Below are 55,847 nucleotides of genomic sequence, written 5' to 3'. Positions count from 1 at the left end.
GGCACCACCGGCTTGATGTCGGGGGTCGGCTTGACCGGGTCCAGTTGCGAGGTCACCGGGGCGGCGCTGAGCGGGATGATTGGCGGCAGCATGGACGTTCTCCTATGCCCCCTGTATCGGCAGGCGCGGGTTTACCTTGATGTCATGGACAACCATTACTCGGCTTCGTCGTCAGGGTCATCGTCGCTTGGCGGGCTGGCTTCGCTCCAGGGCCGCTTGTAAACCTGCTGCCAGACCGCATCCATGTGGTCGCGCAGCACCTGCGGCGCGGCTTTGAGCGAGGCACTGTCATCCCGGTCACCGCCGATCGGCTCCTCACCCGCCGGGCTGATCAGCGACTGGCCGGTGATGGTGTAGCTGGCCTGCCCTTCGCGCATCTCGATAGCGATATCGTGCGGGTCGATGCCGCCGCCACAGAAGGCATGGCTGGCCACCGTAACCTCGGCGACACCGTCCTTGTTCAGGTCGCTGACATCACTGACGTCGGTATAGAAGTCCACGTCCAGGTCCAGCCCCGGGCAGGTGGTTTCCTGCTCGATCTGCCAGCGTGCCTTGAATGCATCGCTTTCGGCAGTGCGCCCGTACAAGGTGGCCTTGAGCACCACCTTGTCCACTTCCTGTTCGCTTTCAGGGTCGCTGGCCTGGCCATCGCTGCGGCTCAATACCAACAGGCCTTCACCGTCGCGGTCACGAAAGTGCACGCTCTTGATCGGCGTCTGCACGCCCAGTACCTCAAGCTGCTCCATCGGGATGGCGGGCAAGGCCTCGAAGTTTTTCTGCTCGCAGGCGGTCAGCAGCAGGCTGCCCACGGCCATGGAAGCGCTGATCCAGCGGTGCTTGGCAGACATGTTGATCCGGGGCCCTCGTCAGCTGCACGGTGCGAGGCGATGAAACGGCTAGACTGACTTACTTCCTGTTGTCGTTCGGCACCTTTCGGTGCGTTCGCACTTTGGTCTGACCGGCCGATCCGTTAACATAATCGGCTTTTTCATCGCGGGAGTTCAGGCAGTATGGCGCAGCAGTATCAACCGGGGCAACGCTGGATCAGCGACAGCGAAGCAGAGCTCGGCCTGGGTACCATCCTGGCGCAGGATGGCCGCCTGTTGACCGTGCTCTACCCGGCCACTGGCGACACCCGCCAGTATTCCCTGCGCAACGCGCCGCTGACTCGCGTGCGCTTCTCGCCAGGTGACCAGATCACCCACTTCGAGGGCTGGAAGCTGACCGTGCGCGAAGTCGATGACATCGACGGGCTGATGGTCTACCACGGCCTGGACGCGCAAAACCAGCCGCGTACCCTGCCAGAAACCCAACTGTCGAACTTCATCCAGTTCCGCCTGGCCAGCGACCGGCTGTTCGCCGGGCAGATCGACCCGCTGTCTTGGTTCAGCCTGCGCTACAACACGCTGCAGCACACCAGCAAGCAGATGCAGTCGGCGCTGTGGGGCCTGGGTGGCTGCCGTGCGCAACCGATCGCCCACCAATTGCACATCGCTCGCGAAGTCGCCGACCGCAGCGCCCCGCGGGTACTGCTGGCCGACGAAGTGGGCCTGGGTAAAACCATCGAGGCTGGCCTGGTGATTCATCGCCAGCTGCTGTCGGGGCGCGCCAGCCGCGTGCTGATCCTGGTGCCGGAAAACCTCCAGCACCAGTGGCTGGTGGAAATGCGCCGCCGCTTCAACCTGCAGGTAGCCCTTTTCGATGCCGAGCGCTTTATCGAAAGCGACGCCAGCAACCCGTTCGAGGATGCCCAGCTGGCGCTGGTTGCGCTGGAATGGCTGGTCGACGACGAAAAGGCCCAGGACGCCCTGTTTGCCGCTGGCTGGGACCTGATGGTCGTCGACGAGGCCCACCACCTGGTCTGGCACGAAGACCAGGTCAGTGCCGAATACGGCCTGGTCGAGCAACTGGCCCAAGTGATCCCGGGCGTGCTGCTGCTCACCGCCACCCCCGAGCAGCTTGGCCAGGACAGCCACTTCGCCCGCCTGCGCCTGCTCGACCCCAACCGCTTCCACGACCTGGCGGCCTTCCGCTCCGAGAGCGAGCACTATCGCCCGGTGGCTGAAGCCGTGCAGGAACTGCTCGACGAAGGCCGGCTTTCGCCCAAGGCGCACGCCACCATCCAGGGTTTCCTGGGTGCCGAAGGCGAAGCCCTGCTGGCTGCGGTCAGCGACGGCGACAGCCAGGCCAGCGCACGCCTGATCCGCGAACTGCTGGACCGCCACGGCACCGGCCGCGTCCTGTTCCGTAACACCCGTGCGGCGATCCAGGGCTTCCCTGAGCGCCAGCTGCACCCTTACCCGCTGGCCACACCCGAGCAGTACCGCGACCTGCCAGCCGGCGAGCACGCCGAGCTGTACCCGGAAGTTGCCTTCCAGGCCCAAGGCGATGTGGCTGACGACGAGCGCTGGTGGCGTTTCGACCCGCGCGTCGACTGGCTGATCGACACCCTGAAGATGCTCAAGCGCACCAAGGTGCTGGTGATCTGTGCGCACGCCGAAACCGCCATGGACCTGGAAGACGCCCTGCGCGTGCGCTCCGGCATCCCGGCCTCGGTGTTCCATGAAGGCATGAACATCCTCGAACGCGACCGCGCCGCCGCCTACTTCGCCGACGAAGAATTCGGTGCGCAAGTGCTGATCTGCTCCGAGATCGGCAGCGAAGGCCGCAACTTCCAGTTCGCCCACCACCTGGTGATGTTCGACCTGCCAGCGCACCCGGACCTGCTCGAACAGCGCATCGGCCGCCTGGACCGGATCGGCCAGAAGCACACCATCCAGTTGCACATCCCGTACCTGCTGGGCAGCCCGCAAGAGCGCCTGTTCCAGTGGTACCACGAAGGCCTTAACGCCTTCCTCAACACCTGCCCCACCGGCAACGCCCTTCAGCACCGGTTCGGCCCACGCCTGCTGCCGTTGCTTGAAGGTGGCGAGAGCAAGGCCTGGGATACCCTGGTGGCCGACGCCCGCAGCGAGCGCGAGCGCCTGGAGGCCGAATTGCACACTGGCCGCGACCGCCTGCTGGAGCTCAACTCGGGCGGTGCCGGCGAAGGCCAGGCGCTGGTCGAGGCCATTCTCGAACAGGACGACCAGTTTGCCCTGCCGATCTACATGGAAACCCTGTTCGACGCCTTCGGCATCGACAGCGAAGACCATTCCGAGAACGCCCTGATCCTCAAGCCGAGCGAAAAGATGCTCGATGCCAGCTTCCCGCTGGGCGACGACGAAGGCGTGACCATCACCTACGACCGTGGCCAGGCGCTGTCACGTGAGGACATGCAGTTCCTCACCTGGGAGCACCCGATGGTACAGGGCGGCATGGACCTGGTGCTGTCCGGCTCGATGGGCAACACCGCCGTGGCGCTGATCAAGAACAAGGCGCTCAAGCCAGGCACCGTCCTGCTCGAATTGCTGTTCGTCAGCGAGGTGGTGGCACCACGCAGCCTGCAGCTGGGCCGCTACCTGCCGCCGGCGGCACTGCGCTGCCTGCTCGACGCCAACGGCAACGACCTGGCCTCCCGCGTGGCCTTCGAAACCCTCAACGAGCAGCTTGAAAGCGTGCCGCGCGCCAGCGCCAACAAGTTCGTCCAGGCCCAGCGTGACGTGCTGGCCAAGCGCATCAGTGGCGGTGAAGAAAAGATCATGCCGACCCACGTCGAGCGCGTAGCTGAAGCCCAGCGCCGCCTGGCGGCTGAGGCCGACGAAGAGCTGGCTCGCCTGGTGGCACTGCAAGCGGTAAACCCGAGCGTGCGCGACAGCGAGATCGACGCCCTGCGCAAGCAGCGTGAAGAGGGCCTAGCGATGCTGGACAAAGCCGCCCTGCGCCTGGAAGCCATTCGCGTTCTGGTGGCTGGCTGATCTGACACGCCCTCTGGTGGCCTGACCACCCTCTATAGGAGCAGCCTCTTCGCAGCACAAGGCTGCTCCTCCACCTATATGCCCCTCTTTATGCCTGCTGGCGATTGGGCTGATAACCAAATCGTCGGAATCAATGTGCCATTATTCAGGAAGGCTTAAACACCTCTTCCTATACTGCCTCTGGACAGTCTGCACAGGGTTGTAGCGCAGACGAGTGAAAACTCGACCATGGGGCACTCAATGGAATGGCTGGGGCTGCAACTGTTCGCCGACCTTCCGGCAACCGGGCGTATCGTTATCGATTGCCGCCATGAGCCGTTTCTGGTTTTGCTCGCATACTTCGTTGCTTGCGCGGCTTGCTTCGCGACCCTGGACATGGCCGAGCGCCAGTCCCACAGCGAAGAGCCCACTGCCCACCGACAATGGCACATGCTTGGCGCCTGCTGCCTGGCCGGTGGCATCTGGGCCATGCACTTCATCAGCATGCTTGCCTTCCAGGCGCCGGTAGAGGTGCACTACGACGTCTCCCTGACCATTCTTTCGCTGCTCATCGCCCTGGCGGTCGCCTGGGTAACCATGCGCAGCCTCGACCGCAGCCAGATGCGCGCGCAGCACTTCCTGCTAAGCGCCGTACTGATCGGCCTGGGTATTATCCTCATGCACTTTGTCGGCATGGCTGCGATGGAAACCGGCGCCCGTCAGTATTACCAAACTGGCCTGCTGCTGGCCTCTGCCGCCATTGCCCTGCTCACCAGCCTGGCTGCGTTATACCTGGCCCGTTACTTCAGCAATGGCAGCGGCACCCTGCACCAGGCCATGAAGTACGGCGCCAGTCTGCTGATGGCCGGTGGTATCGTCGCCACCCATTTCACCGCAATGTCGGCCATGACGTTGGTGATCCCGGCCGACACCGCACTGCGCCTGCCCTCTGGCGACAACAGCCTGCAACTGGCGCTGGGCATCGGCTTTATCACCCTGCTGATCAGCGGCGCCAGCATCAGCGCCGCACTGGCCGACAAGAAGCTGCAGAGCAAGGAGCACGACCTGCGCCGGGTCAACGTACTGCTCAGCCAACTGGACCAGGCCCGCGCTTCGCTGCAGCAGGCCGCGCACTACGATGCCCTGACCAACCTGGTCAACCGCCGTGGCTTCAACCAGGTGTTCGCAGAGCGCCTGGCCGAACACCACGCCACTGAAAACCGCCTGGCAGTGATGGTCCTCGATATCGACCACTTCAAGCGCATCAACGACAGCCTCGGCCACGACGCCGGAGACGAACTGCTCAAGGTGATTGCCAACCACATCAAGGCCGCCACCCGCCATCAAGACCTCGTCGCACGCCTGGGCGGCGACGAGTTCTGCGTGGTCACCAGCCTTGGCAACTGCGACGAAGCCCGCCACCTGGCACAACGCATCATGCAACGGATGAAAGAGCCCATCGACCTGGGTGGCCGGCGTATGGTCATGACCACCAGCATTGGCATCAGCATCTTCCCCGACGACGGCACCAGCGCCGAAGAACTGCTCAAGCATGCCGACCTGGCCCTTTACCAGTCCAAGGACAGTGGGCGCAACAGCCTGCACTTTTTCAACGAGAGCCTGAAAACCCAGGCCTCCCTGGCCTTGCAACTGGAAGAGGAACTGCGCCTGGCCCTGCTCGAAGAGCGCGGGTTGGGCGTGCATTACCAACCCATCTTCGACATGCGCAGCGGGCAGGTGGCCAAGCTCGAAGCCCTGGTGCGCTGGCATCACCCGCAGCACGGCCTGCTGGGGCCCGACCGCTTCATCGGCATTGCCGAAGCCAATGGCCTGATCATCGACCTTGACCTATGGGTAATGCGCCACGCCTGTGCCGACCTGGCGCACCTGCAGCGCCACGGTAATGGTGATATCAAGGTGACGGTCAATTGCTCGGCAGTAACCCTCAGCCACGACGAACTCCCCAACGAAGTGGAAAAAGCATTATTCCACGCCGGGCTCGCGCCTCGTCACCTGGAGCTGGAAGTGACCGAAAACGCCCTGATGGGCGACATCCAGCGTACCGTCAACCTGCTCAAGCGCATTCGTGCGCTGGGCGTGGCGCTGTCGATCGACGACTTCGGCACTGGCTACTCGTCACTGGCCTACCTCAAGCGCCTGCCGCTGGACATACTGAAGATCGACCGTACCTTCCTGCAGGATGTGCCAGGCAGTCAGAAAGACCGCGAGATCGTTCAGGCGATAATCGCCATGGCGCATACCCTGCATTTGCAGGTTGTCAGCGAAGGCGTGGAAACCGTCGAACAGCAGGCATTCCTTGAGAACCATGGCTGTGACTACCTGCAGGGCTACCTGCTGGGCCGCCCGGTGCCGCTGGCCGACCTACAGCCGCTAATGGAGCGGCTGCAGCGCCAACGCGAGGTAATCAGCCCTTGTTGCGGTACAGTTCTACAAGGGTCGCCGGATCTTTTTGCAAGTAACCCTGGCTACCGTGCAGGCGCATCAATTGCGCGGCGAGGCCACTGAGCGGCGTCGCCGAACCCTGCTCACGGGAAAACCTGACTGCGCCATCGAGGTCCTTGAGCAGCGTGCGCACGTGCCACTTGATCGGCTCGAAGCGGCTTTCGGCCATTTGCGGCGCGAGGATCTGCAGCGGCTTGGAATCGGCAAACCCCCCGGCCAGCGCTTCGGCGATCAGCGTCGCATCCACCCCGGACTGTTCAGCCAGCGCCACCACTTCGGCAATCACCAGGGCATTGCATGCCACGATCATCTGGTTGCAGGCCTTTGTCACCTGCCCCGCCCCCACCGCCCCCATGTGCGTCACCCGCTGACCAAGCACCTGCAGCACTGGCCGTGCACGCTCCAGGTCCGCCGCTTCCCCGCCAACCATGATCGCCAGAGTACCGGCCTCTGCACCTGGAGTGCCGCCAGACACCGGAGCATCGAGCCAGGCCATGCCGCACAGTACTGCGAGTTCGGCAGCCATTTCATGGGTGGCGGTGGGTTCCAGGCTGGAGAAATCGATCAGCAACTGGCCACTGCGCCCCCCCAGGGCAATGCCTTGCTCGCCGAACACCACCTCACGCACCACGGCCGTGTCGGCCAGGCACAACATCACCATGTCGCTGTCCTTGCACAGTTGCGCGGGGCTGCTAGCCAGGCGCGCGCCGGCGGCGACCAGCGCGGCGCACTTGTCCGGGCTACGGTTCCACACGGTCAGCGGGTACCCCGCCGCTAACAGACGTCGGCACATGGGCAGGCCCATCAGGCCAATGCCGGCGAATCCAAGCGAAGGTAATGCAGTGCTCATGAATGACTCCCGACTATTTCGAATTATTTTCCAGGCTGATCAGAACGCTGGACACATTACGCATCCCGTAAACTGTTACCGCCACGCCGAATTGTTACTTACCTCTACCCGCCTTGAACGCCTTCAAGCACCAAAACGGGGCTGCTGCGCATTTTTGCGCACCAAAAAAGATCATGCATCAACCGGGCGCTTCACCTGAATGACGATGAACGGCGAAACCACCACTGCCCAGATCTCTGGATCGCGGCTTTGCAGCTCCAGCGCCTGCTCGGCCGACACCGGCCCGACAGTGCCATCACTACGCCACTTGGCGAAGATCTCGCCGCGATTCTCGGCCATCGCTTCGGCAACTGTGATCAGGTCCAGGCTGGGGTCGACCCAAATCAGGTCACCCTTGGCCCAGAAACGCTCCAGCGCCTTCCACTCGATGATTGCTGTCTCGCCAAGCAATTTGGCATAGAGGGTGCTTGTTTGATCAGTCATGGGCGGTATCCGCAAAAATCGGCCAATAAAAAAGGTCGGCATTTTTGCAGAAAAACCCGGGTACAAATATGTAATTTGGTCGATTGACCCCGAACTTGTGGGGCGGGGTCGCAGATACAGGCAATTTAATGGCGCCTTTTTGTATCTTTCTGTCGAGCAAGCGACAACCCAGGAAACAGGCACTTTTTGACCGCTTTTCAAGCGCTCGAACAGCGCTCTACACTGTACCGGTACAGTTCCGGGACATGTTCCGGGGGAAGGTGGGCTTGCGCGTTGGCATGGCCACGACGCAAATCCCGCCCGGTCTGTAGCCCTGGCCGCCAGGACTATAAGAATTACAACAGAATGAGTGGAGCACTATGATCAAGATTTCCAAGCTGTTCGCCGCAATGGTACTGGCCGGGGTAGCCAGCCATTCGTTTGCCGCCGATACCATCAAGATCGGCATCGCCGGTCCGAAGACGGGCCCTGTGACCCAGTACGGCGACATGCAGTTCATCGGCGCCAAACAGGCCATCAAGGACATCAACGCCAAGGGCGGCGTCGATGGCAAAATGCTTGAAGCCAAGGAATACGACGACGCGTGCGACCCTAAACAGGCCGTGGCAGTCGCCAACAAAGTGGTCAACGACGGTGTCAAGTTCGTCATTGGCCACCTGTGCTCCAGCTCTACCCAGCCTGCGTCCGACATCTACGAAGACGAAGGCGTGATCATGATCACCCCCGCCGCCACCAGCCCGGAAATCACCGCGCGTGGCTACAAAATGATCTTCCGTACCATCGGCCTGGACAGCGCCCAGGGCCCAGCGGCCGGCAACTACATCGCCGACCACGTCAAGCCGAAGGTCGTTGCCGTCCTGCACGACAAGCAGCAGTACGGTGAAGGCATCGCCACCGCGGTCAAGCAGACCCTCGAAAGCAAAGGCACCAAGGTTGCCGTGTTCGAAGGCCTGAACGCCGGTGACAAGGACTTCTCCTCGATCATCCAGAAGCTCAAGCAGAACAACGTCGACTTCGTCTACTACGGCGGCTACCACCCAGAGCTGGGCCTGATCCTGCGCCAGGCTCAGGAAAAAGGCCTGAAAGCCAAGTTCATGGGCCCAGAGGGCGTAGGCAACGACTCGATCTCGCAGATCGCCCAGAACGCCTCCGAAGGCCTGCTGGTCACCCTGCCGAAGTCGTTCGACGCCGATCCTGAAAACAAGGCCATCGTCGACGCCATCAAGGCTGACGGCAAAGACCCGAGCGGCCCGTTCGTGTTCCCGGCCTACTCGGCTGTCCAACTGATCGCCGAAGGCATCAAAGCGGCCAAGTCCGAAGACGCCGAGAAGGTGGCAGAAGCCATCCACGCCGGTTCCTTCAAGACGCCGACCGGCGAGCTGTCGTACGACGCCAAAGGCGACCTGAAAGACTTCAAGTTCGTGGTCTACGAATGGCATTTCGGCAAGCCGAAGACCGAAGTCTCCCCTCAGTAACTGCGTGACTAATAGCTGACCTACGAGCCCACTGTGCGAGCAGTGGGCTTTGTTTTACGAGGTTCATGGACCTGATTCCCGCGATCCGGGGGCCAGTCCACCTGAAAATCTTAAAACCGTCACCCGCGGTTTCCTGGCCTACCCCCGCCAGCGAAATGCAAATCAGGTTTTTAGGAGCGCTGTAATGCCTGAGATCTACCATTTCTTCCAACAACTGGTTAATGGATTGACCATCGGCAGCACCTATGCCTTGATCGCCATCGGCTACACGATGGTGTACGGCATCATTGGCATGATCAACTTCGCCCACGGCGAGGTGTACATGATCGGTTCCTACGTGGCCTTCATCGCCCTGGCGGGCCTGGCCATGATGGGTATCCATTCGCTGCCGATCCTGATGACCGTTGCCTTCGTCGCGACGATCTTCGTCACCAGTGCCTATGGCTACAGCATCGAACGGGTTGCCTACCGCCCCCTGCGCAACAGCAACCGCCTGATCCCGCTGATCTCCGCCATCGGCATGTCGATTTTCCTGCAGAACACCGTGTTGCTGTCGCAAGACTCCAAGGACAAATCCATCCCCAACCTGATCCCCGGGAGCTTCTCCTTCGGGCCGGGCGGGGCTGAAGAAGTCCTGATTTCCTACATGCAGGTTCTGGTGTTCGTGGTCACCCTGGTAGCCATGACCCTGCTCACCCTGTTCATCTCCCGATCCCGCCTCGGGCGCGCCTGCCGTGCCTGCGCCGAAGACATCAAGATGGCCAACCTGCTGGGCATCAACACCAACAACATCATCGCCCTGACCTTCGTCATCGGTGCCGCGCTGGCGGCGGTGGCGGCCGTGCTGCTGAGCATGCAGTACGGTGTGATCAACCCCAACGCCGGTTTCCTGGTGGGCCTGAAGGCTTTCACCGCGGCGGTACTGGGTGGCATCGGCAGCATTCCGGGCGCCATGCTCGGCGGGCTGGTGCTGGGCGTGGCCGAAGCCTTTGGCGCCGACATCTTCGGCGACCAGTACAAGGACGTGGTGGCATTCGGTCTGTTGGTTCTTGTCCTGCTGTTCCGGCCGACCGGCATTCTGGGCCGCCCGGAGGTTGAAAAAGTATGAACAGAAATCTCAAACAGGCGTTCTTCAGCGCCTTGCTGGTCTGGGCCGTGGCCTTCCCGGTACTGGGCCTGAAACTGAGCATCGACGGCATCAGCCTGGCGGTGCACAGCCAGGGCTCGTTCACCATCAGCATCATCGCCGTGTGCTCGGTACTGATGTTCCTGCGCGTGCTGTTCGACAAGCAGTGGAGTTCGGTGATGGGCCGCCGTTCGGATCGCAAGCTGATCCCGCCGGCCGTCAGCAACTACCTGACCCTGCCCAAGACCCAGCGCTATGTGATCATTGGCCTGATCGTCGCTGCCCTGGTGTGGCCGTTCTTCGGCTCGCGTGGTGCGGTCGACATTGCCACGCTGATCCTGATCTACGTGTTGCTGGGCCTGGGCCTCAACATCGTGGTCGGCCTGGCAGGCCTGCTCGACCTCGGCTACGTCGGTTTCTACGCCGTCGGCGCCTACAGCTACGCCATGCTCTCGCACTACCTGGGCTGGAGCTTCTGGGTGTGCCTGCCGATTGCCGGCCTGATGGCCGCTACCTTCGGCTTCCTGCTTGGCTTCCCGGTGCTGCGCCTGCGCGGTGACTACCTGGCGATCGTGACCCTCGGCTTCGGCGAGATCATCCGCCTGTTCCTGCGCAACCTCACCGACTGGACCGGCGGCCCCAACGGCATCAGCAACATCCCCAAGCCAGAGTTCTTCGGCCTGACCTTCGAACGCCGTGCCGCCGAGGGCATGCAGACCTTCCATGAGTTCTTCGGGCTGGAATACAACTCGATCAACAAGGTCATCTTCCTCTACCTGGTGGCCCTGCTGCTGGCCCTGCTGGCGCTGTTCGTCATCAACCGCCTGCTACGCATGCCCATCGGCCGTGCCTGGGAAGCCCTGCGTGAAGACGAGATCGCCTGCCGCGCACTGGGCCTCAACCCGACCGTGATCAAACTCTCGGCATTTACCCTGGGTGCCTGCTTCGCCGGTTTCGCCGGCAGCTTCTTCGCTGCGCGCCAAGGCCTGGTGACACCGGAGTCGTTCACCTTCATCGAGTCGGCGATCATCCTCGCCATCGTCGTGCTTGGCGGCATGGGCTCACAACTGGGCGTGATCCTCGCGGCCATCGTGATGATCCTGCTGCCCGAGCTGATGCGTGAGTTCAGCGAATACCGGATGCTGATGTTCGGTGCGCTGATGGTGTTGATGATGATCTGGCGTCCGCAAGGCTTGCTGCCTATGCAACGTCCACACATGGAGCTGCATCGATGAGCCGTGAAATTCTGCAAGTCAGCGGCCTGAGCATGCGCTTCGGCGGCTTGTTGGCGGTCAACGGCGTGGCCCTGACCGTCAAGGAAAAACAAGTGGTGGCGCTGATCGGCCCGAACGGCGCCGGCAAGACCACCGTGTTCAACTGCCTGACCGGTTTCTACAAACCCAGCGGCGGCACCATCCTGCTCGACGGCCAGCCGATCCAGGGCCTGGCCGGCCACCAAATCGCCCGCAAGGGCGTGGTGCGGACCTTCCAGAACGTGCGCCTGTTCAAGGAAATGACCGCGCTGGAAAACCTGCTGATCGCCCAGCACCGTCACCTGAACACCAACTTCTTCGCCGGCTTGTTCAAGACCCCGAGCTTTCGCCGCAGCGAGAAGGAGGCCATGGAACGCGCGCAGTACTGGCTGGAGAAGGTCAACCTGACCGAATTCGCCAACCGTACCGCCGGCACCCTCGCCTACGGCCAGCAACGCCGCCTGGAAATCGCCCGCTGCATGATGACCCAGCCGCGCATCATCATGCTCGACGAACCGGCCGCGGGCCTGAACCCGAAGGAAACTGAAGACCTCAAGGCACTGATCGCCTACCTGCGTGAGTCGCACAACGTCACCGTGCTGCTGATCGAGCACGACATGAAGCTGGTGATGAGCATCTCCGACCATATCGTGGTGATCAACCAGGGCACCCCTCTGGCCCACGGCACGCCGGAAGAGATCCGCGACAACCCTGATGTGATCAAAGCCTACCTGGGGGAAGCGTAAATGCTGAAGTTCGAAAACGTTTCCACCTTCTACGGCAAGATCCAGGCGCTGCACAGCGTCAACGTGGAGATCAACCAGGGCGAGATCGTCACCCTGATCGGTGCCAACGGCGCCGGCAAGTCGACCTTGCTGATGACCCTGTGCGGCTCGCCGCAGGCGCACAGTGGCAGCATCAAGTACCTGGGTGAAGAACTGGTCGGCCAGCCGTCCTCGCACATCATGCGCAAGAGCATTGCCGTGGTGCCTGAAGGCCGCCGCGTGTTCGCCCGCCTCACCGTCGAAGAAAACCTGGCGATGGGTGGCTTCTTCACCAACAAGGGCGACTATCAGGAGCAGCTGGACAAGGTGTTGCAGCTGTTCCCGCGCCTGAAGGAGCGTTATATCCAGCGGGGCGGCACCATGTCTGGTGGCGAGCAGCAGATGCTCGCCATTGGCCGGGCGCTGATGAGCAAGCCCAAGCTGTTACTGCTCGACGAGCCTTCGCTGGGCCTGGCGCCGATCATCATCCAGCAGATCTTCGACATCATCGAACAGCTGCGCCGCGATGGCGTGACCGTGTTCCTGGTGGAGCAGAATGCCAACCAGGCGCTGAAGGTCGCTGACCGCGCCTATGTGCTGGAGAACGGCCGGGTGGTGATGCAAGGGACGGGTGAAGCCCTGCTGACTGACCCGAAGGTGCGCGACGCGTACCTCGGCGGTTAAACGGGAAAGGGCCTTCGGGCCCTTTTTTATGCCTGCCAGAAATGCATTGCCTGTGCCGCCCCCTTCGCGGGCTTGCCCGCTCCCACAGGAACGCCACAGCCTTGGGAAACTGTGCAGTACCTGTGGGAGCGGGCAAGCCCGCGAAGAGGCCGGCACAGGCAACCATTAACTTGTGATCCGCCGCCAGCCTGCGTAACGTGGCCAGCTCTTTGGCAAAGATCCCCGGAGCCCGCCCCATGCGCCTCACCCCCACCCTGCTGCTCACCGCCCTGCTGCCCCTGTTCGCCGGCTGCCAGCTCATGGCCGATACCCCAAGCGACCCGAACATCGGCACCACGCGCATGCAGGGCGAACTGCGTGCCGCCGGTGGCCAGCTGCTGTTCAAGCCGTGCAGCGAAAATCGCACGTTCGTGATCAACGACGTCGGCGCCACGGGCATCCTGCAGGAGGCCGCCAACCTCGCACAGGACGCCAACGACAAGCTGTTCGCCGACGTCCGTGGCCGCCTCACCGGCAGCAAGCAGGCCAACAACGATGGTCAGATGGAAGTACGCCGGCTGTACCGCCTGGAACCCTCCACCCGTGCGTGCGAAGACCCCAACTTCAAGCAGTTGACCCTGCGTGCCAATGGCCATGAGCCAGAGTGGGACATCAAGGCCAGCGGCAAGGGCATGGTGCTCGATCGCGTTGGCCAACAACCCCTGCCGCTGCCGTTTCTGGAAGAAGAGGTACCCGGCGGTGGCCTGACCCTCACCAGCGAAGCCAACGGCCAGCACGTGGAACTGTGGGTCGCGCCGCAGCGCTGCGTAGACAGCGCCACTGGCGCCATCCGCCACCTGCGTGCCGAGCTGCGCATCGACGGCAAGACCCTGCAGGGCTGCGGTTACTACGGCGGCGCGCGTGACAACTGATCGCCGGGTACTTTTATCCTGCCAGTCGAGGGGGCTAACAGCTTATACTTGGCGGTTTGTGTAAAGCCGCCGGCCGCCCATGGCCGGGATACTGGACCCTGCCATGCTACGAATCACCGAACTCAAGCTGCCCCTGGACCATCCCGACGAAGCGCTGCGTGAAGCCATCGTCCAGCGCCTGGGCATCCGCGACGAGCAACTGCTCAGCTTCAACCTGTTCAAGCGCAGCTACGATGCACGCAAGAAGAACAGCGAGTTGCTGTTCATCTACACCATCGACCTCGAAGCCAGCAACGAAGCCGAGCTGCTCAGCAAGTTCGCCGACGATCACAACATCGGGCCGGCACCGGACGTGACCTACAAGTACGTCGGCCACGCCCCGGCCGACATCCAGGAACGCCCGATCGTGGTCGGCTTCGGCCCGTGCGGTATCTTCGCCGGCCTGTTGTTGGCGCAGATGGGCTTCAAACCGATCATTCTCGAACGTGGCAAGGAAGTGCGCCAGCGTACCAAGGACACCTGGGGCCTGTGGCGCAAGAGCGTGCTCAACCCCGAGTCCAATGTACAGTTCGGCGAAGGCGGCGCCGGCACCTTCTCCGACGGCAAGCTGTACAGCCAGATCAAGGACCCGCAGCACCACGGCCGCAAAGTGCTGGAGGAGTTCGTCAAGGCCGGTGCGCCGGACGAGATCCTGTACATCAACAAACCGCACATCGGCACCTTCCGCCTCACCGGCATGGTCGAGCAGATGCGCCAGGACATGATCGCCCTCGGCGCAGAAGTACGCTTCCAGGAGAAGGTCACTGACCTGCTGGTCGAAGACGGCCAGCTGACCGGTGTGGTGCTGGAGAGTGGCGAACAGCTGCACTCGCGCCATGTGGTCCTGGCCCTTGGCCACAGTGCCCGCGATACCTTCCGTATGCTGCACGCCAAGGGCGTGTACATGGAAGCCAAGCCGTTCTCGGTCGGCTTCCGTATCGAGCACCCGCAAACGCTGATCGACAAGGCGCGCCTGGGCAAGTACGCCGGCCACCCGAAACTCGGCGCCGCTGACTACAAGCTGGTGTACCACGCCAAGAATGGCCGCTCGGTGTACAGCTTCTGCATGTGCCCAGGCGGCACCGTGGTCGCCGCCACCAGCGAGCCGGGCCGCGTGGTGACCAACGGCATGAGCCAGTACTCGCGTAATGAGCGCAACGCCAACTCCGGCATCGTCGTCGGCATCGACCCCGAGCGCGACTACCCGGGCGGCCCGCTGGCCGGTATTGAACTGCAAGAGCGTCTGGAAGCCCACGCCTACGTGATGGGCGGCAGCAACTACCAGGCCCCGGCGCAACTGGTGGGTGACTTTGTCGCCGGCCGGCCATCGACCGCACTGGGCAGTGTCGAACCGTCCTACAAACCAGGCGTGACCCTGGGTGACCTGGCGCCGAGCCTGCCAGACTTCGCCATCGAAGCGATCCGCGAGGCACTGCCGGCGTTCGACCGGCAGATCAAGGGCTACAACCTGCATGATGCAGTGTTGACCGGGATCGAGACACGCACCTCGTCGCCACTGCGGATTACCCGGGGTGAGGACTACCAGAGCCTGAACCTGAAAGGCCTGTTCCCAGCAGGTGAAGGCGCCGGCTACGCGGGCGGGATTCTGTCGGCGGGCGTGGACGGTATCCGTATCGCCGAGGCGGTAGCGCGGGACATGCTCGGCCTGTAATTTTGTATCGCCTGCAAGGGCCCTTTCGCGGGCGAGCCGCGAAGAGGCCCTGACAGGGATCAGAAATATCCGACCCAAACACCAGACTTTCCCTCCCCCCTTTCCTCCCATCTGCATCTAGGCTTCACACAGCCTAGCCGGCAACACCATATAACAAAAACGAATATAGTTTTTGTTTTAAAGCATATCGTCACAGGCTAGGGTGTACGCCCGTACCATTCGTAAACTGCTCATGGAGAGCCTATAGCCCGTGCGTAGCCTGTTTACCCGTTTCTTCCAGCTTGAAGCCGCCAGCGGTCTGCTGCTGATCGCCGCCGCCGTTCTGGCCCTGATCATCAACAATTCGCCACTGTCCTACCTGTACAGCGGCCTGCTCGACGTCCCCGTCGCCGTCCAGGTCGGCGCGCTGAATATCGCCAAGCCTTTGTTGCTGTGGATCAATGACGGCCTCATGGCCCTGTTCTTCCTGCTCATCGGCCTGGAGGTCAAGCGTGAGGTGGTCGACGGCCACCTGTCCAAACCTTCCCAGGTGATCCTGCCAGCCACTGCCGCCGTGGGCGGCATGGTGATACCGGCGTTGCTCTACTGGTTCATCAACCGTGACAACCCTGCCGCTGTGGCCGGCTGGGCGATCCCCACCGCCACTGACATCGCCTTCGCCCTCGGCGTGCTGGCCCTGTTGGGTAAACGCGTACCGGTGTCGCTCAAGCTGTTCCTGATGACCTTGGCCATCATCGATGACCTGGGTGCGATCATTGTCATCGCCCTGTTCTACTCCGGTACCCTGTCGAGTGTGTCGCTGCTGCTGGCTGCGGCCTGCCTGGTGGTGCTGATAGCGATGAACCGGCTTGGCGTGGTCAAGCTTGGCCCGTACATGATCGTTGGCCTGATCCTTTGGGTCTGCGTACTCAAGAGCGGCGTGCATGCCACGCTGGCCGGCGTCGCCCTGGCCTTGTGCATTCCGCTGCGTACACGCAACGCCGAGACTTCGCCACTGCTGTCCCTTGAGCATGCCCTGCACCCTTGGGTGGCCTATGCGATCCTGCCGCTGTTCGCCTTCGCCAATGCCGGCGTCTCGCTGGCAGGCATGACCGTGGAAAGCTTCACCCACCCGGTGCCCATGGGCATCGCGGTTGGCCTGCTGCTGGGCAAGACCGTGGGCGTTTTCGGCCTGACCTGGCTGGCGGTCAAGCTGCGCCTGGCCGCGCTACCTGAGGGGGCTGGTTGGGGGCAAATACTGGGGGTGGCGATACTCTGCGGCATTGGCTTCACCATGAGCCTGTTCGTTGGCTCGCTCGCCTTCGCCCCGGGTAGCAGTGAGTACGCCGGCATGGACCGCATGGGTATTCTTACCGGCTCGTTCTTCGCCGCCGTGATCGGCTACGCCGTCACCGCCATGGCCAGCCGCAAAACCCGCGCTGGCTGACTTGGCCGAGGCATGAAAAAACCCCGACTGGCAACAGCCATGTCGGGGTTTTTTCTTGGCGCGCCAGGTCAGTGCGAAACGCGGCTGGTGCCATCGACAGTCATGATGCGCACGCGGTCGCCAACGCGGAAGATTTCGTTCTCCTGCACGGCCTGAACGTAGGCACGCATGCTGCCATCGTCCTCGCGCACGGTGATTTCAACGCCTTGAGTGCGGGTCAGGCCTTCCTCGGCAGCGGAACCCGCCAGGCCACCGGCCACGGCACCGATCACGGCAGCAACGATGCTGCCGCGGCCACCGCCCACAGCGCTGCCGGCCACGCCACCGACGATGGCGCCAGCGCCACCACCGATCGGGGTTTTGGTACCTTCGATCTTGACCGGGCGCAGGGATTCGATGGTGCCCATGCGCACGGTTTGCACGCGGCGGGCTTCATCACGGGAGTAGCTGTCACCGGTCAGGCTCGAGGCACAGCCCCCCAGCAACAGCGACATGGTGGTAAAGGTCGCCACCAGCAAAGCGGATTTACGCATGGGTAAAGTCTCCATAAGTCAGATGCTCATTAGACGCTGCACCTTGACGGCTGTCACGGCACAAACGTAATAAAATTGTTTTCATTCAGCCGGGGTACAGCCTGTGCGGTTGTGCCAGAGGCTCTTCAATTGAGACCAAGGATAGCCATGGATTACTTCATCGTCGTGGTCACCACCGTTGCGGGGCTGTATTTCCACGGGTGGTTATATGTGCGCATGCGCCGCTGGATGGACCGTGACCTGGCGTTGTCGCTGGCGGGGGCTGACCCTGAAAAGCGTGAGTACATGCTGGCAAGGTTGGCGCAGGCGCGGCAGGAGAAGGTGGGGCGCAAGCAACTGGCGGGGTGGTTGGAGCGCGAGGCGGCGGGGTATCCAGGGTAGTCTGATTGATCACTGGGGCCGCTTTGCGGCCCCAAATTCTCAGGGTGCCAGCCGCTCGCGCAGCCATTGCCCATCCACCAGCCGGTAGTTCAACCGGTCATGCAGGCGGCTCGCCCGCCCCTGCCAGAACTCGATGCGCTCAGGCAACAGGCGATAACCACCCCAGTGCTCCGGGCAGTGCGGCTGGGTGTCGGAGAAGCGCGCTTCGGTGGCCTTGACCAGGCCCTCCAGCTCTTCACGACCGGCAATCACCCGGCTCTGCGGCGAAGCCCAGGCCCCCAGGCGACTGCCCAGCGGGCGCACCTGGTAGTAGTCGTCCGATTCCTTGGCCGTGACCTTTTCCACTCGCCCTTCGATGCGCACCTGGCGCTCCAGCGCAGGCCAGAAGAAGGTCATGGCGGCAAAGGGGTTGGCTTGCAGTTGCTGGCCCTTGGCGCTGTCGTAGTTGGTGAAGAAGGTGAACCCCTGCTCATCGAGCCCCTTCAGCAGCAATACACGACAATGTGGGCGGCCTTCGCCGTCCACAGTGGCCACGGTCATGGCATTGGCTTCCACCGGTACCTGCTCGGTCTTCACCGCATCGGCAAACCACTGGTGGAACAAAGCGAACGGCTCCCCCGGGGCCTGGGCTTCGGCCAGGCCATCACGGGTGTAGTCGCGGCGCATATCGGCCAGGGATTGGGTCATTGCTGCGTTCCTTGACAATCAGTTGGTCTTCGCAGGGCTGTTGGCAGCTACTTTCTTGTCAGCGGTAGCTTTCTTGGCGGCAGGCTTGGCGGCTGCCTTGGCCGGCGCGGCTGTTTTCTTGGCCGTGGTCTTGGCAGGGGCCTTGGCTTTGGCAACAGGTTTCTTCGCCGCAGGCTTCTTGGCTGCTGGCTTGCTGTCGACGGCCTTGGCTGCAGGTGCCTTGGCATCCTGCACCGCAACCATCGAGGCAGGTGCAGGTGCCGGAGCGGCCTGCTGGTACTTGGCCAACAGCGCGACCATGGTGTTCTGCGGAGTCAGCAGCATTTCCACGCGGCGGTTCAGGGCACGGCCCTCGGCGCTGTCGTTGGCGGCGCGTGGCATGACCGAACCCATGCCCTTGAGGGTCAGGCGGTCACGCTGCAAGCCGCTGAGGCGGAAGATGGCCGACACCGAGGCGGCGCGCTCCAGGCTGAGTTTCTGGTTGGCAGCGGTAGCACCGCTGGTGTCGGCATGGCCCAGTACCAGCACGGCAGTCTTGGGGTCACCTTCGACGGTCTTGGCCACGCGGGTGATCGGGCCGAGGGTCATTGGCAGCAGCATGTTCGGGCGATCAGGGTTGTACGAGCTGTCCACCGGCAGGGTTACCGCCAGCACATTGTCGCGGCGCTCCAATTCCAGCTTGCTGTCCTTGATGGCTTCGCGCAGCTTGGGCTCGTACTCGTCCAGCCAGGCCTGGGTGGCCTTCTGGTCGATCTTCGGCACGACCGGCCCTTTGGCTTGCTTGTCATCACCGCCGAACGGCCACCACCAGCGGCTGGCGCTTTCGGACTTGGCGTCGGCCTTGGCCACTTTTTCAGTGACGGCTGCCTTCACTTCCTGCTCGGCGACCTTGTCGGAACCGAAAGGCCACCAGCTGGAGCCACCTTCCTTGGAGCCGTCCGGAGAATGACTGGCGCAGCCGGTAACGGCGGTCAGGCACAGGGCGAGTGCTAAGGTTTTATGTGAAGACATCAGCGATACACCATGAAATAGAAAGAGATTTTGCCAACGCACTTCAAGCGTTGGCATTGAGGATAGTCAAAGGGGTGAGGCAATACCCGCATTACCCGATCAAAGGCAATCGGCAAGCACACGCACCAGCTTCTGGGCCCGTGGGTCCATGAGCACGTATGGGCCGAGTGTATTGACCACGAAACCGAAGGCCACATCGTGCTCCGGGTCGGCAAAACCGACCGAGCCACCGGCACCTGGGTGGCCGAAAGCACGGGCGCCGAGGCCAAAGGTGGCATTGGCCACATCGGGCTGGTCGAGCATGCAACCCAGGCCAAAGCGGGTCTGGGTGAGCAAGGTGCGGTCCTGGCCGAGGCTGTGCTCGCGGGTCAGCTCATCCAGCAGTTCAGATTCGAGCAGGCTGCCGTCCAGCAAACCGGCATAGAAGCCCGCCAGGCTGCGGGCATTGCCATGGCCATTGGCCGCTGGCTGTTGCATGCGCCGCCATTCCGGCTTGTTGGTGCTGGTCAGGATCGCCGGCGGGTTGGTGAAAGCACGGGTCGACAGCGCCTCGGGTTCGCGCATGGTCACCTGCAGCAAGCGCTGCGCGGCGGCATCACCGGGGTTGCCTTTGCCACGGGCGATGTGCGCCACGCGGTAGAACTCTTCGTCAGCCAGGCCAACATGGAAGTCCAACCCCAACGGGCGGGCGGTACGGGCCACGATCGAATCGCCAGGGCCACGGCCATCGGCGCGGCGAATCAGCTCGCCAATCAGCCAGCCGTAGGTGATGGCGGCATAACCGTGTTCGCTACCGGGTGCCCACCATGGCGTTTCAGCCGCCAGAGCATTGACCATGGCCTGCCAGTCATACAGGGCTTCGGCTGGCAGCAACTCACGGATGGCCGGCAAACCGGCGCGGTGGCTGAGCAGCTGGCGCAAGGTAATCGACTGTTTACCGGCTTGGGCAAACTCGGGCCAGTAGTTGGCCACAGGGGCATCGAGGGCCAACTTGCCCTCGCCCACCAGTTGCAGGGCGGTGACGGCGGTGAAGGTCTTGGTACAGGAGAACAGGTTGGCGATGGTGTCGCTGTGCCAGGCCTGCTGGCCATCCTTGTCGGCACTGCCGGCCCACAGGTCGACGACGGTTTCGCCACCGACCTGGATGCACAGCGCAGCGCCACGCTCCTGGGGATCTTCGAACAGCGCGGCAAAGGCTTCGCGCACGGCTTCGAACTTCAGCTCATAGTGACCCTGGATCTGCACCCGCTGTACTCCGTACGACCATGTCCAAAAAAGGTGTGCATTGTTTCAGTAGTTGGGTGTTTTGCAAACCGGCTTGGGCCAAATGGTCGCGACGAACGGTAGCTTGTGCTCAGGGAGCCGGTTTTTCCAACTGTGTGCGCAATTGGTCCATCACCTGCAGGTTGCTCTTGCGCACGGCGTCGACAAAACCCGGGTACGGCACATCGGTGATCGCCACCAGCCCAAGGTGGCCGTTTTCGCCGTCCAGCAGGCGACCGCTGGCTGGCTGGTCGAGGTACTGGAACCAGTGCGCACCAACGATCATCGGCTGCGCCAGGGCCGCCTTGAGGAAGTTGCCGTAGGCCGGGCCGCGGTCTTCTTCCCGCGCCAACTCCAGCGGCCCCGGCCAGAACGGCCCGCGATCACGCGAACCGAACTGGAACTCGGACACCAGCACCGGTTTGTCCAGCTCGGCCAGGCGGGCGAAGTCGTAGCCGTCCTGCGGCTTGAGGGTGTAGAAGTTGAAGCTGAGCACATCGCAGAACTCGGCGCAGGCCTTGACCGCCTCTGGCGTGCTGAGCGCATAGCGGCCACCGAGCAGCAGGTGATTGGGGGCATGCCACTTCAATGAGTCAGCAATGGTCTTGAAGTAGGTCTCGGCGAACACTTGCTGGAAGTGCTGGTAGTCGCGCTCGATTTCCGGGTGTTCCGGGTCGGGCAACGGCGCCTCGAAGCCCGGGTCTTCCATGAGCTCCCAGGCGGCCAGTTCGATGCCCCAGGCCTTGGACAGCCCTTGCTGGTTGCGGTACTTGTCACGCAGCTGCTTGAGGAAGGCGCGCTTGGCCGGTACATCGGTGGTCAGGCGCAAAGTGCCGTAGGCCAGGCCATACCGGGCTTTAGGGTCGCTGCCTGGGGCAGCCCAGGCCAGCTCGTTGTCGGCGAAGTAGCCGATCAGCCAAGGGTCGTCACGGTGATCACGGGCGGCAATGGCCACGGCGCGCTCGGTGGCCATGGCGAAACGCGGGTCGAACGGGTCGGGCATGCTGCCCCACCAGTCCATGCCGGTGCTGATGCTGGCGTAATCACCCACGATCGACAGCGGCAAGGTGTAGGGCATACGTTTGGCCTGGCCCAGGGCGGGCTCGCTCCAGTTGCCGACCGTGTTGAAACCCCAGGCCATCAGACGGTCCAGCGCATGCGCCTGCCAGCGGGCAGCGTCCAGCACCAGTGGCGGGCAGTTGGCGGGCTGCCCTTCTGCGGCAGGCGCGCAGGGTTTGCCGTAGGTACGCTGCACGTTGGCAGCATAAAAGTCGAACCAGCGCCCTTGTTTGAAGTTGCGCCCTTGCGACGAGGCATTGCCATCGTCGTTGTTGCCCTCACCGTAGAATGCGGTCAGTGCATCGCCCTCGCCCGGTAACGCCTTGAACATGCCTTCACGGCCGGCGACGTAGGTACGCCCGCCATCTGCGGCGACGGCATTCACCCCCAGGGAATAGAACGGGTGCCCTTCCGGCGTTACCAGGTACCAGCGCCCATCACGCTTTTCGGTGCGAAAAAAGCCCTTGGCCTCGAACGCCGGCCCGGCCATCAGCCCGCCGTAGCCGTCCAGTTGCTGCTTGCCACGCTCAGCCAGCCAGCCCTTGAGCTGCTGCTGTTCACGCGTATCGGCCGCCTTGAGCTGCTCGTCATTGGCGACCTTTTCGGGCCAATTGCCGCGCGTGGACTGGCCATAGGCATCGATCAGGTCCTGGTAGGCCGCCTTGTAGGCCTGGTCGTCATCCTGGATGCCCACCCGCTCGATCAGCAGGTTCTGCGCCACCTTGGGGCTGGGGATGCTCAGGCTGACCGAGGCCACCTGCTTGAGGTCGATCGCGCCAGCGCTGCTGGTCAACAGCAAGCGCTGGCCGCCATGGCTCCACGGCATGGGCGGGCCGGCGCGCATGCCCTGGCTCAGCGGCGAGCTGGCGGTCAGCGGCACCATCACGGTTTGCGCCGGGCCGGCCGGCAGGTCAATCCGGCTGGTCAATGTGCGACCATCGCTACCTTGCACCGTGACATCCACCGTCAGCGCCCAGTCCATCGCGCTCTGCAGACGCAAGGTGAGGAACTGCCCGGCGGACCAATCCCACGTCCCGCCTTGCGGGCTCAGGCGCAGGGTCGGCCGTTCGACCGGGTTGAACACTACACGCCGCAACACCTCGCCCTCGGCCGTCTGCTCCGCGTTGTACTGCGGCATGCCGGCATCTTCGGTCGCCACATTGACCACCGAAGCCGGGCGCACGAAGCTGAACAGCGTCTGCTGCCCAGCCAGCAACGGCGAGCTAAACAACAGGGCGAAAACGGCGGGCAGGGTGAGGCGGACCATGAGGCTGGGGCTCTCCTTCAGGCCACTCACGGGCCCAGACTGAGTAATGGACAACGCGCCAGAGCAAGTGCTCCGGCGGTCAGGAAATCTCCCGCCGGAACGGCGGCAGCGCATTGAGAATAGCCTTGCCGTAGCGCTGGGTGACCAGGCGCCGGTCAAGCAAGGTAATGACACCGCGATCCTGCTCGGTGCGCAGCAGGCGACCGCAGGCCTGGATCAGCTTCAGCGAGGCGTCGGGTACGGCAATTTCCATGAACGGGTTGCCGCCGCGGGCCTCGATCCATTCCGCCAGCGCCGCTTCGACCGGGTCATCGGGCACGGCAAACGGAATCTTGGCGATCACCACATGCTCGCAATAGGCGCCAGGCAAGTCGACACCCTCGGCAAAGCTTGCCAGGCCGAACAGCACGCTGTGCTGGCCATCGTCGACCCGCGCCTTGTGCTTGTTCAGGGTTTCCTGCTTGGACAGGTTGCCCTGGATCAGTACCAGCTTGCGCCAGTCACGGTCCAGGCCATCGAACACGTCCTGCATCTGCTTGCGCGAGGAGAACAGCACCAGTGCGCCACGGGCATCTTCGACGATGTTCGGCAGCTCGCGGATGATTGCCGCGGTGTGTGCCGCCGCGTCGCGGGGGTCAGCCTTGAGGTCGGGCACCCGCAACAGACCGGCGTCGCCGTGCACGAACGGGCTGGGTACCACACAGGTTACGGCATCACGCGGTAGACCCGAGCGCATGCGGAAACGGTCGAATTTGCCCAGCGCGGTCAGCGTCGCCGAGGTCACCAGCGCACCGTGGGCAACGCTCCACAGGCTGCGACGAAGCATTTCGGCGGCGAGGATGGGGCTGGCGTTGACTTCGATGTCGAACATTGCACCGCTCTCGGCCAGCGTCAGCCAGCGAGCCATCGGCGGGCTGTCTTCCGGGTCTTCGGCGGTAAAGGCCGTCCACAGTTCCCAGTTGCCCTGGGCGCGGGTGACCAGGCTGCCGAACAACGGGTACCACTCTTCGGCCTGGTGGCTGGCGATGCCAATATTCACCTCGCCGTCCATGCCTTCCTTGAGCAGGTCGGCCAGGCGGGTAAACAAATCGTTGAGGCGAGCAAAGCCCTTCTTCAGCTCGATGCCCACTTCGCGCATCTGTTCCGGCACGACGCCGCCTTCGAAGCGGTAGCGCGGGCGCTCGCGGCCCTCGGTGTCTTCACTGGGGCGGAAGTCGGCAACCTGCTCGCAGAGGGTGAACATGAACTGCTGCTGGGTGCGCACTTCCCGCGCCAGCTCTGGCACCTGCTCGATGTACTTGCCCAGGTCGCCGGGCAGCGGGTGCTGGGCCAGCAGCTTGGTCAGGTTCTTGGCGGTCTGTTCCAGCCAGTCTGCGGTGGAGCGCAGGCGGGAGTAGTGGGCGAAGTGGCCGATGGCCTTGTCTGGCAGGTGGTGGCCTTCGTCGAACACATACATGGTGTCGCGCGGGTCCGGCAGCACCGCACCGCCGCCCAGGGCCAGGTCGGCCAGTACCATGTCGTGGTTGGTAACGATCACGTCGACCTTGCCCATGCCTTCACGAGCCTTGTAGAACACGCACTGCTGGAAATTCGGGCAGTGGCGGCCGGTGCACTGGCTATGGTCGGTGGTGAGGCGGGCCCAGTCCTGGTCTTCCAGGGCTTCTGACCAGCTGTCACGGTCACCGTCCCAGCGGTTGCCGGCCAGCTTCTCGATCATGCTGTTGAACAGCTTCTGGCTGCGCTCGTCGACCTCGATGCGAAAGCCCTCTTCCTCGAACAACTGGGCAGTGGCCGACTGGGCGTGGCCCTCCTGCAGCAGGATGTCGAGTTTGGACAGGCACAGGTAGCGGCCACGGCCCTTGGCCAGGGCAAAGCTGAAGTTGAGCCCGCTGTTGCGCATCAGGTCGGGCAGGTCCTTGAAGACGATCTGCTCCTGCAGGGCCACGGTGGCGGTGGCGATCACCAGGCGCTTGCCGGCAGCCTTGGCGGCCGGGATGGCGGCCAGGCTATAGGCCACCGTCTTGCCGGTACCGGTGCCCGCCTCCACGGCGACCACGGCAGGCTCGCCGGCGCGGCGGCCTTCATCGTCGCAGGCAATGTCGCCAAGTACCTTGGCCACTTCGGCGATCATCAGGCGCTGGCCATAGCGAGGCTTAAGGCTCTTGGCTTCGAGAAAACGCGAATAGGCGCCCTGGATGGTGGCTTTGAGTTCGGTGCTGATCATGGTCTGCAGGCGCCCGTCGGGCTGGATATATTTTCAGTGTTTCGCATGGGGCGGCTATCATACCCCGCTATTGCCCTTTATGCCGCATGGAGATCCGGATGCTCGCCTTTGCCCTGCCCTACACATTGCATGTTCTGGCTGCCCTGGTATGGGTCGGCGGCATGTTCTTCGCCTGGCTGGTGCTGCGCCCGGCAACGGTTGCAGCCCTTGAAGGGCCTGCGCGGCTGCGGCTGTGGGTGGAAGTTTTCCGACGCTTCTTCGGCTGGGTCTGGGTGGCGGTGGCGATTTTGGCGATAAGTGGTATCGGCATGTTGCACATGCGTTTCAGCGGCTTCGAGACTGCACCGAAGTACGTGCAGGTGATGATTGGTGGGGGCATTGCCATGTTTGCCTTGTTCATGCGCATTCAGGCGTTGCTGCTGCCGGAGTTGAAGACGGCGGTGCAAGCCGAGGACTGGCCGACGGGTGCGGCGGTACTCGGGCGCATTCGGCGGATGGTGGGGGTCAACCTGCTGCTGGGCCTGGCGGTGGTCGCTGTGGCCAGTTCGCGCCTGATGATCTGAATGATCTGACAGGCTCTACGCGATCCCTGTAGGAGCGGCCTTGTGTCGCGATGGGCTGCACAGCAGCCCCAGCAATATAGGCAACATGCTGGAATCCGGGGGCTGCTGCGCAGCCCATCGCGACACAAGGCCGCTCCTACAGGGGGGGGGCGCGGTGTGGCTTAGAGGTGTTGCAAGATCAGCTCACCTGCGGCGCCTGCCAGGCCGGGCTGCCCAGGCTGCCCTGGCCGGCCATTGGCGCCAGCATCGGTGCTGTACACCAGGCAACCCTTGCTAGCCCCACCTTTACCCGCCTTGCCCGCCGCCCCAGGCTTGCCCGGGGCGCCGCCATCCAGGCGCACGACAACGCGCTCTTGTGGGAAGCCCTGCGGCACGCTCAGGCGAATACGCCCACCCGGCGCGCCATCGTGCCCGTTGCCGCCGTCATCGCCATTGGCACCACGGCTGGCCTGCCCCCAGGTGCAGCCACCCGCCTGCCCGTTGCCACCATCAAGCCCCACATAACCCGGCGCGCCCGCGCCACCACGGGCGTCGATCGCCACACGCTCGGCATCCACTTCAACCAGTTTCAGGTCGAGGCTGCGGCCCGGGCGAGCTGCCCGTTGGTAGCTACCCGCCGCGCCGGTGGCACTGAATTCACTGCCCTCGCCCAACCTCGCGCTACGCGCCTCGATCACCAGGAGGCTGTCGGAGGGAGCAATGGCGATACGCGCATCACGCCCCAGTTCCAGCTGATCCACCGTCAATTGCGCAAGCGAGGCAGGCAGCAGCAGGGTTGCCGCATCGGCGACACGCAGGTGCATAAAGTGCACGCTGGCCGACTTGTCGGGCAGGCGCAGCATGGAATTGGCGGCGACCTCCAGGCTTTCAGCCTGGGCCAGGGGGGCGGCCAACATGGCCAGCAACATCAGATTACGCATTTCGCGGCGCCTCCTGCGCACGGGGAATGGACATGACATGGAAGATACCTGTCAGCAGGATCTGCAAACGGTCGAACCAGCGGTGGCTGCGCCCACGCAGGCTGCCATTGAAGAACAGCACTTCGAGCAGGTGCAAGCTGAACAGGACGATGCCAGCGGCATTGATCAGCAGATTGAAGGGCAAAGGTTGTGGCATCAGTTGATTGAACAACACCACCCCCCAGAAAGCGACCGTCAGGACCTTGCCCACGCCCAGGATGAACTTCATACCCCGCCCCTATAGAGTGTTGTTATGTCGAGACGGCCCGTTCGAGCGGGCCGTGCGACCAACAGTAACTGCAATGCCAAGGCAGGCGCCAGCACCGCTCAGTTCAGATGCAGCTCCACCCGTCGGTTGCGGGCGCGGCCCTCCTCGCTTTCGTTATCGGTGATCGGCTCGCTTTCGCCGCGGCCCTGGCTGGTGACCTTGCCCGGCTCCAGGCCCTGGCTGATAAGGTACTCGGCAACGCTGCTGGCACGGCGCTCGGAAAGCGCCTGGTTGTAGCTATCGGACCCCACGTTGTCGGTGTGCCCGATCACGCTCACCTTGGCTATCGTCGGTGAATCGAGTTTCGCCACCAGGCCTTGCAGACGTTGCTGCGCCGCCGGGGTCAGGTCGGCGGAATCGAAGGCAAACATCACCGCGCCGTTGTCATCGAGGATGATCACCTCTGGCGAGGGCTCAGGTGCAGTGGCAGGCGGCGCTGCCGGGTATACCTTCAGGGGGCAGCCCATGTGGTCGACTGCGGTGTTGGCGGGGGTATCGGGGCAATGATCGCGGCGGTCGAAAATACCGTCGTCATCTTCGTCACCATCCTGGGCGTAACAGATCAACCCCCCGGCGATGGCGCCCAGAGCGCCGCCACCTGCGGCCCAAGTAGAACTTTCAATAGCGCCCAGGCCGCCACCGGCCAGACCGCCCAGCAGGCTGCAAATGGGCCAGGTCCTTTGGTTGAGCGGTGCGCTACCATCGCTGTGGGTAGCGCAGCCCGCGAGCAGGCTGGCAGCCACCAACAACGGCAGCGCCGCCTTCGACGTCACACTCATGCTGAATGCTCCTGTGTCATTGGCCACAAACGGCTGACCGGCATGAAGACGCGCCCGTGCCACTGCTCCAGGCACGGGCGCATGCCGCCTTACCGCTGGATCTTGATTTCGGTACGGCGGTTCATGGCACGCCCGTCGGCCGTGGCATTGTCAGCTACCGGTTGGGTTTCACCGGCACCGACCACCGAAACGAAGCTGCTGCGCGGTACACCGCTCTCGACCAGGTAATCGGTCACCGAATGGGCGCGGCGCTCGGACAGTTTCTGGTTGTAATTGTCGGAGCCGACGCTGTCGGTATGGCCGCTGACGCTCAGGCGGGCAGACGGCGCTTCCTGTTTCAGGCGCGTGGCAATGGTATTGAGGCGCTCTTTGTCACTGGCGGTCAGGCGCGCAGAATCGAACTCGAAGTGCACATCGCGGATGACGATGACTTCTTCCTTCTGCACCACCACTTCTTCCACCACTGCTACCGGCTCAGGCGGGCATCCGTTGGCATCGACCTGCACACCGCGCGGTGTGCCCGGGCACTTGTCACGGCTGTCCGGCACACCGTCGCCATCCTCGTCGCCATCGCCATGGGCCCAGCAATAACCCGCCGCCAGGCCACCGCCCAGCAACGCACCCCAGCCAGCCCAGCTGGAGCTTTCAATAGCGCCCAAAGCGGCGCCGCCTACACCCCCGACGGCGGCACACTTCGGCCAGTCGGTTTTTTGCAAACCTGCACAACCAGTCAACACACTGGTGAGCAGTACCAGGGGTAACGCTGTGCGTACTATGCTCATTTCATTGCTTCTCCTAGGGGGAATCGGCATAAGGCCGATCTGTGGGAGTAAAGACCGCGCATTCCAACCCTGCCAGCAATAAGCCACGACGTGGTCACAATGCGCTTTGCCCGCACGCCGCGGCCCGCTAGTCTTGGACGACTTGAACGAGGATTGGCAATGACCGACGGTTTTTCCCAACGCACCCCGCAGCAGGCCCTCGCGGCCCTGCTCGAGCGCTTCACCCCGCAACGCCTGCTGCTGGTCGGCACGCGCTTTCCGGCGCTGGACGCCTTCGCCCAGGCGCACCCCCAGGTGACTATCGCCACTGCTGCCCCGGGCCCGCTGCCGGCCGAACTGGCGGCCCAACGCTTTGACCTGGCGGTGCTGGTGGACTGCCTGGAACACCTGCCCAAGCGCACCGGCCTGGAACTGCTCGGCGGCATTCGCAACCTCAATGCCAGCCGGGTAGCGGTGCTGGCCGACCTGGCCGCCTGCGGCTGGCAAGACACCGACTTCTTTGCCCTGGCCCTGTCGGCCAGCGAGAAATTCCGCCGTGACCAGCAGGTTTTGAGCCTGTTCACCTATGATCTACATGACTACAAGCAGGTCCCGGACTGGCTCAACGCCAGGTTCTGGGCCAACCCTGAAAACTTCGGCAAGTACTGGTGGTGATGATGAGTGTCTCGGTCTGCCCTTGCGGCAGTGGCAACCTGCTCGACGCCTGCTGCGGGCATTACCATGCCGGCACCCCGGCACCCGATGCCCAGGCGCTGATGCGATCACGCTACAGCGCCTACGTGCTGGGCCTGGTCGATTACCTGGTCGCCACCACCCTGCCGGCCCAGCAAGCCGACCTGGACCAGGCCGCCATGGCTGCCTGGAGCGCCCAGAGCACCTGGCTGGGCCTGGAGGTGGAAGGCGCCGAAGTGCTGGGCGGCCAGCCGGAGCACGGGTTTGTCACCTTCACCGCACGCTGGCACGACCAGGATGGCGATCACCAGCACCGTGAACGTTCGGCGTTCGTTCAGCATGCCGGGCGCTGGTACTTCATCGACCCTACGGTCGGGCTCAAGGCTGGGCGCAACGACCCCTGCCCCTGCGCCAGCGGGCAGAAGTTCAAGAAATGCTGCGCCAGTTACGTGGGTAGCTGAACATGATGGCCCGCGCCCGCCTGCTGCTGCCCTGCACACTGATGGCATGCCTGGCGTTGCTGGCGGGCTGTGCCAGTTGGGGGGGGGACGACTGGCGCGAACCCGAAGTGCACCTGGTCGAGGTCGAAACGGTCAAGGCCAGGTTGCTTGAGCAGGAGTTCGTGTTGCACCTGCGGGTCGACAACCCCAATGACAGTCGCCTGTTCATCCGCAACCTGTCGTATGCAATACGCCTCAACGACCTGCTGCTGGTGCAGGACGAAGCCAGTGTCTGGCGCAGCGTGGGCGGGCACGCCCGGCGCACTTTCAAGATCACCGCGCGAACCAACCTGTGGCAGCACCTCAAGCCCCTGGCCAAGCTGCTCAGAAGCAAGCAGCCGCTGAACTACACCCTGCAGGGCGAACTGGCGACCGGGTTGTTCATCCATCGGGACCTGCACTTATCGCGCAGTGGTGAGATAATCCCCGGCGATCACATCCCGGAGTAACCCTGCAATGTCCCAACAACCCCACGTTCATGGCCCTGACTGCAACCACGACCATGATCATGACCACCACCACGATCATGGCCATGTACACGGCCCGCACTGCAACCACGGCCACCAGGAGCCGGTACGCAATGCCCTGAAGGATGTTGGCCGTAACGACCCTTGCCCTTGCGGCAGCGAGAAAAAGTTCAAGAAGTGCCACGGCGCCTGATCGACTGGCTCGATTAAAAATCTGCTACGCGGCCTTTCGCCGGGTCGCCCCTAGCAAGTCCTGGTACCAGAGCCCCGCGTCGTAGGCGATGGTGACCAGGGTGGTCGCGGCATAGCGCGGGTGCTGTGCCATGCGCTGGGCAACGGCGAGGCAGGCTGCGGCGGTATTCCCCACAAAAATGCCACTTTGCATGTAGAACCAGCGCTGTGCAGCCAGCATTTCTGCATGTTGCACCTGGGCCCGCTCGTCCACCAACGACCAGTCCATGAAGGGCGGGCAAACACCCACCGCCATGCCTTCAAAGCGATGGTCCGTGAACACACCCGCCCTTGAATCACAACCGCTGGGGTCGACCAACACCGTCGACACCTCGAAACCGTGGTCCTTCAGCCCCAGGGTGATACCTGTGAAACTTGCGCCAGTGCCGGCGCAACCGACAAACAGGATTTCCCGCCCAGCCCCGACATTGGTCAATTGCACGGCGAGCTCGCTGGCCGTCTGGTAACGATGGGCTTCGATGCCCACTGGGTTATTGAATTGGTCGGTATAGAAATACGACTTGCCCATCGCCGCCTGGTTATCCAGATGATGCATCACGACATCCTTGGGCGTGGCGCCGGCCACCAGCATTTCCTTGCCGATCAGCCTGGCACCAAAACACTCCAGCAAATCCCGTTTGGTCTGGCTGAAGCCAAGCCCTACCGCCAGCTCCACGGCAACCTGGTACTTGTGACAGGCCGCCAGCAAGCCGAACCCGAAACTGCCACCGGTTTTTTCGATGACCGTAGTCACACCCGGGATAATGTCGCCGTTGCGCAAGGCATGTTCGACGATATGCCGGGCTGCGCGGTATTTGTGGCTGCCGCCAGGGTTGTTCATTTCCAGTTTGGTGTAAATACGTTCGCTGACGCTGATGAGCTCGCTCATTTGCGGCTACCTTCCATTGAAGTGTGCAAACAGGCCTTGTTCTGCAGCAGGCCAGCAGTGGCGAAGAGCAAACCGATACAAAGGGCCATGCAGATGGCATTGGTGCCATCCCAGCCAACCGTACTGAGCAACAGCGATGGGCTGAACGCACCGACGGTTGCCAAAATGGCAATAGCCAAGTCGTTCTTGCCCTGCATCTGCATCGCTGCAGGGCTGTTCTGCAGCGCCTGGGCAAGCAGTGCGCCGCCGCCGACATAGGTCAGGTTCCAGCCCAGCCCGAGGGCAATCAGCGCCAGGGTCATCATCGCGTAGCTGTGCGACCAGATATTCAGCGCCGAGCAACCGATCAACAGGGCGAGCCCGGCACAGATGGTGGTCTTGATGCCCAGCTTCTGGATGATTGCGCCGGTGAAAAATGACGGTGCAAACATCGCTACCACATGCCACTGGATTGCCAGGCGGACGTCAGAGAAGTCCTCATGCATGTGTTTCATGTGCATCGATGCCTGAATCATGAGCAGGTTCATGATCCCGTAGCTCAGCGCCGCAACAGCCATGGCAACTTTCACCGACGGGCTGAAGGGTTCGGCGCGGGGACTGGCCGATTTATGCGCTTGCTGACTTGCCTTGGCGGTGGCGGTATCGTTGGGCAGGCAAATGGCAATCATCAGCGACATCAGCGCCAGGCCAACGAACGAGGCATAACACAGCGAAAACAGCGGGTAGCCGCCAACGTCCCTCAGCCACTCGGTCAGTGTCGGCCCCACCACGGCTGCAATGACGCCCCCCGCCACAACCAGTGAAAGGGCTTTGGGCTTGAGGCTCTGGGCCAGGTTGTCAGTGGCCGCGAAGCGGTTGAAGTTGGCAAAGGCGATATAAACGCCCAACGCCGAATGGCTCAACACCAATAGCTGGAAATGCTGGTACTCCACCGCCAGGTAACCGCTGATACCAGAAGCTGCCAAAGGGATCGACCCCAGCATGAAGGCCTTCTTGCGACCGATACGGCTCATCAATCGGGAGACCGGGTATGTAGCCAGCATCAGGCACAGAAACTGGAAGCCGTAGGGCACGGTGGACCACGCAGCAGCCGGTGCCAATGCCGCCCCGACGATGGCGGCCATGGTCACGGACATGACGGCGGTCGTCAGGTTGATCGACTGTGCGGTGAAGTACAGGTAGGTACGCCGCGGGAGTGTGCTGTTCATAGCGCAGGCTCGTGATAGGTGGACACATCGATTTCGGCATCTGGGAACACACAGATCAGCCGCTCTTTGCCTTTGCCCAGGCGTTTGCGGCGCACGGACACGCGCCCGATGCGCCGAGGCGACTCAAGGTGTGTGCCGCCACACGGGATTTCGATGCCGTTGTAGGTCCACAAGCGCGCGTCTTCCAGGCCGTGCACCGCGTAGTGTTCGATAGGCGCATCGCAGGCGATCAGCTCATTTGCACGGCGCTCTATCTCAACCACGTCTTCGGCAGTGAATGCGTCTTCGACCAGAAAGTCGAAGCGCGCCGAGTCTTCCTTGATATGGCAGCCAATAGTCCACTGTTTCAGTTCTTCTCGCAGGCTGATGGCCGCGGCATACAGGAAGTGGCTGGCACTGTGAGACAGCGTCAACCGTTCGCGCCGTTCAGTATCAATCGTGACGCGGGCCGGCATGCCAACGGTGACTTCATCCAGCAGATGCAAGTCATCAGGGTGCAGGCTGTGAATAATGATGCCGCCCAGTTTTCCGCCTTTGAAACCCTCCAGGCGAATAGGGCTACCGTAGAGTTTTTTAACCCAGATAAATCGCACGGTACCGATCGGTAGTTCAATCGTGCCGAAATCAGCCTCCTGGCCGCCACCTTCCGGATAGGCCACGGTACTTTGCAACTCGATACCGTCACTGTGCACCCGCGTTACTTGCGTATTGGCGCCCGCCAGATACTGGTCCTTGTAATACAGCTTTTCGGTATTACGCAAAACTTCATAGTTCAGAGCGTTCATGATTCCAGTACCACCTGCAATGATGTTTTTACCTGCACCCGGGCCGCGGCAGGGACGTCTTTTGTAACAATGCAGCCCGGCCCGATGAATGCGCCGTCACCGACATGGATAGCGCCGAGCACACTGGCGAAAGCGCCGATCTGGACTCGGTTGCCGACGGTCGGGTGCCGAGGGCTCGAAGGGTTGTCGCTGATACCGCGGGCGCCCAGAGTGACGCCGCCGAGCACGTAGCAATCGTCACCAATGGTCGATGTTTCACCAATGACGGTGCCCATGCCGTGATCGATGATGAAGCGCGCACCGATGCGGCTGCGGAAATGGATTTCCGCACCCGAGAGCATTTTCCCGCGCCTGGAGATCATGGCGGCCAGGCATTGGCCCCCAGCACCGTATATAGAATCCGTATTGCTGTAGATCCAATGGGCAAGCCGATAATGCAGAACCGCAGAATAAGAGGTATAGGTTCTTGCAATAAATACCAGGTCGCGGCCAGCAGCCGGGTCTTTCTGGGCAAAGGCCTGCAAGTCGGCATGGGCCTGCTCTGAAACACTTTCAATAATCGATGTTTGCTTAAGTGTTTCAAACTCGTCGAGTGAACAGCACTCCAATAACGCCGAGGTCACGAGGTTTTTCACAACTTTGAATGACGCCAGTTCGTCAGGCACAGGGAGCCTGGCAATGACGGCTGATTGCATGTCCATAGTATGCATGGGCTTGATATCCAGTTGTCTGGTCTGCACAGACGCTAAAAGTGCCGCCTTTGCTGGCAGCCGAAAGTTCCGACAAGGGGATAGTGGCATGTACTGGCCATTAGCAAACGAACAGTCGACAAGCATTTCCGTTAACTGTTAGGCTTTTTTTTCTAACGGTTTCGGACCTGCCATGAACCCCTGCAGCCTTCATCACCTGTTGAAACAACGCCTGGATGCAGGCGAATGGTTGCCAGGGCAACGCATGCCCTCCATTCGCAAGCTGACGGCGGCGGTCGACTTCAGTTACCACGACGTCGTCTCGGCCTATGCCCAGCTGGTCAGCGAAGGTGTGCTGACGGCCTCACCCGGCCGCGGCTACTTCGTCGCAAACCGCACCCGGCAAACCAGCGTGATCCATGAACCCGAGTGCATGGCGGGCGATCCGCTGTTCCGTCTGCTGCAGGGCGGCCAGCACTACACCAAGCTGGGCAGCGGCTGGCTGCCCCCAGCGTGGCGCGACACCGAGCTGCTGGCCAAGGCGATTCGGCGCACGGCGCGGCTGGAGCAAAGTTCCCTGGCCGAATATGGCGATATCCAGGGTTACCTGCCCATGCGCAAGCAGCTGTGCGTGCACATGAAGCGGCTGACCCGTGTCGAAGCCCGCCCCAACCAGTTGCTGACCACCCTGGGTGCCACTCAAGGCCTGGACTTGGTTGCCCGGTTGCTGATCAAGCCGGGCGACCACGTTTTCGTCGATGAACCGGGCAATGGCAACCTGATCAAGCTGATCCAGCTGGCGGGCGGGCACGTCGTCGGCATCCGACGGACCCAGGACGGGCCGGACGTGGAAGAAATGAGAAGCCACCTGGCCAGGCACAAGGTCAAGGCGTTCTTCTGCAACAGCACCTTCCACAACCCGACCGGTAGCAACATCAGCCCGCACAACGCCTTCAGCGTGCTGCGCCTGGCAGTGGAACACGAGTTCTACGTGGTCGAGGATGATGTGTACGGCGACTTCAGCCCTGCCGTGCGCCAGACATTCGCCGAGCTGGACAACCTTGACCGGGTCATCTACATCGGCAGTTTTTCCAAATGCCTGTCCGCCTCGTTGCGCGTGGGCTTCATCGCCTGCTCGCAAGACCTGATAGAACCGCTCACCCGCCTGAAACTGCTGACGTGCGTGGCCGTGCCTGCGTTTTGCGAGCGCTTCGTCAACACCATATTGTCGGACGGCACCTATGCCCGGCATATGAAGGATGTGCAGCAGCGCCTGATCAGGCAACAGGTCCAGACCCAACGCTTGTTGCTCGAGCGCGGCTGGCAGTTCGAGATCGCGCCGCAAGGGGGCATGTTTCTCTGGGTCTATCACCCGGACCTGCCAGACCTGCAGCCTCTGGTGCGCAAACTGGAGCAGCACAAGATCCTGCTGATGCCCGGCTCTGCGTTCGCGGTCACCCGTGACTACCGACGCTATGCGCGCATCAATTGCACGCATTTTTCCGAGACGTTGGCAGACCACTTCATCGTTTAAGCCTGCGCAATCAAATAAACCGACATGGGACCTTGCATGGCGCCTGCGCGCTTACTACCTTAGCGCCTTTCGAAACCCGCCTCGCCTTGCAGGAGCCCTTGTCATGGCCGCCCCCGCCTTTCCTCCCTTCCGCCTGCGGTTTGCAACCGCCGCCACGCTGCTCGGCATGCTCGGGCTGGCCGGCTGCCAGACGGGCGGCCATCAGGACAGCGTGCCACCGACCAGCGGCGTGCAGCCGCTCAAAGGCCTGGCGCAAAACGTCTCGGTACGCCGCAACGCCATGGGCGCGCCGTTGATCGAAAGCAGCAGCTTCCACGATGCGCTGTTCAGTCTGGGCTATGTGCACGCCGGCGACCGCATCGAGCAGATGATCGCCATGCGCCTGCTGGCCCAGGGTCGCCTGGCCGAACTGGCCGGCAGCGAAGCGCTGGACATCGACCGCCTGATGCGTGCTGCCAACCTCAAGCAGAGCGCCGCCCAGCAATACGCCGACGCATCGCCGAGGCTCAAGCGCTTCTTCGAAGTGTACGCACGCGGGGTCAACGCCTACCTGTTCCGCTACCGCGACAAGCTGCCGGCCGATCTGGCCAACAGTGGCTATCGCCCCGAATACTGGAAGCCTGAGGATTCGGCGCTGATCTTCTGCCTGTACGCGTTCAGCCAGTCGGTGAACCTGCAGGAAGAACTGAGTGCCCTGACCCTGGCCCAGAAGGCTGGCAGCGACAAACTGGCCTGGCTGCTGCCCGGCGCCCCGGATGAGCCACTGGCTGAAAGCGAAGTGGACAAGCTCAAGGGCCTGAACCTGGCCAGCCAGCTGCCGGGCCTTCAGGCGCTGGCGGCCGCCAGCCAGAAACTGGCCGACCTTGACCTGCTCGGCAGCCCGGGCTCGGCCAACCTGGCGCTGGGCCCGCAGCGCAGCCGCAGTGGCAAGAGCCTGCTGGCCAGCGACAGCCGCGCCGCCTGGGCCCTGAGCCCGGTGCAAATCCACACGGGCAAGTACCAGGTCGCCGGCCTGTCGTTGCCCGGCCTGCCGATCGTCCTGGCTGGCTACAACGGCAAGCTGGCCTGGAGCAGCAGCGCCGTGATGGCCGACAACCAGGACCTGTACCTGGAGCAACTGCGTCGCCAGGGCAGCCAGCTGAGCTACCTGGCCGATGGCAAATGGCTGCCGGCCCGCACCCGTAGCGAAACCTTCTTTGTCCGTGGCCAGCGCCCGCTGCGCGAGGTGATGTACGACACCCGCCACGGCACCTTGCTGGCCCAACCCGACAACGCAAGCCTGGGCCTGGCGCTGAACCTGCCGCAGTTCAAGGGCGACCGCAGCCTGGATGCGCTGTTTGACCTGACCCGGGCCAAGAACGTCGAGCGCGCCTTCGACAGCACCCGTGAAGTGACGGCTGCTGCCCTCAATTTCGTCTTCGCCGAACCTGAGCACATCGGCTGGCAAGTCAGTGGCCGCTACCCCAATCGCCGCGAAGGCCAGGGCCTGCTGCCCTCGCCGGGCTGGGACGGGCGCTATGACTGGGACGGCTATGCCGACCCGATGCTGCACCCCTATGACCAGGACCCACCCGCCGGCTGGATCGGCCACGCCAACCAGCGCAGCCTGCCGCGTGGCTATGGCATGCAGCTGTCCAGCACCTGGTACTACCCGGAACGCGCTGAGCGCCTGGCCCAGCTCGCCGGCAATGGCCGCCACGACAGCCGCAGCCTGATGGCCCTGCAAAACGACCAGGTAACCCTGCTGGCCGACAAGCTCAAGCAGATGTTCGATGCCCCTGGCATGGCCCAGCCACTGAAGCAGGCGATCGATGCCCTGCCCGCCGCACAGCGCGACAAGGCCAAAGACGCGCTGGCCCGGCTGAAGGCTTTCGACGGCCGTCTGAGCCCGGTGTCGGCCGATGCAGCGCTGTATGAGCTGTTCCTCCAGGAAGTTGCACGGCAGACGTTCCTCGACGACCTTGGCCCGGAGTCCGGCCCGGCCTGGCAGGCCTTCGTCAACAATGCTCGTTTGTCGTTCTCGGCGCAGGCAGATCACCTGCTGGGTCGCGATGACAGCCCGTTCTGGGATGACCGCAATACCCCGCAGAAGGAAGACAAGCCAACCATCCTCGCCCGCAGCCTGGCTGGCGCGGTGGATGTCGGCTTCGCACAATTGGGCGCCGACCGCCGCGCCTGGCAGTGGGGCAAGCTGCACCAGTACCGCTGGCCGACCCCGGCCTACCATGGCCTGGGCGATGGAATCAGCCGTGCGCCGCTGGCTGCCGGGGGCGACTTCACGACCTTGGCGCTCACGCCGTACGCCTGGGGCAGCGACTTCGACACCCGCCTGCCGGCCTCGGCGCGGATGATCGTCGACTTTGGCCAGGCCGAACCGTTGCAGGTGCTGACCAGCAGCGGGCAGTCCGGCAACCCGGCCAGCGTGCATTACAATGACGGCCTGGATGCCTGGCTCAAAGGGCGCTTCATGAGCCTGCCGCTACAGCCGCAGAACTTCGGCAGGGCATATGGCAACCCGCGGCTTACGTTGGTGCCCGGCAAATAAACGGCATCGTCTGTTTTGGGGCTGCTTGGCAGCCCCTCGCCGGCAAACCCGCTGCCACCCTGACCGCGCTGGCCTCATACCTCCACCCGCTTGTACGATTCCGGTGGGAGCTGGCTTGCCGGCGATGGGGCGCGAAGCGGCCCCAACCATTTCCAGTCGAACTTCCTTTCTCCAGCATGGCTCCTAACTGGTAACTCCAAACCGGCGCCCATGCCATGGACCTTGTCATTGCCCGCCCAGAAGGCCTCTACTGCCCGCCCGGTAATTTCTACATAGACCCTTGGCGGCCCGTGGACCGCGCCGTGATCACCCATGGCCACGGGGACCATGCCCGCACCGGCAATGGCCATTATCTGACCGCCTGCCCCGGCGCTGGCATCCTGCGTAGCCGCCTGGGCCAAGACATCAACTTGCAGACCCTGCCCTACGGCGAGCGCCTGGTACACCATGGCGTGACCCTGAGCCTGCACCCGGCCGGGCATGTGCTGGGCTCGGCGCAGGTGCGCCTGGAGCACCAGGGCCAAGTCTGGGTCGCCTCTGGTGACTACAAGGTTGAGCCCGATGGCACCTGTGCACCCTTCGAACCGGTGCCGTGCCACACCTTCATCACCGAATCGACCTTCGGCCTGCCGATCTACCGCTGGCCCAGCCAGGGCGAGATATTCGCCAGCATCAATGCGTGGTGGCGGGCCAACAGCGAACAGGGCAAGGCCAGCGTGCTGTTCTGCTATGCCTTCGGCAAGGCCCAGCGCATTCTGCATGGGCTGGACCCCAGCATCGGCCCGATCCTCGTGCATGGCGCCGTCGAGCCTCTCAACCGGGTGTACCGGGACGCCGGCATACACCTGCCAGAGACGCGCTATGCCGGCGATATCCCGCGCAACGACCCTTTGCTGCGCCAGGCGCTGGTCCTGGCGCCCCCCTCGGCCAGCGGCAGCAGCTGGATGCGCCGCTTCGGCGAGTACAGCGATGCGTTCGCCAGTGGCTGGATGCTGCTGCGCGGCACCCGCCGGCGGCGCGGTGTGGACCGCGGCTTCGTGCTCTCGGACCATGCCGACTGGCCCGGCCTGCTGTGGGCAATCGGCCAGACCGGCGCCGAACGGGTGATGGTCACCCACGGCTCGGTCAACGTGCTGGTGCGCTACCTCAACGAACAAGGCCTTGATGCCCGCGCCTTCGCCACCGAATACGGCGACGAGGACGACGCTGTCACTACTGAACCCACACCATGAAAGCCTTCGCCACGTTGTACCTGCGCCTGGATGCGACCACTTCCAGCAATGCCAAGCTTGAGGCCCTGCGCGACTATTTCGCCAGTGCCCCCGCCGAGGATGCGGCTTGGGCCGTGTACTTTCTGGCCGGCGGGCGCCCGCGCCAGCTGGTGCCCACACGCGTGTTGCGCGAACAGGCAACCGCCCGGGCCGGGTTGCCGGACTGGCTCTTCGAAGAAAGCTATCAGGCAGTGGGCGACCTGGCCGAAACCATTTCGCTGTTGCTGCCCATACACGCCGATGGCAGCGATGAAGGCCTTGCCACCTGGGTGGAGCAGTATTTGCTGCCCCTGCGCGGGCTACCGCCGGAGCAGGTTCAGCAGCGCCTGCAGCCGCTGTGGGCGCAGCTGGACCGCCCCAGCCTGATGCTGTGCCTGAAGTTGATCACGGGCAGTTTTCGCGTGGGCGTGTCCAAGCTGCTGGTCACCCGCGCCCTGGCGCAACTGGCCGGCCTGGACGCCAAACGCGTGGCCCAGCGGATGGTCGGCTACACCGATATCAGCCACCGCCCCACGGCGGCCAGCTACCAGATGCTGATCGCCGCCGAGTCGGCCGATGAACACAGCCAGCGCGGCGGCCAGCCCTACCCGTTCTTTCTGGCCCATCCGCTGCAAGCGCCAACCGAACAGTTCGACACACTGCTCGGGCCGCCAAGTGCCTGGCAGATCGAGTGGAAATGGGACGGTATTCGCGCCCAGGTGGTCAAGCGCGAGGGCCAACTGTGGGTCTGGTCGCGTGGTGAGGAGCTGGTCACCGAACGCTTCCCCGAGCTGCACAGCCTGGCGCAGACGTTACCCGATGGCGTCGTGCTGGATGGTGAAATCCTGGTATGGAAGCCAGGTGATACCCCCGCTGAACTGGCCGTACAGCCTTTTGCCCTGTTACAGCAGCGCATCGGGCGCAAGACGCTGGGCAAAAAATTGCTGAGCGATGCCCCGGTGGTACTGCAAGCCTACGACCTGCTGGAATGGCAAGGCGAGGACTGGCGCAGCCGGCCGCAGCACCAACGCCGCCAGCAGCTGGAACGCTTGGTGCAAGACCACCCACTGGCCCCGGTGCTGCTTTCGCCCCTGCTCGAAGGCCCGGACTGGGCCGACCTCGCCCGCCAGCGCGAGCAATCACGCAGCCTGGGTGTGGAGGGCCTGATGCTCAAGCAGCGTGAAGCCCTGTACGGCGTGGGGCGCACCAAGGACATGGGCACCTGGTGGAAGTGGAAGATCGACCCGTTCAGCGTGGATGCCGTGTTGATCTACGCCCAGCGTGGCCACGGCCGGCGGGCCAGCCTGTACAGCGACTATACCTTCGCCGTGTGGGACGCACCGGCCGGCACCCCGGGGCGCGCACTGGTGCCCTTTGCCAAGGCCTACTCCGGGCTCAGCGACGAAGAAATGCGCAAGGTCGACGCCATTATCCGCAAGACCACAGTGGAAACCTTCGGCCCGGTGCGCAGCGTAACGCCGACGCTGGTGTTCGAGCTGGGCTTTGAAGGCATCGCATTATCGAAGCGCCATAAAAGCGGCATCGCCGTGCGCTTTCCGCGCATGCTGCGCTGGCGGCTGGACAAACCGGTGGAAGAAGCGGATGACTTGGCGACCTTGCAGGCATTGCTGGCCTGAGCCGATTCCGGCCCCCGGCCTCTTCGCGGTGACCGGAGCGAAAGCGAGGGAGGCGCAAGGCCAAAAACTATGCTTCTATCTTTGTGCCGACCCGTGTCGCAGACCGTATTCGCCACGCATCCAGGACCCCCATGCACCATTCAACACACGACCTGCTCTCACCCGTTCCGGGCATTACCCGCCAACTGCACAGCTTTCACTTCGGCCCCCGCGGTGGTGGCAAGGTCTATATACAGGCCTCGCTGCACGCCGACGAGCTACCGGGCATGCTGGTGGCCTGGCACCTCAAACGCCGCCTGGCGGAACTTGAACAACAAGGCCGCCTGCAGCGTGAAATCATCCTGGTACCGGTGGCCAACCCGGTCGGCCTGGAGCAAGTGCTGCTGGATGCGCCACTGGGGCGCTTCGAACTGCAAAGCGGCGAGAACTTCAACCGCAACTTCGTCGACCTGTCGGACAGCATTGGCGACCAGATCGAAGAACACCTGGCCCAGGACCCTGCGCACAACATCGCGCTGATTCGCGAATACCTGCGCCGGGGGCTGGACGCTCACCCGGCCCGCACGCCCCTGCAGGCCCAGCGCCTGATCCTGCAGCGCCTGGCCTGCGACGCCGACCTGGTGCTGGACCTGCACTGCGATTTCGAGGCGGTCGAGCACCTGTACACCACGCCCGACGCCTGGCCGCAAATCGAGCCGCTGGCCCGCTACCTGGGCGCCCAGGCCAGCCTGCTGGCCACCGACTCGGGCGGGCAGTCGTTCGACGAATGCTTCAGCCTGGTCTGGTGGCAGTTGCAGCAACGCTTCGGCAAGCGCTTCCCCATCCCGCTGGGGTGCTGTTCGGTGACTGTCGAGCTGCGCGGCCAGGCGGATGTCAGCCATGACCTGGCCAGCAAGGATTGCCAGGCGATAATCGACTTCCTGACCCACTCGGGTGTCATCGAAGGCACTAGCCCCGCCTTGCCGGCCTTGCTCAACACCGCCACTGCGCTGGCCGCTGTCGAGCCGGTATCTACGCCATTGGGCGGTTTGCTGGTGTATCACGCCAAACCAGGGCAGCACCTGGAAGCCGGCCAGTTGATCGCAGAAATCATCGACCCTCTCAGCGACCGGGTGACCGCCATACGCAACAGCCAGCCGGGCCTTTTGTACGCCCGCAGCGTGCGGCGCATGGCAACGGCGGGCATGGTCATCGCCCATGTGGCAGGCGAGCAGGTGTGCCGCAGCGGCTACCTGCTGGGCAACTGATTCAGTAAAACCATTGCCCCTGGCGGCTGGTCTGTAGAAGCACAACCTTCGACGGACCACTGCCTCATGCCTACGGCCACCGACCTTGCCAATGCCTGGTTTGCCAAACGCGGCTGGAAGCCGTTCGCTTTCCAGCGACGCGTCTGGGCAGCCGTCGAACGGGGTGAATCCGGCTTGCTGCATGCCAGTACCGGTGCAGGCAAGACCTACGCGGTGTGGCTGGCCGCGCTACGTGCATTCAAGGCCCTGCCACAGGGCCGCCAACCTGTGGCATTGCAGGTGGTGTGGGTCACGCCCATGCGTGCCCTGGCCGCTGACACTGCACGTGCCTTGCAAGCGCCGCTTGATGAGCTCGGGCTGCCCTGGAGCGTGGGGGTGCGCAGCGGCGACACCGGCAGCGCTGAACGCGCCCGCCAAGCTCGGCGCCTGCCCAGCGTGCTCGTTACCACCCCCGAAAGCCTGACCTTGCTGCTGACCCGGGCACAGGCCCGCGAGGATTTCGCCACGCTGCGCCTGGTGGTGGTGGACGAATGGCACGAACTGCTGGGCAACAAGCGCGGGGTACAACTGCAACTGGCCCTGGCCCACCTGCGCCAGTGGCACCCCGCGCTGCCCACCTGGGGCCTCTCTGCCACGCTCGGCAACCTGCGACACGCGCTGGACGTATTGCTGCCCCAAGGCGGCCTGCTGGTAGAGGGCCGCCAGGACAAGACGCTGCAGGTCGATACCCTGCTGCCGGCGGCGATCGAACGCTTCCCCTGGGCCGGGCACATGGGCCTGAAGATGCTCGAACAGGTCAGCCATGAGATCGACACCAGCGCCAGTTGCCTGGTGTTTACCAACACGCGCGCCCAAGCCGAACTGTGGTACCAGGCCCTGCTTGAAGCCCGCCCCGACTGGGCCGGGCTGATTGCCCTGCACCATGCCTCGCTCGCCCGAGATACCCGTGACTGGGTCGAGCGCAGCCTCAAGCAAGGCAACCTGAAGGCAGTGATCTGCACGTCCAGCCTGGACCTCGGCGTGGACTTCCTGCCGGTGGAGCGGGTGCTGCAAATAGGCTCGGCCAAGGGCATTGCCCGCCTGATGCAGCGGGCCGGTCGCTCCGGCCATGCACCGGGGCGGCGCTCGCGGATAACCCTGGTGCCTACTCACAGCCTGGAACTGGTGGAGGCAGCGGCGGCGCGCCAGGCACTGGCAGCCGGGCATATCGAAGCGCGCTTCTCGCCACGGCTGTGCATGGACGTACTGGTGCAGCACCTGGTCAGCATGGCCCTGGGCAGTGGCTTTCGCGCCGAAAAACTGTTGGCCGAAGTGCGCAGCACCTGGGCGTTCGCCGAGTTGCGCGACAGCCAGTGGCAGTGGGCGTTGGACTTCGTCTGCCACGGCGGCGGCTCACTCAGCGCCTACCCGGACTACCAGCGCGTCGAACGCCAGGCCGATGGGACTTACCGCGTGCCCAGCGAACGCCTGGCGCGGCGCCACCGCATGGGCATCGGCACCATCGTCAGTGATGCCCACCTGCAATTGAAATACTGGAGCAAGGGCGGCGGGGGCAAGACACTGGGCAGTGTCGAAGAAGCGTTCATCTCCCGCCTGCGGCCCGGTGATACCCTGGTATTTGGCGGGCGGGTACTGGAGCTGGTGCGCGTGGAAAACATGACGGCCTATGTGCGCCGCAGCACAGCGCGCAAGGCAGCAGTGGCACGCTGGAACGGCGGACGCATGCCGCTCTCCAGCGAACTGGCCGACGCGCTGGTCGAACAACTCGACGCCGCAGCCCACAAGCGCTTCGACGGCCCCGAGATGCGCGCGGTGCGCCCGCTGCTGGCGCTACAGGCTCAATGGTCAGCGTTGCCCACTACCGGCACGCTGCTGGCCGAGACGTTCAAATCCCGCCAGGGCTGGCACCTGTTCATGTACCCGTTTGCCGGGCGCATGGCCAACCTGGGCCTGGCCAACCTGATCGCGTGGCGGGTCAGCCGCGTGCAGCCGCTGTCGGTGTCGATTGCCGTCAACGATTACGGGTTCGAACTGCTCAGCCCTGGCAACGTGGACTGGGCAGCGTATTTGCCGCAGGCGCTTGCTACCGAGCACCTGCTGGAGGACGTACTGGCGAGCCTGAATGCAGGGGAAATGGCGTTGCGACGCTTTCGTGAGATCGCCCAGATAGCCGGGCTGGTGTTTGGCGGGTATCCCGCGGCGCAGAAAAGCACCCGCCAGATCCAGGCATCCAGTGGGCTGTTCTACGAGGTTTTCCGCAAGCATGACGCCGATAATCTGCTGCTTGGCCAGGCGCGGGACGAGGTGCTGAGCGAGGAGCTGGAAATCGAACGGCTGCATCAGCAATTGCTGAAGATGGGCAGCCTGCAGCTGGACCTGCGTCTGTTGAAACGGCCGGGGCCGTTGGCGTTTGCGTTGCTGGTGGAGGGCATGCGCGAGACGCTGAGCACCGAAAAACTGGCGGACCGGATTGCGCGGATGGTCGCTGACCTGGAGAGCGCTGCGTCTATGGACTTAGCTGAACAATGAATCATCAGCCCATCAAGCACTGTGGTCAGGCGCTCTGGCTGCTCCCCGACAAGGCCGTCTACTGGCCCGCCCGCCGCGCCCTGTTGGTGGCAGACGTGCACATCGGCAAGGCCGCCAGCTACCGCGCCCTTCATCAACCGGTGCCCCGCGGCACCACCCAGGCCACACTTGCCCGGCTGGATGCCTTGCTGGCCTCTCATGACTGTGAGCGACTGATCATCCTGGGCGATTTTCTTCATGCCCGAACGGCCCGGGCACCCGCAACGCTGGCCAAGGTGCACCAATGGCGCGAACGGCATGAGAACCTGCACATAGTCCTGCTACGCGGCAACCATGATCGCGACGCGGGCGATCCACCCGCCTCGCTGCGCATCGAGGTGCAGGACGAACCCTGGATATTAGAGCCGTTTGCGCTACAGCACGAACCCCGGCCCCACCCCACCCACCCGGTGTTGGCAGGCCATGTGCACCCGGTCTTCGTCCTGCGCGGCAAGGCCCGCCAGCGCCTGCGCCTGCCATGCTTCCTGATCGACGAAGGCGTGAGCCTGCTACCCGCATTCGGTGAGTTCACCGGCGGCTGGACCATCGCCCCCGATGGTAACGGCCGGGTATACCTGGCTGGCGCAGGGCGCGTCTGGCCGCTGTAAAGCGTTCAGGCTACAGGTGCTGGAGGCGGCTCGTCAGGTAACGTCGGCTCACCCGGCTCTACGGGCTGCGTTTCACCCGGTTCCGCCGGCTGTGGCGTATCGGGGCCAGGTTGGTGGGGCACGCCCCCCGCCTGCATCGGCAGCGGGTGCGCCAGCAATGACCAGGGCAACAACCCGACGTGGTTGGGCTGCAGGCCTGCCAGCTTGGCATTGATTGCGGGATGGAGTTTCATTGGCTGCTCCTGACGTAAGCCGATGCACATCATGCGCACCGGCATTACTGCGTTGGAGTGCCAAAGGCACGGGTAATTCCCCGCGTTTGTCGGCTCAGGTACGGGGCAGGGTAACGCCGCGCTGGCCCTGGTATTTGCCGCCACGGTCCTTGTATGACACTTCGCACTCTTCGTCCGACTGCAGGAACAGCATCTGTGCCACGCCCTCGTTGGCGTAGATTTTCGCCGGCAGCGTGGTGGTGTTGGAGAATTCCAGCGTCACATGGCCCTCCCACTCGGGTTCCAGCGGGGTGACGTTGACGATGATGCCGCAACGGGCGTAGGTGCTCTTGCCAAGGCAGATGGTCAGCACGTCACGCGGAATGCGGAAGTACTCGACGGTGCGGGCCAGGGCGAAGGAGTTCGGCGGGATGATGCACACGTCGCTCTTGATATCGACGAAGCTGCCGGCATCGAAGTTCTTGGGGTCGACGGTGGCCGAGTTGATATTGGTGAAAACCTTGAATTCGTCGGCGCAGCGCACGTCGTAGCCGTAGCTGGAAACACCGAAGGAAATGACCCGGCTGTCCTGTTCGCCGCGTACCTGGCGCTCGACGAACGGTTCGATCATGCCGTGTTCCTGCGCCATGCGGCGAATCCACTTGTCCGATTTGATGCTCATGGCGGGGGTGTCCTGAAGAGTTGCGTGGTAAAAATCGTGATCGGCATCTTACCGGTCCCGGCGCCGAGGTTAAAGTTCTATGCCGCATCCCGCGCCAGGCGGAGGCTGCAGCCGCCGTCGATCCGAATTTGCCTAAAGCACCTTCAGACCATTGGCAGGTTGCGGAAAGTGGGGTAAGGTGACGCCACTGTGCTGCACGTGACACCGAGAATCTCTAGTTTGATGCACGATCCTGATCGGCCCATCGCTGAATTTTCTGCTCTCTTTGCGCTCAGTCCCGGGCAGGGTTTTTCCTGACCGTTATCAAATTGTCCAAGGAGACAGAAAAATGTCCAATCGCCAATCCGGTGTTGTCAAGTGGTTCAACGATGAGAAGGGCTACGGCTTCATCACCCCTCAGTCGGGCGACGACCTGTTCGTGCACTTCAAAGCCATCCAAGCTGACGGCTTCAAAACCCTGAAAGAAGGCCAGGCTGTTACTTTCGTCGCTACCCGCGGCCAGAAAGGCATGCAGGCTGAAGAAGTTCAGATCGCCTAAGTCGATCTCGCTTCCTAGCTTTCAAAAAAACCCGCCTTCTGGCGGGTTTTTTTATGCCTGACTGAAAGACCGAGTCGCCTTCTTCGCGGGTGAACCCGCTCCCACAGGACCGCGCGGCATTTGAAGGCTGCGCCGTACCTGTGGGAGCGGGTTTACCCGCGAAGAAGGCAACTCGGCCTGACAGATCAATCTTCGCTGATGGTAATGCTCGGCATCGCCGGTGCCGCCGCTTCTTGCAAGACGATCCGTGCACCCACCTGGCGGGCCAGCTCCTGATAGACCATGGCAATCTGGCTTTCCGGCTCGGCAATCGCCGTGGGCTTGCCGCTGTCGGCCTGCTCGCGGATCAGCATCGACAACGGCAACGATGCCAGCAGGTCGACGCCATACTGACTCGCCAGCTTCTCACCACCGCCTTCGCCAAACAGGTGTTCCGCATGGCCGCAGTTCGAACAGATATGCACAGCCATGTTCTCGACCACGCCGAGCACCGGGATGTTGACCTTGCGGAACATCTCCACGCCTTTCTTGGCATCCAGCAATGCCAGGTCCTGCGGGGTGGTAACGATCACAGAACCGGCCACCGGCACCTTCTGCGCCAAGGTCAGCTGGATATCGCCGGTGCCCGGCGGCATGTCGATCACCAGGTAATCCAGGTCGTCCCAAGCCGTCTGGGTCACCAGTTGCAGCAGCGCACCGGAAACCATCGGGCCACGCCAGACCATCGGCGTGTTGTCGTCGGTGAGGAACGCCATGGACATGACTTCCACGCCATGGGCCTTGATCGGCACAAACCACTTCTGGTCACGGATCTGTGGGCGGGTGCCTTCAGCAATACCAAACATCACGCCCTGGCTCGGGCCGTAGATGTCGGCATCGAGAATACCCACCCGCGCGCCTTCACGGGCCAGGGCCAAGGCCAGGTTGGCCGCTGTGGTCGACTTGCCCACCCCACCCTTGCCCGAGGCCACGGCGATGATGTTCTTGACGTTGGCCATGGCCGGTACCTGGGCCTGGGCCCTGTGCGCGGCCACCTGGCAATCGATCGACACCTGGGCGCTGCTGACACCCTCGAGGTTGCCGATGGCGGTCTGCAGCACCTGGGCCCAGCCGTTCTTGAACAGCCCTGCGGCATACCCCAACTGCAACTGCACGCTGACCTGCCCGCCCTGGATATCGATGGCGCGCACGCAACCGGCGCTGACCGGGTCCTGGTTCAGGTAGGGGTCGGTGTACTGGCGAAGCACGCCTTCGACGGCGGCACGGGTGACGGCACTCATGGACACTCCCATTGGCAAACTTGATGTAGAACAGGCGCCTATCCTAACCCGTCAATCGTCAGCAGATGCGCATGCGGGGTGAAATATCTTCGCCAGCCCTTTATAGTGGCCGATCATCCTCATTTTTACCCCGTAGCCAGATAAGTAGCCGAGCCACCATGTCCGAGCCACGTCAGATTCTCGTCACCAGCGCCCTGCCCTATGCCAATGGATCAATCCATCTTGGCCATATGCTCGAGTACATCCAGACAGACATGTGGGTCCGCTTCCAGAAAATGCGCGGCAACCAGTGCATCTACGTCTGCGCCGACGACGCCCATGGCTCGGCCATCATGCTGCGTGCCGAAAAGGAAGGCATCACCCCGGAACAGCTGATCGCCAATGTCCAGGCCGAGCATACCGGCGACTTCGCCGACTTCCTGGTGGAGTTCGACAACTTCCACTCCACCCACAGCGAAGAAAACCGTGAACTGTCGAGCCTGATCTACACGCGCCTGCGTGAAGCCGGGCACATCGCTACCCGCTCGGTGACCCAGTACTTCGATCCGGAAAAGGGCATGTTCCTGGCCGACCGCTTCATCAAGGGCACCTGCCCCAAGTGCGCGGCCGAAGACCAGTACGGCGACAACTGTGAAAAATGCGGCGCCACCTACGCGCCCACCGAGCTGAAGAACCCCAAATCGGCGATTTCCGGTGCCACCCCGGTACTGCGTGATTCCCAGCACTTCTTCTTCAAGCTGCCAGACTTCCAGGCCATGCTGCAGCAGTGGACCCGCAGCGGCACCCTGCAGGACGCGGTGGCCAACAAGCTGGCCGAATGGCTGGATTCCGGGCTGCAGGAGTGGGATATCTCCCGTGACGCGCCGTACTTCGGCTTCGAAATCCCGGGCGAGCCGGGCAAGTACTTCTACGTATGGCTGGACGCGCCAATCGGCTACATGGCCAGCTTCAAGAACCTGTGCGCACGCCGCCCCGAGCTGGACTTCGACGCCTTCTGGAAGGAAGACTCCAAGGCCGAGCTGTACCACTTCATCGGCAAGGACATCGTCAACTTCCACGCCCTGTTCTGGCCCGCCATGCTAGAAGGCGCCGGCTTCCGCAAGCCGACTGCGGTCAACGTGCACGGCTACCTGACCGTCAACGGCGCCAAGATGTCGAAGTCGCGCGGCACCTTCATCAAGGCCCGCACCTACCTTGACCACCTGCAGCCGGAATACCTGCGTTATTACTATGCAGCCAAGCTGGGCCGAGGCGTCGACGACCTGGACCTGAACCTGGAAGACTTCGTGCAGAAGGTCAACTCCGACCTGGTTGGCAAGGTGGTCAACATCGCCAGCCGCTGCGCCGGGTTCATCCACAAAGGCAATGAAGGCGTGATGGTGGCCGGCGATGCCGCACCGGAGCTGACCGAAGCATTCCTGGCCGCTGCCCCGTCTATCGCCGAAGCCTATGAAGGCCGCGACTTCGGCCGCGCCATGCGCGAGATCATGGCGCTGGCCGACCGCGCCAACGCCTGGATTGCCGACAAGGCACCGTGGTCGCTGGCCAAGCAGGAAGGCAAGCAGGATGAAGTGCAGGCCATCTGCGCCCAGGGCATCAACCTGTTCCGTCAGCTGGTGATCTTCCTCAAGCCCGTGCTGCCCGTGCTGGCCGCCGACGCCGAAGCCTTCCTCAACGTTGCCCCGCTGGCCTGGAACGACCACCAGTCGCGCCTGGAAAACCACCAACTGAACCCGTTCAAGGCACTGATGAGCCGCATCGAACCGGCCAAGGTCGAAGCCATGGTCGCAGCCAGCAAGGAAGACCTGCTGGCCGCCGAAGCCAAGGCCCCGGCCGGCAACGGCGAGCTGACCAAGGACCCGCTTTCGGCAGAAATCGAGTTCGACACCTTTGCTGCCGTTGACCTGCGCGTGGCACTGATCGTCAAGGCCGAAGCCGTCGCGGGCGCCGACAAGCTGCTGCAACTGACCCTGGATATCGGTGACGAGCGCCGCAACGTGTTCTCCGGCATCAAGTCGGCTTACCCCGATCCGTCCAAGCTGGAAGGCCGCCTGACCATGATGGTTGCCAACCTCAAGCCACGGAAGATGCGCTTTGGCGTGTCCGAGGGCATGGTCATGGCCGCCGGCCCTGGCGGTGAAGAAATCTACCTGCTGAGCCCGGACAGCGGCGCCAAGCCAGGCCAGCGCATCAAGTAACGCCCCTGCCCCGGCCCTCGTGCCGGGGCAGTTCCTTCTGCGCCTTGCTTGCCGGACAATCACCCTGATTCCCGGCTATCGTCATCTCATGAACGACTACATCCTGGTCCTGATCAGCGCCGCGCTGGTCAATCACCTGTGCCTGCTACAACCGTCAGCCCCCAGGCTGCACCTGCATGTGCACGGCCTGGCCTGCGCGCTGTGCATTGCGCTGGGCGTGATCGGTGCCCAGTTGCTGATGCGAGGGGTACTTGCCCCGTTGCACATCCACGACCTTGCCCTGTTCGTGCTATTGCCCTGGCTGGCATTGCTTGCCTGGGGTGTGCCGTGGCTGCTGGATAAATGGCGCCCGACCTGGCCCGTGACGAGGTTGCCAGCCCTGCTCTTGAGCAATGCCGTGGCGCTGGGGCTGGCGCTACAGCAGACCAGCGACGACAGCACGTGGCCCGCCCTTCTGCTGCAAGCCTTGCTGGCCGGGGGTGGCTTCTGGCTGGCACTGGTCTTGTTCACTGACCTGCGCCAGCGCAGTGCCCATGCCGATATCCCCGGCGTGCTGCGCGGCCTGCCTATCGAACTGATCGGTGCCGGGGTAATGGCCATGGCATTTTCCGGTTTCAATGGGTTGTTTGCACAATGAATACCAGCCCTGACCCGCGACTACGCACCAGCATGGGCCTGGTCTTGCTGGCCTGCATACCTGGCCTGCTGACACTGCTGTGGCTGCACGGCTGGGGTTTGCTGTTGAACCTGTTGCTCTGCGCCAGTGCCGCCCTGCTGTGCGAAACCCTGCTGCTGGCAATGCGCGGGCAAACGCTGAAGCCAGCGCTTGGCGACTGCAGCGCACTGGTAACCGCCGTGTTGCTGGCGTGCGCCCTGCCCCCCCTGGCCCCGTGGTGGTTGCCGGTGGTGGCCACAAGCGTTGCCATCGGCATCGGCAAGCAGGCCTTTGGCGGTGTCGGACGCAACCTGTTCAACCCGGCCATGGTCGGTTATGCCTTCGTGTTGCTGAGCTTCCCGTTACAGATGAACCACTGGCCAGGGCCCGCACCCGGCCTGCTGGATACCCTGCATCAGGTGTTTGCGGGTAACGATCACATCGATGCCTGGGCCCGCCCTACGCTGCTCGACGGCCTGCGCCACAACCGCAGCCTCACCATGGATGAACTGTTCGCCAGCCACCCGGGCTTCGGCAGTATGGGTGGGAGGGGCAGCGAATTGGCCAACCTGGCGTTCCTGCTCGGCGGCCTGTTTCTGCTGCAGCGCAAGGTGATCAGCTGGCATGCTCCTGCGGGCTTGCTGGCAGGGCTATTCGTGTTCAGCCTGTTGGGCTGGAACGGTTCGGGGTCGGACTCCAACGGCTCACCGTTGCTGCACCTGCTCTCCGGCTCGACCATGCTGGCGGCGTTCTTCATTGCCACCGAGCCCGTCTCCGGCCCCAAAAATGAGTGGGCCAGGCTGTGCTTTGGCCTGGGAGCAGGGCTGCTGATCTACCTGATTCGCACCTGGGGCAGCTACCCGGATGGCACAGCATTCGCCATCCTGCTGATGAACCTCGTGGCGCCGAGCCTAGAGCGCCTGGCCCTGCAGCGCCAGCAGGCCGCCCGATGAACAACCTGGCGCGAAATGCAGGCCTGCTGCTGCTCACCGGGGCACTGGCCGTGTCTGCCACGCTGGCATGGCGACAATGGACCGGTACTGCCATTGCCAGCGCCGAGAAGCAACTGCAAAGCCGCCAACGATTGGCGGTGCTGCCTGAAGGCAGTTACGACAACCAGCCACTGGACACGCCCCTTCCAAGGCCCGCCGCACAGCGGCCAAACAGCCGTATCCTGGCAGCTTACCGGGCAATGCGGGCAGGCGAGCCAACCGCAATCATCCTGATCACGCAGGCCCAAGGCTATGCCGGGCCGATCGTGCTGAGCATTGCCATCGCCACAGACGGCCGACTGATCGGCAGCCAAGTGGTCGAGCAACAGGAAAGCCCTGGGTTGGGCGCCCGCCTGGCAGACCCGCAGGTGGACTGGTTGGGGCAGTTTGCCAACCGTCAGTTGCGCGACCGCTGGGCGTTGAAGCGGGACCAGGGTGACTTCGACCAACTGGCTGGCGCAACCGTGACCTCACGGGCAGTGATCACAGCATTACAGGAAGCCCTGACCTATTTCGACGAGCAGCGCAGCATGCTGCTGGAGGGCACCGCGCATGAATAGCTTCTACTGGCTGGCCGCATGCCTTGTGCCCGTACTTGGCGCCACCAGAACGCTGCGTGAGGGCGCTGCCATCGGCGTGTGCGCGATAGTGATCAGCAGCTTGCACCAGTTGCTGCTGGCCCCCTTGCGCCAGCGGCTGGCCACCTGGGCATACGTGCTGGCAAGCCTGCTGCTATTGGCGGCCCTGGCAAGCTGCCTGCAACTGGCCCTGCGGGCGTGGCTACTGCCACTGGCCATTGCCCTCGGCCATTATCCTGCGCTGCTTTGCCTGCAATGCCTGGCTTTCGACCACCTGTTGCCTGGCCAGGGCCGCTGGCGCCTGCTCGCCAGGCACCTTGGCGCCGTGCTTGCCATCTGCCTGCTGCTCGGCGCCTTCCGCCAATGGTTGGCCGATCTGACCGGGCTGCACCTCGCCAGCCTGGCCCCGGGCGCGCTGCTACTGCTCGGACTGCTGCTGGCCTTGTACAATCGCCTGCGTCCGGGCTCAGCCCACTCACGTCGTCAAGGAAAGCTCTGATTTCATGAATGCCGCCAAACGCCTGGAGATCTTTCGCAGGCTGCACGAAGACAACCCAGACCCGAAGACCGAACTGGCCTACACCACCCCGTTCGAACTGCTGGTCGCTGTGACGCTGTCCGCGCAATCCACCGACGTCGGCGTCAACAAGGCCACCGCCCGCCTGTTCCCCGTCGCCAATACCCCCGAGGCCATCTATGCCCTGGGCGTCGCCGGCCTGAGCGAATACATCAAGACCATCGGGCTTTACAACAGCAAGGCCAAGAACGTCATCGAAGCCTGTCGGCTGCTGGTCGAGCAGCACGGCAGCCAGGTGCCACAAACCCGCGAAGCTTTGGAGGCATTGCCCGGCGTGGGCCGCAAGACCGCCAACGTAGTGCTGAACACTGCATTCCGCCAACCGACCATGGCAGTGGATACCCATATCTTCCGGGTCAGCAACCGCACGGGCATTGCGCCGGGCAAGACGGTGCTGGAGGTGGAGAAGAAATTGGTCAAGTTCGTGCCAAAGGACTACCTGCTCGACGCCCATCACTGGTTGATCCTGCATGGGCGTTATGTGTGCCAGGCACGCAAGCCAAGGTGCGGCAGTTGCCGGATCGAAGACTTGTGCGAATACAAGCACAAGACCAGCGACGATTGAGCCGATAGCTCAAACCGCTCGCGGCGATTGAAAAAATCTTTTTTACCGACGTCAGCTTTCTGGTTATAAGGACGGCCAATGGCCCCTTGGCTTGGAGCGACTCATGAGCACCGATAAAGACGACCTGTCGATCGAAGATGATTTTGTTGCCACAGAAGATGAAGCGGAACCCCAGGTGGAGAGCGCAAAGACCAATCTGAGCAAACGCCGTACCATCGACAACATGCTGGAAGAACGGCGCCTGCAAAAGCAGTTGGCCGATTTCGACTACGACTTGTAGCGCTGCTCGGGAGCCTAGGCAAAGCCTCCTGAATGGAGGCTTTGCGGCCTGGCAGTCAGTTGAGACCTTGCCGCTGCGCCAGCTCGATCAGGTCAACCAGCGACCGTGCATTGAGTTTGAGCAACAGCCGGGACTTGTAGGTACTGACCGTCTTGTTGCTGAGGAACATGCTGTCGGCAATTTCCTTGTTCGAGCGCCCTCGCGCCAGCTGTTGCAACACGGTCATCTCGCGCGCCGAGAGACGGTTGACCATATCCGTCTCGCTACCCCCTCCCCTGCCTCGCGACGCATGAAGGGCCTGGTTGGGAAAGTAGCTGTAACCCGACAGCACGGCCTTGATAGCGCTCAGCAGCTCGGTGAGTTCCTGCTGCTTGCACACGTAACCTGATGCACCCGCCTGCATGCAGCGCATCGAGAAGTTGCCGGGGGCCTGCGACGTCAGCACCAGCACCTTGCTGCACGGGCTGAAGGTTGCCATGCGCGCGATCACCTCCAGGCCATCCAGTCTGGGGATGCCAATATCGAGCACCACGATATCCGGCAGGTGTTGCCGTGTGAGTTGCAGTGCAGCCACCCCGTTGTCGGTCTCCGCCACGACGTCATACCCATGCCGCTCCATCAGCATGCGCACGGCCAGGCGGATGACCGGATGATCATCCACGATAAGCACTTTATTCATGCGATATCCATTGATTCATTATTTTTGCGTTGGCACGCCACGATAACCGACAGGGCGCCCGATGGCGCAGCGAATTCCCGACGAAACTCATGAGCAGAAGAAACTTACATCACTTACGGAAACTTCCTACAAATAACGGGTGCAGTTGTAACAACTAACATCTTTATTACCAAACGGACGGTAGCATTCGGCCGCACGTGCGCACCAGTTGAAAGCTGACGCTCTCTTGAAGACAAATCCACTTCAAACAAGATGAAAAATCAAAGCCTCCAGGCTATTTGGCGATTATTCCTCATTCGGAAATCAATCCAGTCTTTAGTTGAGCGCAACGGTAAGGTAAAGATGGGGAAAACCGCTGGAGACGGCCCAAATGACCCAAGCACAACCTGTCGCCCCGCTGACGATCATTGCCATCTTCGCGGGCATTATCGAAGCCTCGGCCCTTGCGACACTGCCGTTTCTCAGCGAGTCCAGCCAAACGCTCTACACCTGGTTTCTTGTGGGCTTCCCGTTCTTTCTGACTGCACTGTTTTTCCTGACACTCAATTTCAACTACAAGTCGTTCTACAGCCCGTCACCCGACAGAATGTCGTACGACAATACGCAGCCTACAAACACCGTGGCCACCCCTGCCATGGCCAGCGCTGCCCGCGAAGGGGTGCAGGGCGAGCCTGTCACGTTCATGTTTTCCGGCCCCGACGCCAACCGCATGATGGAGCAGCAAGTCCTCTCTGCACTTGCCCACCCCCCGCTGCCGGCGCGAACCTGGCGCTTTTGCAACCTGGACAGATGCCAATGTGCGCAACTGTCGATCAGTGCACTTGAGGGCGATGTCGTGAATGACGAGCGCTGAACCCGGGCACTTTCTGCACCCATAAAAAAACCCCGGCCTGGGCCTAATGCCAGTCAGTTAAGACTGAGACATTGACCTTTATCCCTAAGGCCGCAAAATCCGATGCTTGGAAACGAGCATCGGATTTTTTTATGCGCCTGTCACAAGCCCTGTCCCTCACTCACGAAATG

Annotated in this window: 54 protein-coding genes (1 of these 54 running past the window's edge); 32 read left to right on the top strand and 22 right to left on the bottom strand. The window is 63.0% G+C overall.

All coding sequences use genetic code 11. The features are described from left to right. Positions 1-92 carry the start of a hypothetical protein gene (locus tag JOY50_RS24245; protein WP_019473330.1) on the bottom strand. Its footprint begins 238 nt before the window's first position, so only the first 92 of its 330 coding nucleotides appear in the window; its start codon is at positions 90-92; its stop codon lies off the left edge, out of view. A gap of 63 nt (positions 93-155) precedes the next feature. Then, positions 156-848, bottom strand: a complete 693-nt coding sequence (locus JOY50_RS24240) for a M949_RS01915 family surface polysaccharide biosynthesis protein (protein WP_132846877.1) — start codon at positions 846-848, stop codon at positions 156-158. 162 nt (positions 849-1,010) lie between these two features. On the opposite strand from JOY50_RS24240, the gene rapA reads away from it, so the two are divergent. Together rapA and JOY50_RS24230 are read left to right on the top strand one after the other, a co-directional pair. After that, complete coding sequence (rapA, locus tag JOY50_RS24235; RefSeq protein WP_132846876.1) at positions 1,011-3,857, top strand: RNA polymerase-associated protein RapA; 2,847 nt, start codon at positions 1,011-1,013, stop codon at positions 3,855-3,857. A gap of 240 nt (positions 3,858-4,097) precedes the next feature. After that, positions 4,098-6,362, top strand: a complete 2,265-nt coding sequence (locus JOY50_RS24230) for a bifunctional diguanylate cyclase/phosphodiesterase (RefSeq protein ID WP_132846886.1) — start codon at positions 4,098-4,100, stop codon at positions 6,360-6,362. Here the strand turns inward: JOY50_RS24230 and JOY50_RS24225 are convergent. Both JOY50_RS24225 and JOY50_RS24220 read right to left on the bottom strand, forming a co-directional pair. Next, the gene (locus JOY50_RS24225; protein WP_243055991.1) at positions 6,262-7,149 is read right to left on the bottom strand and encodes an NAD(P)-dependent oxidoreductase; all 888 of its coding nucleotides are present in this window, start codon (positions 7,147-7,149) and stop codon (positions 6,262-6,264) included. The two genes, JOY50_RS24230 and JOY50_RS24225, sit on opposite strands and share 101 nt — an antisense overlap. Before the next feature lie 171 nt (positions 7,150-7,320). Continuing rightward, positions 7,321-7,632, bottom strand: a complete 312-nt coding sequence (locus JOY50_RS24220) for a DUF2288 domain-containing protein (RefSeq protein WP_132846874.1) — start codon at positions 7,630-7,632, stop codon at positions 7,321-7,323. A 359-nt stretch (positions 7,633-7,991) separates the two neighbouring features. On the opposite strand from JOY50_RS24220, the gene JOY50_RS24215 reads away from it, so the two are divergent. The 8 genes from JOY50_RS24215 to nhaA all read left to right on the top strand — a co-directional run bounded on the left by JOY50_RS24215 (position 7,992) and on the right by nhaA (position 16,982). Then, a complete protein-coding gene (locus tag JOY50_RS24215) occupies positions 7,992-9,107 on the top strand; it encodes a branched-chain amino acid ABC transporter substrate-binding protein (protein ID WP_132846872.1) in 1,116 nt (371 codons plus the stop codon). Positions 9,108-9,291: 184 nt separating this feature from the next. Beyond that, positions 9,292-10,215 carry a high-affinity branched-chain amino acid ABC transporter permease LivH gene (gene livH, locus JOY50_RS24210; protein ID WP_003254876.1) on the top strand — a complete coding sequence of 308 codons (924 nt, stop codon included), beginning with the start codon at positions 9,292-9,294 and terminating at the stop codon, positions 10,213-10,215. Next, positions 10,212-11,468, top strand: coding sequence for a high-affinity branched-chain amino acid ABC transporter permease LivM (locus tag JOY50_RS24205; protein WP_132846871.1), 1,257 nt, complete (start codon positions 10,212-10,214; stop codon positions 11,466-11,468). The genes livH and JOY50_RS24205 overlap by 4 nt, the downstream gene beginning before the upstream one ends. Continuing rightward, positions 11,465-12,232, top strand: a complete 768-nt coding sequence (livG, locus tag JOY50_RS24200; RefSeq protein ID WP_003254878.1) for a high-affinity branched-chain amino acid ABC transporter ATP-binding protein LivG — start codon at positions 11,465-11,467, stop codon at positions 12,230-12,232. The genes JOY50_RS24205 and livG overlap by 4 nt, the downstream gene beginning before the upstream one ends. Then, positions 12,233-12,934, top strand: coding sequence for an ABC transporter ATP-binding protein (locus JOY50_RS24195; protein ID WP_016498257.1), 702 nt, complete (start codon positions 12,233-12,235; stop codon positions 12,932-12,934). A gap of 236 nt (positions 12,935-13,170) precedes the next feature. Continuing rightward, entirely contained in the window at positions 13,171-13,845 is a 675-nt protein-coding gene (locus JOY50_RS24190; RefSeq protein ID WP_019472828.1) for a COG3650 family protein, read from the top strand. 103 nt (positions 13,846-13,948) lie between these two features. Beyond that, positions 13,949-15,556 (top strand): NAD(P)/FAD-dependent oxidoreductase, encoded by a 1,608-nt coding sequence (locus tag JOY50_RS24185; protein ID WP_019472829.1) that lies wholly within the window; start codon positions 13,949-13,951, stop codon positions 15,554-15,556. A gap of 250 nt (positions 15,557-15,806) precedes the next feature. After that, complete coding sequence (gene nhaA / locus JOY50_RS24180) at positions 15,807-16,982, top strand: Na+/H+ antiporter NhaA (RefSeq protein WP_132846870.1); 1,176 nt, start codon at positions 15,807-15,809, stop codon at positions 16,980-16,982. A 68-nt stretch (positions 16,983-17,050) separates the two neighbouring features. On the opposite strand, the gene JOY50_RS24175 is transcribed toward nhaA, so the two are convergent. Beyond that, on the bottom strand, positions 17,051-17,515 hold the full coding sequence (locus tag JOY50_RS24175; RefSeq protein WP_009684613.1) for a glycine zipper 2TM domain-containing protein: 465 nt from the start codon (positions 17,513-17,515) through the stop codon (positions 17,051-17,053). A gap of 147 nt (positions 17,516-17,662) precedes the next feature. Here JOY50_RS24175 and JOY50_RS24170 point away from each other — a divergent pair, with 147 nt between their 5' ends. Beyond that, positions 17,663-17,896: a hypothetical protein gene (locus JOY50_RS24170; protein WP_019472831.1), complete on the top strand. Its 234-nt coding sequence runs from the start codon at positions 17,663-17,665 to the stop codon at positions 17,894-17,896. A 39-nt stretch (positions 17,897-17,935) separates the two neighbouring features. Here the strand turns inward: JOY50_RS24170 and pdxH are convergent, their stop codons facing one another. The 5 genes from pdxH to dinG all read right to left on the bottom strand — a co-directional run bounded on the left by pdxH (position 17,936) and on the right by dinG (position 25,407). Next, positions 17,936-18,583, bottom strand: a complete 648-nt coding sequence (gene pdxH, locus JOY50_RS24165; RefSeq protein WP_132846869.1) for a pyridoxamine 5'-phosphate oxidase — start codon at positions 18,581-18,583, stop codon at positions 17,936-17,938. 18 nt (positions 18,584-18,601) lie between these two features. Beyond that, a complete protein-coding gene (locus JOY50_RS24160; RefSeq protein ID WP_049273292.1) occupies positions 18,602-19,594 on the bottom strand; it encodes an OmpA family protein in 993 nt (330 codons plus the stop codon). A gap of 99 nt (positions 19,595-19,693) precedes the next feature. Beyond that, positions 19,694-20,839, bottom strand: coding sequence for a serine hydrolase domain-containing protein (locus JOY50_RS24155; protein ID WP_132846868.1), 1,146 nt, complete (start codon positions 20,837-20,839; stop codon positions 19,694-19,696). A 109-nt stretch (positions 20,840-20,948) separates the two neighbouring features. Continuing rightward, positions 20,949-23,183, bottom strand: a complete 2,235-nt coding sequence (locus JOY50_RS24150) for a beta-galactosidase (RefSeq protein ID WP_132846867.1) — start codon at positions 23,181-23,183, stop codon at positions 20,949-20,951. Positions 23,184-23,262: 79 nt separating this feature from the next. Then, positions 23,263-25,407 (bottom strand): ATP-dependent DNA helicase DinG, encoded by a 2,145-nt coding sequence (dinG, locus tag JOY50_RS24145; RefSeq protein WP_019473749.1) that lies wholly within the window; start codon positions 25,405-25,407, stop codon positions 23,263-23,265. Positions 25,408-25,505: 98 nt separating this feature from the next. Here dinG and JOY50_RS24140 point away from each other — a divergent pair, with 98 nt between their 5' ends. Further along, the gene (locus tag JOY50_RS24140; protein ID WP_132846866.1) at positions 25,506-25,970 is read left to right on the top strand and encodes a CopD family protein; all 465 of its coding nucleotides are present in this window, start codon (positions 25,506-25,508) and stop codon (positions 25,968-25,970) included. 161 nt (positions 25,971-26,131) lie between these two features. Here JOY50_RS24140 and JOY50_RS24135 read toward each other — a convergent pair whose 3' ends face one another. The 4 genes from JOY50_RS24135 to JOY50_RS24120 form a co-directional block, all read right to left on the bottom strand. Beyond that, on the bottom strand, positions 26,132-26,890 hold the full coding sequence (locus JOY50_RS24135; RefSeq protein ID WP_243055990.1) for a collagen-like protein: 759 nt from the start codon (positions 26,888-26,890) through the stop codon (positions 26,132-26,134). Continuing rightward, the gene (locus tag JOY50_RS24130; RefSeq protein ID WP_019471873.1) at positions 26,883-27,158 is read right to left on the bottom strand and encodes a DUF1145 domain-containing protein; all 276 of its coding nucleotides are present in this window, start codon (positions 27,156-27,158) and stop codon (positions 26,883-26,885) included. The genes JOY50_RS24135 and JOY50_RS24130 overlap by 8 nt, the downstream gene beginning before the upstream one ends. A gap of 98 nt (positions 27,159-27,256) precedes the next feature. Continuing rightward, on the bottom strand, positions 27,257-27,976 hold the full coding sequence (locus JOY50_RS24125; protein ID WP_132846865.1) for an OmpA family protein: 720 nt from the start codon (positions 27,974-27,976) through the stop codon (positions 27,257-27,259). An 89-nt stretch (positions 27,977-28,065) separates the two neighbouring features. Then, the gene (locus tag JOY50_RS24120; RefSeq protein WP_019471875.1) at positions 28,066-28,758 is read right to left on the bottom strand and encodes an OmpA family protein; all 693 of its coding nucleotides are present in this window, start codon (positions 28,756-28,758) and stop codon (positions 28,066-28,068) included. Between the two features lie 159 nt (positions 28,759-28,917). Between JOY50_RS24120 and JOY50_RS24115 the strand changes: the two genes are divergently transcribed. The 4 genes from JOY50_RS24115 to JOY50_RS24100 are packed head-to-tail and all read left to right on the top strand — an operon-like array spanning position 28,918 to position 30,590. Continuing rightward, positions 28,918-29,412 (top strand): DUF6231 family protein, encoded by a 495-nt coding sequence (locus JOY50_RS24115; RefSeq protein ID WP_019471876.1) that lies wholly within the window; start codon positions 28,918-28,920, stop codon positions 29,410-29,412. A 2-nt stretch (positions 29,413-29,414) separates the two neighbouring features. After that, the gene (locus tag JOY50_RS24110; protein WP_132846864.1) at positions 29,415-29,891 is read left to right on the top strand and encodes a YchJ family protein; all 477 of its coding nucleotides are present in this window, start codon (positions 29,415-29,417) and stop codon (positions 29,889-29,891) included. Positions 29,892-29,893: 2 nt separating this feature from the next. Continuing rightward, positions 29,894-30,379: an LEA type 2 family protein gene (locus JOY50_RS24105; RefSeq protein WP_132846863.1), complete on the top strand. Its 486-nt coding sequence runs from the start codon at positions 29,894-29,896 to the stop codon at positions 30,377-30,379. Positions 30,380-30,386: 7 nt separating this feature from the next. Continuing rightward, positions 30,387-30,590, top strand: a complete 204-nt coding sequence (locus tag JOY50_RS24100) for an SEC-C metal-binding domain-containing protein (protein WP_019471879.1) — start codon at positions 30,387-30,389, stop codon at positions 30,588-30,590. 24 nt (positions 30,591-30,614) lie between these two features. Here the strand turns inward: JOY50_RS24100 and JOY50_RS24095 are convergent, their stop codons facing one another. Genes JOY50_RS24095 through JOY50_RS24080 form a run of 4 tightly spaced genes read right to left on the bottom strand, consistent with a single transcriptional unit; the run spans position 30,615 to position 34,220 of the window. Continuing rightward, positions 30,615-31,517: a pyridoxal-phosphate dependent enzyme gene (locus JOY50_RS24095; RefSeq protein ID WP_132846862.1), complete on the bottom strand. Its 903-nt coding sequence runs from the start codon at positions 31,515-31,517 to the stop codon at positions 30,615-30,617. Further along, positions 31,514-32,725 carry an MFS transporter gene (locus JOY50_RS24090; protein ID WP_132846861.1) on the bottom strand — a complete coding sequence of 404 codons (1,212 nt, stop codon included), beginning with the start codon at positions 32,723-32,725 and terminating at the stop codon, positions 31,514-31,516. Before JOY50_RS24090 ends, JOY50_RS24095 begins: the two co-directional genes overlap by 4 nt. Next, entirely contained in the window at positions 32,722-33,510 is a 789-nt protein-coding gene (locus JOY50_RS24085) for an alanyl-tRNA editing protein (protein ID WP_132846860.1), read from the bottom strand. The genes JOY50_RS24090 and JOY50_RS24085 overlap by 4 nt, the downstream gene beginning before the upstream one ends. Continuing rightward, on the bottom strand, positions 33,507-34,220 hold the full coding sequence (locus JOY50_RS24080) for a serine O-acetyltransferase (RefSeq protein WP_192902561.1): 714 nt from the start codon (positions 34,218-34,220) through the stop codon (positions 33,507-33,509). Before JOY50_RS24080 ends, JOY50_RS24085 begins: the two co-directional genes overlap by 4 nt. Before the next feature lie 172 nt (positions 34,221-34,392). On the opposite strand from JOY50_RS24080, the gene JOY50_RS24075 reads away from it, so the two are divergent. The 7 genes from JOY50_RS24075 (at position 34,393) to pdeM (ending at position 45,588) form a co-directional block, all read left to right on the top strand. Continuing rightward, positions 34,393-35,733 carry a PLP-dependent aminotransferase family protein gene (locus tag JOY50_RS24075; RefSeq protein WP_019471884.1) on the top strand — a complete coding sequence of 447 codons (1,341 nt, stop codon included), beginning with the start codon at positions 34,393-34,395 and terminating at the stop codon, positions 35,731-35,733. 103 nt (positions 35,734-35,836) lie between these two features. Next, entirely contained in the window at positions 35,837-38,278 is a 2,442-nt protein-coding gene (locus tag JOY50_RS24070) for a penicillin acylase family protein (protein ID WP_243055989.1), read from the top strand. 215 nt (positions 38,279-38,493) lie between these two features. Further along, positions 38,494-39,510: a ligase-associated DNA damage response exonuclease gene (locus JOY50_RS24065; RefSeq protein WP_132846858.1), complete on the top strand. Its 1,017-nt coding sequence runs from the start codon at positions 38,494-38,496 to the stop codon at positions 39,508-39,510. Continuing rightward, positions 39,507-41,165: an ATP-dependent DNA ligase gene (locus tag JOY50_RS24060; protein WP_243055988.1), complete on the top strand. Its 1,659-nt coding sequence runs from the start codon at positions 39,507-39,509 to the stop codon at positions 41,163-41,165. The genes JOY50_RS24065 and JOY50_RS24060 overlap by 4 nt, the downstream gene beginning before the upstream one ends. Positions 41,166-41,296: 131 nt before the next feature. Beyond that, on the top strand, positions 41,297-42,412 hold the full coding sequence (locus tag JOY50_RS24055; protein WP_138737645.1) for a succinylglutamate desuccinylase/aspartoacylase family protein: 1,116 nt from the start codon (positions 41,297-41,299) through the stop codon (positions 42,410-42,412). A gap of 66 nt (positions 42,413-42,478) precedes the next feature. Then, the gene (locus JOY50_RS24050; protein WP_138737644.1) at positions 42,479-44,941 is read left to right on the top strand and encodes a ligase-associated DNA damage response DEXH box helicase; all 2,463 of its coding nucleotides are present in this window, start codon (positions 42,479-42,481) and stop codon (positions 44,939-44,941) included. Beyond that, positions 44,938-45,588, top strand: coding sequence for a ligase-associated DNA damage response endonuclease PdeM (gene pdeM / locus JOY50_RS24045; RefSeq protein ID WP_243055987.1), 651 nt, complete (start codon positions 44,938-44,940; stop codon positions 45,586-45,588). The genes JOY50_RS24050 and pdeM overlap by 4 nt, the downstream gene beginning before the upstream one ends. Positions 45,589-45,593: 5 nt before the next feature. Here the strand turns inward: pdeM and JOY50_RS24040 are convergent, their stop codons facing one another. Then, positions 45,594-45,821 carry a hypothetical protein gene (locus tag JOY50_RS24040; protein WP_019473405.1) on the bottom strand — a complete coding sequence of 76 codons (228 nt, stop codon included), beginning with the start codon at positions 45,819-45,821 and terminating at the stop codon, positions 45,594-45,596. 94 nt (positions 45,822-45,915) lie between these two features. After that, positions 45,916-46,482 carry a dCTP deaminase gene (dcd, locus tag JOY50_RS24035; protein ID WP_003258001.1) on the bottom strand — a complete coding sequence of 189 codons (567 nt, stop codon included), beginning with the start codon at positions 46,480-46,482 and terminating at the stop codon, positions 45,916-45,918. A gap of 328 nt (positions 46,483-46,810) precedes the next feature. Here dcd and JOY50_RS24030 point away from each other — a divergent pair, with 328 nt between their 5' ends. After that, the gene (locus JOY50_RS24030) at positions 46,811-47,020 is read left to right on the top strand and encodes a cold-shock protein (RefSeq protein ID WP_003254922.1); all 210 of its coding nucleotides are present in this window, start codon (positions 46,811-46,813) and stop codon (positions 47,018-47,020) included. A 185-nt stretch (positions 47,021-47,205) separates the two neighbouring features. Here JOY50_RS24030 and apbC read toward each other — a convergent pair whose 3' ends face one another. Further along, the gene (gene apbC / locus JOY50_RS24025; RefSeq protein ID WP_243055986.1) at positions 47,206-48,300 is read right to left on the bottom strand and encodes an iron-sulfur cluster carrier protein ApbC; all 1,095 of its coding nucleotides are present in this window, start codon (positions 48,298-48,300) and stop codon (positions 47,206-47,208) included. A 158-nt stretch (positions 48,301-48,458) separates the two neighbouring features. On the opposite strand from apbC, the gene metG reads away from it, so the two are divergent. The 7 genes from metG to JOY50_RS23990 all read left to right on the top strand — a co-directional run bounded on the left by metG (position 48,459) and on the right by JOY50_RS23990 (position 54,145). Then, the gene (metG, locus tag JOY50_RS24020) at positions 48,459-50,498 is read left to right on the top strand and encodes a methionine--tRNA ligase (RefSeq protein ID WP_138737872.1); all 2,040 of its coding nucleotides are present in this window, start codon (positions 48,459-48,461) and stop codon (positions 50,496-50,498) included. A gap of 88 nt (positions 50,499-50,586) precedes the next feature. Then, entirely contained in the window at positions 50,587-51,135 is a 549-nt protein-coding gene (locus JOY50_RS24015) for an Rnf-Nqr domain containing protein (protein ID WP_132846852.1), read from the top strand. After that, a complete protein-coding gene (locus JOY50_RS24010) occupies positions 51,132-52,106 on the top strand; it encodes an RnfABCDGE type electron transport complex subunit D (protein ID WP_243055985.1) in 975 nt (324 codons plus the stop codon). The genes JOY50_RS24015 and JOY50_RS24010 overlap by 4 nt, the downstream gene beginning before the upstream one ends. Continuing rightward, positions 52,103-52,705, top strand: a complete 603-nt coding sequence (locus JOY50_RS24005) for an RnfABCDGE type electron transport complex subunit G (protein WP_132846850.1) — start codon at positions 52,103-52,105, stop codon at positions 52,703-52,705. The genes JOY50_RS24010 and JOY50_RS24005 overlap by 4 nt, the downstream gene beginning before the upstream one ends. Continuing rightward, positions 52,698-53,222 carry an Rnf-Nqr domain containing protein gene (locus JOY50_RS24000; protein ID WP_132846849.1) on the top strand — a complete coding sequence of 175 codons (525 nt, stop codon included), beginning with the start codon at positions 52,698-52,700 and terminating at the stop codon, positions 53,220-53,222. The genes JOY50_RS24005 and JOY50_RS24000 overlap by 8 nt, the downstream gene beginning before the upstream one ends. Positions 53,223-53,226: 4 nt before the next feature. After that, entirely contained in the window at positions 53,227-53,865 is a 639-nt protein-coding gene (gene nth, locus JOY50_RS23995) for an endonuclease III (protein WP_132846848.1), read from the top strand. Between the two features lie 103 nt (positions 53,866-53,968). After that, positions 53,969-54,145, top strand: coding sequence for a PA3496 family putative envelope integrity protein (locus JOY50_RS23990; RefSeq protein ID WP_016498218.1), 177 nt, complete (start codon positions 53,969-53,971; stop codon positions 54,143-54,145). A gap of 55 nt (positions 54,146-54,200) precedes the next feature. Here the strand turns inward: JOY50_RS23990 and JOY50_RS23985 are convergent, their stop codons facing one another. Further along, entirely contained in the window at positions 54,201-54,824 is a 624-nt protein-coding gene (locus tag JOY50_RS23985) for a response regulator transcription factor (protein ID WP_019473397.1), read from the bottom strand. A 370-nt stretch (positions 54,825-55,194) separates the two neighbouring features. Here JOY50_RS23985 and JOY50_RS23980 point away from each other — a divergent pair, with 370 nt between their 5' ends. Continuing rightward, positions 55,195-55,677, top strand: coding sequence for a hypothetical protein (locus tag JOY50_RS23980; protein WP_132846847.1), 483 nt, complete (start codon positions 55,195-55,197; stop codon positions 55,675-55,677). The last annotated feature ends 170 nt before the right edge of the window (positions 55,678-55,847 follow it).

The sequence above is a fragment of the Pseudomonas sp. BP01 genome, assembly GCF_022760795.1.
GTDB classification, from domain to species: Bacteria; Pseudomonadota; Gammaproteobacteria; order Pseudomonadales; family Pseudomonadaceae; genus Aquipseudomonas; species Aquipseudomonas putida_Q.
Note: the sequence above shows the minus strand (reverse complement) of the source record. Positions and strands in the feature narration are given on the sequence as shown.

Bases quoted from the DNA above. Each gene is read 5' to 3' on its own strand.
- JOY50_RS24005 (WP_132846850.1), top strand. From the start codon at position 52,103: ATGAACAACCTGGCGCGAAATGCAGGCCTGCTGCTGCTCACCGGGGCA.
- JOY50_RS24140 (WP_132846866.1), top strand. From the start codon at position 25,506: ATGCTCGCCTTTGCCCTGCCCTACACATTGCATGTTCTGGCTGCCCTG.
- JOY50_RS24225 (WP_243055991.1), bottom strand. From the start codon at position 7,149: ATGAGCACTGCATTACCTTCGCTTGGATTCGCCGGCATTGGCCTGATG.
- JOY50_RS24120 (WP_019471875.1), bottom strand. From the start codon at position 28,758: ATGAGCATAGTACGCACAGCGTTACCCCTGGTACTGCTCACCAGTGTG.
- JOY50_RS24170 (WP_019472831.1), top strand. From the start codon at position 17,663: ATGGATTACTTCATCGTCGTGGTCACCACCGTTGCGGGGCTGTATTTC.
- JOY50_RS24215 (WP_132846872.1), top strand. From the start codon at position 7,992: ATGATCAAGATTTCCAAGCTGTTCGCCGCAATGGTACTGGCCGGGGTA.
- livG (WP_003254878.1), top strand. From the start codon at position 11,465: ATGAGCCGTGAAATTCTGCAAGTCAGCGGCCTGAGCATGCGCTTCGGC.
- JOY50_RS24105 (WP_132846863.1), top strand. From the start codon at position 29,894: ATGATGGCCCGCGCCCGCCTGCTGCTGCCCTGCACACTGATGGCATGC.
- JOY50_RS24060 (WP_243055988.1), top strand. From the start codon at position 39,507: ATGAAAGCCTTCGCCACGTTGTACCTGCGCCTGGATGCGACCACTTCC.
- apbC (WP_243055986.1), bottom strand. From the start codon at position 48,300: ATGAGTGCCGTCACCCGTGCCGCCGTCGAAGGCGTGCTTCGCCAGTAC.
- JOY50_RS24205 (WP_132846871.1), top strand. From the start codon at position 10,212: ATGAACAGAAATCTCAAACAGGCGTTCTTCAGCGCCTTGCTGGTCTGG.
- JOY50_RS24175 (WP_009684613.1), bottom strand. From the start codon at position 17,515: ATGCGTAAATCCGCTTTGCTGGTGGCGACCTTTACCACCATGTCGCTG.
- JOY50_RS24195 (WP_016498257.1), top strand. From the start codon at position 12,233: ATGCTGAAGTTCGAAAACGTTTCCACCTTCTACGGCAAGATCCAGGCG.
- JOY50_RS24070 (WP_243055989.1), top strand. From the start codon at position 35,837: ATGGCCGCCCCCGCCTTTCCTCCCTTCCGCCTGCGGTTTGCAACCGCC.
- JOY50_RS24080 (WP_192902561.1), bottom strand. From the start codon at position 34,220: ATGCATACTATGGACATGCAATCAGCCGTCATTGCCAGGCTCCCTGTG.
- rapA (WP_132846876.1), top strand. From the start codon at position 1,011: ATGGCGCAGCAGTATCAACCGGGGCAACGCTGGATCAGCGACAGCGAA.
- JOY50_RS24015 (WP_132846852.1), top strand. From the start codon at position 50,587: ATGAACGACTACATCCTGGTCCTGATCAGCGCCGCGCTGGTCAATCAC.
- JOY50_RS24190 (WP_019472828.1), top strand. From the start codon at position 13,171: ATGCGCCTCACCCCCACCCTGCTGCTCACCGCCCTGCTGCCCCTGTTC.
- JOY50_RS24030 (WP_003254922.1), top strand. From the start codon at position 46,811: ATGTCCAATCGCCAATCCGGTGTTGTCAAGTGGTTCAACGATGAGAAG.
- JOY50_RS24010 (WP_243055985.1), top strand. From the start codon at position 51,132: ATGAATACCAGCCCTGACCCGCGACTACGCACCAGCATGGGCCTGGTC.
- JOY50_RS24075 (WP_019471884.1), top strand. From the start codon at position 34,393: ATGAACCCCTGCAGCCTTCATCACCTGTTGAAACAACGCCTGGATGCA.
- livH (WP_003254876.1), top strand. From the start codon at position 9,292: ATGCCTGAGATCTACCATTTCTTCCAACAACTGGTTAATGGATTGACC.
- JOY50_RS24000 (WP_132846849.1), top strand. From the start codon at position 52,698: ATGAATAGCTTCTACTGGCTGGCCGCATGCCTTGTGCCCGTACTTGGC.
- dinG (WP_019473749.1), bottom strand. From the start codon at position 25,407: ATGATCAGCACCGAACTCAAAGCCACCATCCAGGGCGCCTATTCGCGT.
- JOY50_RS24065 (WP_132846858.1), top strand. From the start codon at position 38,494: ATGGACCTTGTCATTGCCCGCCCAGAAGGCCTCTACTGCCCGCCCGGT.
- JOY50_RS24055 (WP_138737645.1), top strand. From the start codon at position 41,297: ATGCACCATTCAACACACGACCTGCTCTCACCCGTTCCGGGCATTACC.
- JOY50_RS24095 (WP_132846862.1), bottom strand. From the start codon at position 31,517: ATGAGCGAGCTCATCAGCGTCAGCGAACGTATTTACACCAAACTGGAA.
- JOY50_RS24220 (WP_132846874.1), bottom strand. From the start codon at position 7,632: ATGACTGATCAAACAAGCACCCTCTATGCCAAATTGCTTGGCGAGACA.
- pdeM (WP_243055987.1), top strand. From the start codon at position 44,938: ATGAATCATCAGCCCATCAAGCACTGTGGTCAGGCGCTCTGGCTGCTC.
- JOY50_RS23980 (WP_132846847.1), top strand. From the start codon at position 55,195: ATGACCCAAGCACAACCTGTCGCCCCGCTGACGATCATTGCCATCTTC.
- pdxH (WP_132846869.1), bottom strand. From the start codon at position 18,583: ATGACCCAATCCCTGGCCGATATGCGCCGCGACTACACCCGTGATGGC.
- JOY50_RS24135 (WP_243055990.1), bottom strand. From the start codon at position 26,890: ATGCGTAATCTGATGTTGCTGGCCATGTTGGCCGCCCCCCTGGCCCAG.
- JOY50_RS24040 (WP_019473405.1), bottom strand. From the start codon at position 45,821: ATGAAACTCCATCCCGCAATCAATGCCAAGCTGGCAGGCCTGCAGCCC.
- JOY50_RS24115 (WP_019471876.1), top strand. From the start codon at position 28,918: ATGACCGACGGTTTTTCCCAACGCACCCCGCAGCAGGCCCTCGCGGCC.
- JOY50_RS24110 (WP_132846864.1), top strand. From the start codon at position 29,415: ATGAGTGTCTCGGTCTGCCCTTGCGGCAGTGGCAACCTGCTCGACGCC.
- JOY50_RS24160 (WP_049273292.1), bottom strand. From the start codon at position 19,594: ATGTCTTCACATAAAACCTTAGCACTCGCCCTGTGCCTGACCGCCGTT.
- JOY50_RS24085 (WP_132846860.1), bottom strand. From the start codon at position 33,510: ATGAACGCTCTGAACTATGAAGTTTTGCGTAATACCGAAAAGCTGTAT.
- JOY50_RS24230 (WP_132846886.1), top strand. From the start codon at position 4,098: ATGGAATGGCTGGGGCTGCAACTGTTCGCCGACCTTCCGGCAACCGGG.
- JOY50_RS24090 (WP_132846861.1), bottom strand. From the start codon at position 32,725: ATGAACAGCACACTCCCGCGGCGTACCTACCTGTACTTCACCGCACAG.
- JOY50_RS24130 (WP_019471873.1), bottom strand. From the start codon at position 27,158: ATGAAGTTCATCCTGGGCGTGGGCAAGGTCCTGACGGTCGCTTTCTGG.
- JOY50_RS24185 (WP_019472829.1), top strand. From the start codon at position 13,949: ATGCTACGAATCACCGAACTCAAGCTGCCCCTGGACCATCCCGACGAA.
- JOY50_RS24125 (WP_132846865.1), bottom strand. From the start codon at position 27,976: ATGAGTGTGACGTCGAAGGCGGCGCTGCCGTTGTTGGTGGCTGCCAGC.
- metG (WP_138737872.1), top strand. From the start codon at position 48,459: ATGTCCGAGCCACGTCAGATTCTCGTCACCAGCGCCCTGCCCTATGCC.
- JOY50_RS24050 (WP_138737644.1), top strand. From the start codon at position 42,479: ATGCCTACGGCCACCGACCTTGCCAATGCCTGGTTTGCCAAACGCGGC.
- JOY50_RS24100 (WP_019471879.1), top strand. From the start codon at position 30,387: ATGTCCCAACAACCCCACGTTCATGGCCCTGACTGCAACCACGACCAT.
- JOY50_RS23990 (WP_016498218.1), top strand. From the start codon at position 53,969: ATGAGCACCGATAAAGACGACCTGTCGATCGAAGATGATTTTGTTGCC.
- JOY50_RS24150 (WP_132846867.1), bottom strand. From the start codon at position 23,183: ATGGTCCGCCTCACCCTGCCCGCCGTTTTCGCCCTGTTGTTTAGCTCG.
- JOY50_RS24240 (WP_132846877.1), bottom strand. From the start codon at position 848: ATGTCTGCCAAGCACCGCTGGATCAGCGCTTCCATGGCCGTGGGCAGC.
- JOY50_RS23985 (WP_019473397.1), bottom strand. From the start codon at position 54,824: ATGAATAAAGTGCTTATCGTGGATGATCATCCGGTCATCCGCCTGGCC.
- dcd (WP_003258001.1), bottom strand. From the start codon at position 46,482: ATGAGCATCAAATCGGACAAGTGGATTCGCCGCATGGCGCAGGAACAC.
- nth (WP_132846848.1), top strand. From the start codon at position 53,227: ATGAATGCCGCCAAACGCCTGGAGATCTTTCGCAGGCTGCACGAAGAC.